Here is a 49,255-nt window from a genome sequence, read left to right on the forward strand (position 1 = left end):
GGGACAGGCGCGAGCCGGGACGGGGGAGCCGCGCCCGTCCCGGCCCCCAGTCGGCCTCTCGGTCCGCTCAGTCCTCTTCTTCGTCGTCGTCCAGCCGCGCCAGCCAGGTGGCGAGGCGCTCGACCGGGACCTCGAAATCGGGGTTGAGATCGACGAACGTACGCAGTTGCTCGGCCAGCCACTCGAAAGTGACCTCCTCCTCGCCGCGCCGCTTCTCCAGCTCCTCGATACCACGGTCGGTGAAGTACATGGAATCAGCCTAATGCCTGGTGAGGGCCGTGCGACGGCCGGGCGGCGGCGCCGTGCGGCGCCCAGAACCACCCGGACGCGAACCGCCGTCCTGTTCCATGAACCTCGCTTCGGCACGGTACTGCCGCTAGCCTGCGGGGAATTGGGGGAACGGGGAGTGTCATGGGTGATGGTGAGGCCCGTATTACGCGGATCGAGATGCCGGACGGCACACCGGTGTGGGCCCGGATCTCCGGCGCCGAGGAACTGAACCGCCCTTCCGGGGGCCTGGAGTTCTCGGACACCGGATTCGCCGAACAGGTACAGGCGCGCGTCGAGAGCCTGCAAGGCGTGGTGACCAGCGTGGCGCGGTCACTCGTCGGGCCGCTGCGCGCGGTGCGGCCCGACGAGGTCAGCGTCGAATTCGGCATCGAGCTGACCGCCAGGTCGGGCAAGGTCGTCGGACTGCTCGCGGACGGTGAGGCCAAGGGCGCGATCAAGGTCACTCTGACCTGGAACGACGGAGGGCCCCCGGCCGATCTGCCGGGGCCGCTGGTGCCGAACCAGGCCGCGGCCTGGCCCGCGCCGCCGCCCGGCGACGGCCCCGGCCGGCCGGACGGGCCGACTCCTCCCGCCGGGAGCGGACCGTGATCGACGGGTTCGGCCGGGGCGCACCGGGAGCCTCGGACGACACCCGCCGTGCGCTCGTGGACCTCGTCATGGCGGCCACCGTGCGCATCCATGGCCCGGAGCACGGGTATGCCTCAGAGAGACCCGGCGGCTTTCTGGGCAGCGGCTTCTTCATCGCCCCGAGCTGGGTCCTCACATGCGCGCATGTGGCGATGCAGGGGGAGGGGCGGGAAGTGACAGTGATCTTCGAGACCGGTCCCGGCAGCGGTGAGACCTCGGTGACGGGCACCGTGGTCGCGGCGCTCCCCGAAGCGTCCCACGCCGCCGAGGGGCGGCCGTCCACGAGGAGCGGCGGCTGGCCGGCCCCGGATCTCGCGCTCGTCCGTCTCGGCAGGCCCGTCGAGCACGCCTGTGTGTATGTCACCGAGCGGCCCGCGGCGTTCTTCGGCGGCGGGCAGGTCCTCTACTCCGGCTGGACCGAGGTCGGCGGGCGGCTGAAGCGGCTCAGCGGCCAGTGCGCCGTCCAGGGCACCGTCGGCGGATGGGCCGATCCCGACGAGCAGATGCGGCTCGGCGGAGACGTGCTCCCGCCGGGTGTCTCGGGCGGACCGACCGTCGATCTGGCCCGCGGCGAGGTGGTCGGCGTCCTGAAGTCCCAGCTTGTCGGCGGGATGGGCGGGACCTCCATCGGCGTGGAGCGGCTGCGGTCCCTGCCGGTGCCCGCGGCGATGGCGGGGACGGAGTCCGACGACGACTACCAGGCCGTGTTCCACGCCCATGACCGCTATCACGCGGACCGGCACACCAGCCGGGTGGGCCGGGGCTGGACCTGGACCGATGTGCAGAGCGGACTGGGCGCGGGCGCCGACCGCGCGCTCAGCCCCCAGCAGCGGGTCATCCTGCTCGGCGCGCTCGCCAAGCTGCCGCCTCCGGTCAGCACGCACAGCCTGCTCGATCTGCTCGTACGGCTGCCGGGCGTCCATTCCGTCGACCGCTACCCGGCGCCGCGGAGCTGGCGCGACGGGCTCGGCGCGCTGTACGAGACCCGGGGCGGCGAGGCCGCCCTCGAACTCCTGCTGCGCTACTGCATGAGCGTCATCGCCGCCGAGCGGCCGTATGTCACCCAGTCCACCGCATCCGCCGAGGAAGAGCTGTGGACATGGGTGAAGTGGACCGCCGACGACCGGCTGTCCCGGGAGTTCCGCAACGAGATCACCCGGCTCTGGTCCGCCAGCCGGCACCGCACGGACCGGGAACAGCGGCGCGCGGCCCCGGCGTACGGCGAGCGGCCCCGGGACGGCGAACGCCCCTTCGTGCTGCTGGAGCTGGAGCCGCGCGGCTGGGAGCGGGACAGCTACGACTGGCGGGTCGGGGTCGCCCGGCACACCGGTGAGGTGCAGCCCGTCGCCGAGGACAGCCGGGGCACCCCGGGCCACGCGCTGCGGGCCAGGCTGACCGCCTCGCTGACCGAGGCGTTCCGCCGCTGTGACGAGCCGGACAGCCCCGCCGTGCTCCAGGTCGCCGTGGTTCAGGCGCTGCTCGGCCTGGATGTCGACAGTTGGCAGCTCTCGGCCGACGAGCCGCCGCTCGGTGTCGTACGGCCGGTGGTCGTCCGCTGCTCGGACCACGAGCCGCCGGCGTCGGAGGACGAGGCCCGGGAGCGCAGGGCGCGCTGGAGCCGGGCCTGGAGCGCCGCCATGCGCGCCGAGATCGTCGACTGCGAGGACGGTCTGCGGGTACCCGTACCGACGGAGGAGGACCTGCGGTCTCTGGCGTACGAGACCGTGCCGGTGCTCTGCCGCTACGCCGACCGGCCGGACGCGGAGACGGCGGCGGGGCTCGCCAGGGTGGTGCGCGGCGGCTTCCACATCGCCCTGCTGCGGAGGGGCAAGGACCAGCCGGACGTGGTGTGCGAAGACTTCCACCGGCATGCCGTGGACACCGTCGCGGAGGCCGGGACGGCGGACCGGCTGCCGTGGAAGATCCATGAGCTGCGGCAGGGAGTGCGCGCGGGCCGTGCGGAGACGTACTGGTCCGACGGCGTCGCTCTCTTCTACGACGATCCGCTCCATCCGCTGCCCGGATCCGGCCAGTTGCTGGAAGCGCCGTGAGCCGCCCGGCCGCGGTCCTCTTACGAGGTCGGCGGCGGATCGCTACCGTGAACCCCGTGGCGAGCCACTGGTTCGGCGGTCGCTGCCCCTGGCGGACGAGTGACGACGAGGGAACACGCTATGAGTGAATCCAGCGAGTGGCTCATCTACCGAGGGGCCGGTGAACCGCACGACGGCATCACCCAGTTGCCTCCGCCGCCGCCCTGGCGGGACTTCGCGGGCCGTGGCGACGCGACCCCCGGCGAGGAGGGCGGCGACGGCTCGGCCGACCGGCGGCTCGGCGGCTACCGGCACGAGGCGGAGCTGCACCGGCCGGGCGCCGAGGAGCTGGAGATGATCAACGCTGCGCTCTATCTGAGGCGTCCGCTGCTGGTCACCGGAAGCCCCGGCGCGGGCAAGAGCACCCTGGCCCACTCCGTCGCGCACGAACTGGGGCTCGGCCGGGTGCTGCGCTGGCCCATCGTCAGCAGATCCACGCTTCTCGACGGGCTGTACCACTACGACGCGATCGCCCGGCTCCAGGATGTGCAGATCGCGGCGCACAGCGGCGCGGCGGAGCGGGATCCCTCGGCGGACATCGGCAGCTATGTCCGGCTGGGCCCGCTGGGCACCGCGCTGCTGCCCTCGGAGCAGCCCCGCGTCCTGCTCATCGACGAGCTGGACAAGAGCGACATCGACCTGCCGAACGACCTGCTCAATGTGCTGGAGGAGGGCGAGTTCGGCATTCCCGAGCTGGAGCGGATCGCCGACCGGCTGCCCGGCGGCGAGGCCGAGGTGCTCACCGACGACGGTACGAAGGTGAAGGTCAGGGGCGGCCGGGTGCAGTGCAGGGCCTTCCCGTTCGTCGTCCTCACCAGCAATGGCGAGCGCGACTTCCCGGCGCCGCTGATGCGCCGCTGTATCCATCTGGAGCTCGGCCGTCCGGATCACCAGCGGCTGGCGACCTTTGTACGGGCCCACCTCGGCGACGAGGCCGCGCGCGCCGGCGACGATCTCATCGCGCACTTCCTGGAGCGCTCGCGCAGCGAACTCATCTCCACCGACCAGTTGTTGAACGCCATCTATCTCACCGACGCCGCCGCCCCGGCCGGCCGCGACCGGCTCGCGGACCTGCTCATCCAGCGGCTCGACCGGCCGAGGTGAGACGCTGATGCCCGACGTCACGGCAGGGCACGGCCCGGACCACGAGCCGGAGCCGGGACACGGGCATGCCCCGGTGGACGGTACGGCGGACGGCCGGACGGTCCCGGGCAGTCGGGCGAACGGCACGGCCGACGCGGACGGAAGCGGCGGCGCGGGCCACGCCGGGCGGTTACCGTACGACGGAGCGCTGCTGACCGCGTTCGTCGCCCGGCTGCGCGCGGCCGGGCTCGACCCCGACGCCGAACAGCTCTGCGACGCGCTCTGGCTGGCCCACTGGACCGGCCGGGGGCAGGCGCGGCAGCCGCACGGCGGGGGGACCGGCGCACCACCCCGTACCGATACGCGACCGGCGGGTCCCGGCCCGCTGGCCGCTCCGGCGGCCGACCCCGAACGCACGCAGGAGACCGAGCCGGTGGACGAGACAGCGCAGCAGCCGGACCACGGGGACGACGACCGCCGGATCGCGCTCTATCCCGAGCCGCGCGGCAACGCGGCACGCCCGGGCTTCCGGGCCGGCGCCGCCGCGCTCACCCTGGGCGTGCCGGCCGCCCCGGCGCTGCCGGCCCCGCTCGAACTCCAGCGTGCGCTGCGCCCGCTCCAGCGCTACCGGCCCGCGGCGCCGCCGGTGCGCCGCACCCTGGACGAGGGGGCGACCGCCGAGCTGAGCGCCCGCGCCGGCGGGCTGATCATGCCGGTGTTCCGCGGTGTGTCCCGGGCGGACGCCCTGCTCCAGCTCGTCATGGACGCCTCCTCCTCGATGCGGGTCTGGGAGCGGCTCTTCGCCGAACTCCAGATGATCTTCGGGCAGTTGGGGGCCTTCAGGGACGTACAGGTGCGCTATCTGCACGAGGGGCCCGACGGCGCTCCCGCCGTCAGCAGAAGCCCCGATCCGGCCGCCGCGCCGCTCAGCTCCGCCGACCGGCTCAGCGATCCGACCGGACGCCGGGTCACCGTCGTGGTCAGCGACTGCGCGGGACCGCTCTGGCACAGCGGCCAGGCCCACCGGCTGCTGCACCAGCTCGGCCGCCAGGCACCCACCGCGGTGCTGCAGCCGCTGCCGCAGCGGATGTGGAACCGCACCCGGCTGCCCGTCACCTACGGTGCCCTGTCGCGGGGCGAGGGGCCCGGCGGGGCCGCCGTACTGAAGGTCACCGGGGAGGCCGCCACCGCCCCCGCCGCGCGCCCCGGAGCCCTCGCCGTCCCCGTACTGCCTCCGGTCGCGGGCGCGCTCGGCGCCTGGGCCCGGCTGCTGTCCGGCACCGGCGCGGGACGTATCTCCGGCGCGGTCGGCTGGGTCCGCTCCGACCACCCGGCGGCGCCCGCGCCCCGGGCTGGCCGCGGGATGTCCTCGCTCCAGCTCGTCAGCCGGTTCCGCTCGGCGGCCTCGCCGGCCGCCGGCCAGCTCGCCGTCTATCTGGCGGCAGCTCCGCTCTATCTGCCGGTGATGCAGCTCGTGCAGCGGACGATGCTGCCCGACTCGGGCCCCTCGGAGCTGGCCGAGGTGCTGCTCAGCGGGTTGCTGGCACGCAGCAAGGGCGACGGCGCGGACGACGGGCCCTGGTACGAGTTCGCGCCCGGAGTGCAGGAGGCGCTGCTGGGCCCGCTCGGCCGGGACGAGGCCCTGCTCGTCCTCAAACACTGCTCGGAGTACATAGAGCAGCGGTTCGGCAGAAGCGGACCCAACTTTCCCGCCCTGGCCCTCGCGCAGCTCGGCGACGGCAGGCAGGGCCCGTTCTACCCGCGCGGCGGCCCCGACGACGGCGCGTACGGCGGCGAGAACGGCGATCCGGACTACGGCGGTGAGCACGGTGAGCACGGCGAGCACGGCGAGAATGGTGAGCACGGCGGCGCGTCGCGCGTCCCGCATCCCTTCGCCGAAGTGGCCGCCCGGGTCCTGGAACGCTTTATGCCGCTGCCGGAACAGTTCGCGCTGTACGGCGACCGCGGCGGGCGCGACGACCCCGGCCGGACCACCAACGCGGCGGTGGAGAGCGCCCGGGGACTGCTCCGGCAGTTCGAGTCGGACAGCATGGTCCAGTATCTGATCGACGCCGTACAGCTCCTGCGGGGTGCCACCGAGCGCGAGGAGCCGGCCGGCGCCGATCCCGAGCTGTGGGCGGAGTTCGCCCGCTGTCTGCTGCGGCTGTGGGAGGTCCAGGGCGGCGGAGAACTGCTGCGCGAGGCGGAGCGCGCGGCCGAGCGGGCCGCCGCGCATCCCCGCGCGGTACGCGAACGGGCCGTGCTGGCCAAGGTGTTGCACGCCGCCGCCGACGACCGGCGCCGGCGCGGGGACCGGCACGGCGCGCTGGAACTGCTGCGCCGCGCCGACCGCGAGTACACCGTCGCCTGCGCGGCACCCGGCCTGGAGCCGGGCGAGGCCCTGCGGCTCACCCTGGAGCGGGTGCGCGCGCTGGAGGCGCAGTGGCGGCTGGGCGGTGACAGCGCGCTGCTCCAGAGCGCGATCGGCATGCTGGAGGCGTTCGCCGACGTCTGGCCCGACCAGGAGAACCGGCCCGCCGGGCTGCCCCTGGCCCATGGACGCACCCTGCTCAGGCTCTCCCGGGCCACCGGCGACACCGAGCAGGCCCAGGTGTACGCGGACCAGGCCGCCCGCTCGCTGCGCACGGCGCTGGCACCGGGCGGCGCGCAGCACACCGTGGGCACCCAGGCCCGGATCCTGCTCGACCTGGTCGACGCGCTGCTGAGGTCGGGCGACGGACTCGACGAGGCCGGGACGCTGGTCGACCAGGCGCTGGCCACCGTGCGCGACGAGCGGCTGCTCGCCTCGCTCAGGACCAGGGCCGGCCGGGTGCGGGTCGCCCGGTACGCACGCTCCGGCGACCCGGCGGAGCTCCAGGAGGCCGCCGAGTGCTTCGACCGTGCCGCGCGCGGCACGACACGCGACTCCCGGGCCCACGCGGACCTGCTCGCGGAATGGGGCAGGACCCTGCTGCGGCGCGCCGAACTGCCGGACGGCAGCGCGTACATCGGCGCGGCGGTCCGGGTGCTGCGCGACTGCCGCACCGAGACGGCGGTCGGCACCGCGCGCCAGGCGGACCGGCTGCTCATGCTGGGGCAGGCGCTGATGCTGCGTCACCGGCTCAATGACGACCGGGTGGATCTGCGCGAGGCCGAGCATCTCTTCGGTCTGGCCGCCCAGGAGGCGCGCGAGCCGCTCACCGCGGCCCGGTGCTGGCTGGAGCTGGGCCGCTCCCATCTCGACGCGTACCACAGCCTGCACCGGCCGGCCCGGCTGGACGAGGCGGCCGAGGCGTTCCGGGACGCGGCGGACGCGGCCAGGACCGCCGAGGCGGAGGCGGACACTCCGGCCCAGCGCGCACGCGCCGTCGCATTGCGTGCGGCGGCGCACCACTGGCGGGGTATGACCTACGAAGAGGCGAGACGGCCCCGGGCCGCGCGGGAGGCATACCGGGCAGCCCGTACGGAATGGCGCAAGCTGCCGGACGGCGGCGGCGAGGCGGCCCGGCCGACCCTGGACCGGCTGGCCGAGCTGGAGTTCTGAGCGCTCCACCGCGAGCGCTCAACTCCCCCCGTCCGGAGCCGGGTCCACGGAGCCGGGTCCACGGAGCTGGATTTAAGGAGCCGGATCCACCGACGTACCGGTAGGAAGACCGCGAAGGCATATGAAGGCCGCACCACAACGGGGAGGCGTGATGGACGACGGGAAGCACCACGGAGAAGCCGGCGCACCGGACGGTCCCGGGGCACTGCCGGACCTGCTGGGGCTGGACCTGGCGGCACTGCGGACCCTGACCCACCCGGTGCTCACCGAGGTGGTGGCGGATCTGCGCGACCGCGCGGAACAGCCGAGGGAAATGCTGTGGGGGTTCACCAACGCGTTCTAGAACGGGCGGCGCGAGCCGGACGGATTCACAGCACATGAGGCGGGCCGGGGGAGGGGGCGGGGCGCCGCCCCCTCGGTTCGCGCGACCTCCCGGGCGGGGCTTCGCGCCCGGTTTCGGTCCGGGACACGGTCGAACAGGACAACATGGCCCGCCTCGGTTTGCCCGCCCGACCCGCCAGGGATACTCGCCCAGGGCGTGTTTCGGAAGTGCCGCCTGGCTCACGACGCCCGGCACGCCCTCGGCCCGGCAGCTCCGGCTGCCCCAGACGCCGCACAGCATGGGGGTTCGGGAGTGTCTCGACGGGCGACGCCGCGCGTACCGGGAACGCCGGAGCCCCGGGGCGCCCGGACCCTGCCGCACCCGGTCCGGGAGGCACCACCCGCCGCCCCGGTGCCCGTGCCATTCGGGCAGTTCATCGTGAAGACGCACGGCCGGTGCAATCTCGCCTGCCGCTACTGCTATTTGTACGAGGGCCCCGACCGGACCTGGCGCGGCCGCCCGGCCGCCGCCTCGCCCGAGGTCCTGGACCGTGCCGCGTCCCGGATCGCCGAACACGCCGGCGCCCACTCCCTGCGTGAGCTCTCACTCGTCCTGCACGGCGGCGAGCCGCTGCTCGCGGGCGCCGGGCGGCTGGCCGCCTTCGCCGGTCTCGTACGCGACCGGACAGGACCGGGCCGCACCGTCCACACCACCGTGCAGACCAACGCCACCCTGCTCACCGAGAGCCGGATCGCCACCCTCGCCCGGCACTCCATACGCGTCGGCATCAGCCTCGACGGCGGTCTGCCCGCGCACAACACACTCCGTACCGACCACGCGGGACGGCCGTCCTGGCCCGCAGCCGCACGCGGCGCCAGGCTGCTCGCCGCCCACGGCCCCGAGGCGTACGCGGGCATCCTCACCGTCGTCGACCCGCGCACCGACCCGGTCGAGGTGTACGAATCGCTGCTGACCCTGCGCCCGCCCGCGGTCGATCTGCTGCTGCCGCACGGCAACTGGACCAGTCCGCCGCCCGGCCTGCCCGCCGCGCACCCCGGTGAGTCCGGCCGGCCGACCCCGTACGGCGACTGGCTGAGCACGGTCTTCGACCGGTGGTGGCGGGCCGGGCACCGGGAGACCAGGATCCGGCTCTTCGAGGAGTGCCTCGCGCTGCTGCTGGGACTGCCCGCCGCCACCGAGTCCCTCGGGCTCGACCCGGTCAACGCGATCGTGATCGAGACCGACGGCGCCATCGAGCAGGTCGACTCCCTCAAGTCCGCCTACGACACGGCAGCCGCCACCGGACTCGACATCTTCCGCCACACCTTCGACGACGCGCTGCGCCATCCCGGGGTCGCCGCCCGCCAGGCCGGTGCCGGGGCGCTCGCCGCCGTCTGCCGGGCCTGTCCGCTGCTCACCGTCTGCGGCGGCGGCCACTACGCCCACCGCTACCGCGCGGGACACGGCTTCACCAACCCCTCGGTGTACTGCGCCGACCTCGACCGGCTGATCCGTCATGTGGCGGCCCGGCTCACCGAGGCGGCCACCGCCCCCGCGCCCGCCCGGGGGCTCCGATGAGCCCGGCCGTCCGGCTTCCGGAGCGGCTGCTGCGCGAACTCGGCCGTACCGAGGGCGGCGACGAGGCCCTCACACTGCTCGTACGCGACCAGCACACCCGCCGTCTGGTGCTGCTGCGGGCCCTGCTCGACGCGGCGGCGGCCGCACCGGCGGCCGTCTGCCCGCCCGGCCTGCTCGACCGGCTGCACCGCGACTGGGCCCTGCTGGAGGCGGCCGAGCGCGCCGACCGGACCGCCGTACGGACCGTCCTGCTGTATCCACTGGCCGGCCCCTGGGCACAGCGCTGCCTGCGCGGCCTCACCGCCGCCGGGCCGGTCCCCGAACTCCGCGCCGACCTGGACCACTTCAGCGCCCTCGCCGCCGCTGCCGCGATCCGGGCGGGGCTGCCCTTCACCGGGGCGCTCAGGGCCCATGACGGACTGCTGGTGCTGCCCGCGCTGGGCGCGCTCCGCACCCGCCCGGGACAGCCGGTACCGGTCGATGTGGCCCTGGCGGACGGACGGCTGACGTTACGTCAGGAATACGCCGAGCCCGTCGTCGTACGGACCGGGGACGGCGGCGCGCGCTCCGACGACCCACGCTGGCTGCCCGTGTTCACACTGCCGCCGCTGCGGCCCGGCGCCGTGCCCGTACCCCTGGACGACCTCGATCCGTACCGCACCGCGGGCAGCGGTACGGAACGGCACGCGCTGTCCGCCGTCACCGCCCTGGACGACAGCGAACGCAAGGCGTGGGCGCGGTCCTGGTCGGGGGTGGAACCGCTGCTGCGCATCGGCGGCCCGCACCGCGTCGCCGAGGCCACCGCCCTGCTGCACTGCATCGTGCCGCTCTCCCCGCCGCCCGGCTCGACGCCCACCGGCGAGGGGGCCGCGCACTGCAGCGGCACCCGGCGCGAGGCGTTCGGCGCGGTCCTCAGCAGCCAGCCGGCCACCGCCGCCTTCTTCGCCTCGACCCTCGTGCACGAGCTCCAGCACACCAAACTCGCCGCACTCGGCGCGCTCACACCGCTGCACCACGAGGACACCGCCGCCCGCCACTTCGCGCCCTGGCGCCCCGATCCGCGACCCTTCGACGGGCTGTTCCAGGGCGCGTACTCGCATCTCGCGCTCGCCGACTACTGGCAGCGTTTCGCACGCGGCGCGCAGCGTCTCGCCCATCGCGACCTCGCCTGGGCCGAGCACGCCCGCTGCCGGGAACAGGTCGGCGCGGTCCTGCCGGTGCTGGCGGGATCGGGCGCGCTGACCCCGGAGGGCCGTGTGGTCGTCAACGAGATGATCGCCGTGTACCAGCGGCTCGGAGAGAGCCCGCCGCCGCCGGGACACCTGGCCAGGGCGGCGGCGTACGTACGCACCGCGCGGGTGATCTGGCGCCAAAGGAACGGAACGTGAAGCGGCGCGCACCAGGATGGATATCCGGGGCTCCAGGGTATGTTAAAAGGGCGTATGACGATGCAGGGAGACGGTCGAATGCCCGGAGCGCGTAAGCCAGTTGCAGCAACCGGGACGCAGGCCGTCACCATCAGTTTCGCCGGGTTCAACCGCGCCTGGGCGGCCTGGATCGGAGACCGCCTCGAACGGCGCGGACACACGGTCGTCTACCAGCGCTGGGATCCGCCGGTGGAGGCCCCGCTGGAGGAGGCGCTGCGGGACCTGCTGCTCGCGCCCGGCCCCGTCCTTGTCGTCCTGAGCGACTGGTACTTCCAGCTCGGCCCCCGCAGCCACGACGAGTGGAACAGAGCGCTGCGCGAGGTGGTGGCCCCGGCCCCCGGCCGCTTCGCCGCCGTCACCGTCACCGGCGCCGCGCTGCCCAGCGCCACCGCCGTCCTCGCCGCCGCCGATCTGACCACCGTCGGTGAGGAGGAGGCCGAGAGACGCGTCCTGGCCAGGCTCGGCCTGCCGGACGACCGGCTGCCCGACGCGGGCGACCCGCGCCGCGGGCCCCGCTACCCGGCCGACACCCCCGATGTGTGGGGCGGCGTGCCCCGCCGCAACACCCGCTTCACCGGCCGTGAGGCCCTGCTCAACGACGCCTATCACGCGCTCCAGGAAGCCGGCCGCGGCGCCGGCGTGGTGACCCTGCACGGCATGTCGGGCGTGGGGAAGACCCAGCTCGCCGCGGAGTACGTGTACCGCTTCGGCGCCGAGTACGACGTGGTGTGGTGGGTCGCCGCGGACAAGCGCGTCACCTGCCGGCAGCGGCTCGCCGAACTGGCCCCGGCGCTCGGCCTGTCCACCGGGGTGGAGTACGGCGAGCGGCTGCGCGCGGCCCGCGACGCGCTGCGCCGGGGCGAGCCGTACTCCCGCTGGCTGCTGGTCCTCGACGGGGCGGACGAGCCGGAGCAGATCTGGGACCTGGTGCCCACCGGACCCGGCCATGTGCTGATCACCGCGCGCAATCCGGAGTGGGGCGAGCACAACAGCACCCTGATGGAGGTGCCGGTCTACGACCGTGAGGAGTCCGTCGCGTTCGTCCGCCGCCGCGCCCCGCGCCTGACCCAGGAGGAGGCCGACCAGCTCGCGGTGGCGCTGGAGGACCTGCCGCTGCTGCTGGACCAGACGGCGGGCTGGCTCAATGACTCGGACATGTCCGTCGACCAGTACATCGAGCTTCTTGAGGACGGCATCGACCAGGACGTGGTCAAGGTGTCCGCCGACTTCCCGCTGGCCTTCCAGACCGGCTGGTCGATACTGCTGAACCAGCTCCGCGAGACCGTGCCCGAGTCCGTCGATCTGCTCCGGCTGTGCACCTTCTTCGCACCGGGCGCCATCCCCGTACGGCTGGTGCGGGACCTGCCCGCCGACGAACTCCCGGAAAAACTGCGGGGGCTGGTGGACGACCCGGTGCGCTGGGCGCGGGCCATCAACAAGCTCCGCCAGTACGCGGTGGTGCGCGCCGCAGGTGTCGGTGAGCGCGAGGTCCACGACTCGGTCGGCGACGCCGGTCTCTCCGGCGTGGCGGGCGACACGCTCTACATGCACCGGATGGTCCACCAGATCGTCCATCAGGACATGCCCGCGCAGGACCACAAGGAGTTCATCGAGGTGGTGCGCCGGGCGCTTGTGGCGGCGGACCCGGGCCGGCCCACCGACACCCGGCTGTGGCCCCGGTACGCGGAGATCACCCCGCACCTCAAGTGGGCCGATGTCCTCAAGAGCACCGACGCGGCCATGCACACGCTGATCCTCAACTGCCTGCGCTACATGTATCTCTCCGGCGAGTACCGGGCGGGCATCAATCTCGGCCGGCGCGCGCTGGACGCCTGGAAGACGCTCCTGGGCGAGACCCATCCGAGGATCTGGGACCTGAGCTACCACTACGCCAACCTGATGCGCGCGGTCGGCGACTACGCGGGCACGGAGGCCATCGAGCGCGCCGCCGTCGAGCATCTGCGCAACGAACGGGGGCCGCGGGACCTGGAGCACCTGCGGGCCGCCGGAGGGCTCGCCGCCGACCTGCGCGGCCTCGGCCGGTACGACGAGGCGTACGAGATCTCCGGCTGGATCCTCGCCGCCTACCGCGAGCTGCTCGGCGAACAGGACTCCCGCACGCTCAACGCCCAGAACAATCTGGCCATGTCACAGCGGCTGCTCGGCCGGTACGAGGAGTCGCTCGAACTCAACCGGCGCACGCTGGAGGCCCGGCGCCAGCTCCTGCGGCCCCGCCATAGCTGGACCCTCTACTCGGAGATCAACTACGCCACGGACCTGCGGCTGCTCGGCCGCTACAGCGAGGCCGAGTCGCTCCAGGGACAGAGTGTGCGCGTCCACCGGATCGTCCTGGGCAAGGACAACCCGCAGACGCTGCGCGCCGAGCACAATCTCGCGCTGTGCCTGTACCGGGGCGGTGACCGCGGCAAGGCCGGCGCGCTGTTCACCCAGGTGCTGGAGAGCTGCGAGCGCGTCCTCGGCGAGAACGACCCGCTGACCATGATGTTCGCGGCCAGCCAGAGCTGCTTCGCCCGCGAGCACGGCGACATCGACCAGGCCAGGGCCATAAGCGAGCGGGTCGTCACGGGTTATGTGGCGATGCTCGGCCCGGCACACCCGTTTGTCGCGGGCACCCGCGCCAACCACGCCCTGATCCTGCGCAACGTCGGCGAGCGGGAACAGGCCCACACCCTGATCGAGGAGTCCCTCGCCGATATGACACGGGCGGTGGGCGAGTCCCATCCCTGGACCCTCGGCTGCGCCGTCAACGCCTCCGCGCTGCGCAATATCGTGGGGGACGCCGAGGGTGCCGCCGCGCTGACCAACGACACCATCGCCCGTGCCACCGAGGTCCTCGGCCGCACCCATCCGCTGACCCTCTCCAGCCGGATCGCGCACGCGGCGGACCTGCGCGCGCTGCGGGACGGGCGGCGCGCCGAGAAGGTCGAGGGCGAGGCCCTGGACGATCTGGTGGCGACGCTCGGCGCCCAGCACGTCCACACCGTCGCGGCCCGCTCCCGCACCCGTCCTTACTGGGACTTCGAGCCGCCCATCATCTGACGCCGGGGGCGGCCGGGCGGCCGTCACGTCCCGGAATGCCGGAGGGCCCGGTACCGCGTGTGGCGCGGTACCGGGCCCTCCGGTTCGTACGGTCTTACGGTCCCTGCGGGGACGCGGGTCAGGCGTCGAAGACCTCGTTGACGAGCTGCTGCTGCTCCGCCTGGTGGCGCTTGGCCGAGCCGACCGCCGGGGACGAGGAGTGCGGACGCGAGATGCGCCGCAGCCGCTCGGCGCCCGGGATGTCGGCGCCGACCGCCAGGTCCAGGTGGTCGATCAGGTTGAGCGCGATGAACGGCCAGGCACCCTGGTTGGCCGGCTCCTCCTGGGCCCACAGGTAGGTGTCGGCGTTCGGGAACTTGGCGATCTCGGCCTGGAGCTCCGCGCCCGGGAGCGGGTACAGACGCTCCAGCCGCAGGATCGCGGTGTCCGTGACGCCGCGCTTCTGACGCTCGGCGTCCAGGTCGTAGTAGACCTTGCCAGCGCAGAAGACGACCTTGCGGACCGCCTCCGGGCTCACACCGGTGTCACCGATCACCGGACGGAAGCCGCCGGTGGTGAACTCCTCCGCCTTGGACGCCGCGGCCTTGAGCCGGAGCATCGACTTCGGGGTGAAGACGACGAGCGGCTTGTGGTGCGGGTTGTGGACCTGCCAGCGCAGCAGGTGGAAGTAGTTCGACGGCAGGGTCGGCATGGCGACCGTCATGTTGTGCTGGGCGCACATCTGGAGGAAGCGCTCCGGGCGGGCGGACGAGTGGTCCGGGCCCTGGCCCTCGTAGCCGTGCGGCAGCAGCAGGGTGACGCCGGACGTCTGGCCCCACTTCTGCTCGGCCGAGGAGATGAACTCGTCGACGACGGACTGGGCGCCGTTGACGAAGTCACCGAACTGCGCCTCCCACATGACCAGCGCGTCCGGCCGGGCCAGGGAGTAGCCGTACTCGAAGCCCATCGCCGCGTACTCGCTGAGCAGCGAGTCGTAGACGTTGTAGCGGGCCTGGTCCTCCGAGAGGTACTGGAGCGGGGTGTAGTCCTCGCCGGTCTCCTGGTCGACCAGGACCGCGTGGCGCTGGCCGAACGTGCCGCGGCGGGTGTCCTGGCCGGAGAGCCGGACCGGGGTGCCCTCCATCAGCAGCGAGCCGATGGCGAGGGTCTCGCCCATGCCCCAGTCGATCGTGCCGTCGTCCACCGAGGCGGCGCGGCGCTGCATCTGCGGCATCAGACGCGGGTGGACGGTGACGCTGTCCGGGATGTTGACCTGCGACTCGGCGATCCGCTTGACGATCTCCTGGGAGACCGCCGTCGTCACGGCGACCGGGAACTCGGCCTGGACGTCGGGGACATGGGCCGGAGCGGGGCCCGAGGTGGCCTCGCGGACCTCCGCGAACACCTTTTCGAGCTGGCCCTGGAAGTCCTGGAGCGCCTGCTCCGCCTCTTCCAGCGTGATGTCGCCGCGGCCGATCAGCGACTCGGTGTAGAGCTTGCGCACCGAGCGCTTCTTGTCGATCAGGCGGACCATCTGCGGGTTGGTGAACTGCGGGTTGTCGCCCTCGTTGTGACCGCGGCGGCGGTAGCAGATGAGGTCGATGACGACGTCCTTGTTGAACGTCTGGCGGAACTCGAAGGCGAGCCGGCCGACGCGGACCACGGCCTCCGGGTCGTCACCGTTCACATGGATGATCGGCGCCTCGATCATGCGGGCGACGTCGGTCGCGTACATGGACGAACGCGACGACTCCGGGGCGGCGGTGAAGCCGACCTGGTTGTTGATCACGATGTGCACCGTGCCGCCGGTGCGGTAGCCGCGGAGCTGGGACATGTTGAGCGTCTCGGCGACCACACCCTGGCCGGCGAAGGCCGCGTCGCCGTGGAGCGCCAGGGGCAGCACGGTGAAGTCCGTGCCGGCCTTGTTGATGATGTCCTGCTTGGCGCGGGCGATGCCCTCCAGGATCGGGTCGACCGCCTCCAGGTGGGAGGGGTTGGCGGCCAGCGAGACCTTGATCTGCTCGCCGTCGAGGCCGGTGAAGGTGCCCTCGGCGCCCAGGTGGTACTTCACGTCGCCGGAGCCGTGCATCGACTTCGGGTCGAGGTTGCCCTCGAACTCCCGGAAGATCTGCGCGTACGACTTGCCCACGATGTTCGCGAGGACGTTCAGCCGGCCGCGGTGGGCCATGCCGATGACGACCTCGTCGAGGCGCGACTCGGCGGCGGAGTCGATGACCGCGTCGAGCAGCGGGATGACGGACTCGCCGCCCTCCAGCGAGAAGCGCTTCTGGCCCACGTACTTCGTCTGCAGGAAGGTCTCGAAGGCCTCGGCGGCGTTGAGCCGGCGCAGGATCCGGAGCTGCTCCTCGCGCTCGGGCTTGGCGCGCGGCCGCTCCACCCGGTCCTGGAGCCACTTGCGCTGCTTCGGGTCCTGGATGTGCATGAACTCGATGCCGGTGGTGCGGCAGTACGACTCACGCAGCACGCCCAGGATGTCGCGCAGCTTCATCATGGACTTGCCGGCGAAGCCGCCGACCGCGAACTCCCGCTCCAGGTCCCAGAGCGTCAGCCCGTGCTCCGTGATGTCCAGGTCGGGGTGCTTGCGCTGGCGGTACTCCAGCGGGTCCGTGTCGGCCATGACATGGCCGCGCACCCGGTAGGAGTGGATCAGCTCGAAGACCCGGGCCGGCTTGGTGACGTCGTCGTCGTGCGAGGCGTCGATGTCCTTGAGCCAGCGCACCGGCTCGTAGGGGATCCGCAGCGCCTTGAAGATGTCGTCGAAGAAGTCGTTCTCGCCGAGCAGCAGTTGGCTGAGGATCCGCAGGAACTCGCCGGAGGCGGCGCCCTGGATGACGCGGTGGTCGTAGGTCGACGTCAGCGTCATGACCTTGGAGATGCCCAGCTTGTTCAGGGTGTCCTGGGAGGTGCCCTGGAACTCGGCGGGGTAGTCCATCGCGCCGACGCCCAGGATGAGGCCCTGACCGGGCATCAGACGCGGCACGGAGTGGACGGTACCGATACCGCCCGGGTTGGTCAGCGACGCGGTGACCCCGGAGAAGTCCTCCATCGTCAGCTTGTTGGTGCGGGCGCGGCGGACGATGTCCTCGTACGCCTGCCAGAACTCGAAGAAGTTGAGCGTCTCGGCCTTCTTGATGCCGGCGACGACGAGCTGGCGGTCGCCGTTCGGCTTCACCAGGTCGATCGCGAGACCGAGGTTCACATGCTCGGGCTTGACCAGCGTCGGCTTGCCGTCCCGCACCGCGAAGGAGTGGTTCATCGACGGCATGGCCTTGAGCGCCTGCACCATCGCGTAGCCGATGAGGTGCGTGAAGGAGATCTTGCCGCCGCGCGCGCGCTTCAGGTGGTTGTTGATGACGATGCGGTTGTCGAAGAGCAGCTTGACCGGGACCGCGCGCACGGACGTGGCCGTGGGCAGCTCCAGCGAGGCGTTCATGTTCTTCGCGACGGCGGCCGAGGGGCCACGCAGCGTCACATACTCAGGACCCTCGGGGGCGGACTCCGCGCTGCCGTTCGCGGCGGGCGCGGCCTTGGCCGGCGCCGCGGCGGGCTGGGCCGGAGCGGCCTTGGCGGGCGCCGCCTGGGCGGGCGCGGGCGCCGCCGCGGGCTTCGCCGGTGCGGCGGGGGCCGCGACCTGGGCGGGCGCCTGGGCCTGGACCGGGGCCCGGACCACGGGCTGCGCCGGTGCGACAGGGGCCGGTGCGGCCGCCGGGCTCTCGGGCACCGCAGCCCCCGCGGCTGCGGTCTCCGCGGGCTTGTCCGCCGTGCCGGGGGTGCCCGGCTTGTAGTCGGCGAAGAAGTCCCACCAGGCACGGTCGACCGAATTCGGGTCCTGGAGGTACTGCTGGTAGATCTCGTCGACGAGCCACTCATTGGCTCCGAAGGCAGCGGCAGGGTTCTTGCCCTGCCCGTCTTCGTCGGTCGAGATGCTCGCGTTACTGGGGGACTGAGACGACACGGCGTGAACCGCCCTCTTCCGCTTCACAAGGTGATGGACAGCGGGAATCAAGGCTACGCCTACCGGGCCGAGAGGTGCAGGCCGGGCGTGCCATCGTCGTGCAAGTCACATCGGACGGCGGGTTTCAGCGTATGAATTGGCGGGAAACAAGCCTGGTTTCGCTGCGTCAGGGAAAACGACGCCCCAGCCACGACGCGTAAGCGGCCCGTTGCCCGCCCGTCCCCGACTCCGTACCCGGAGATGGTGCGCTTACAAAAGCGACTCTACCGGTCAACCGCGCGGTCGGGGGACCCCCGGAAGAGTGACCTGTATCCGGCAGCCACGCGCGGATTCGGCCACACCGATGCGTCCGCCGTGCAGATCGACGGCCCAGCGCGCGATCGCCAGACCCAGTCCCGTACCGCCGTCGCTGCCGGGGCCGTCCACGGACGCCGAGCTGCCCCGGTTGAACCGCTCGAACACCCGGTGCCGCTCCTGCTCGGGGATACCGGGGCCCTCGTCCTCGACCTCCAGATCCAGCGACTCGGGCTCGGCGCCACGCCGGGCACGCACCGTGACGCGGCCGTGCGGCGGGCTGTGCTTGACGGCGTTGTCGACGAGGTTGGCGACGACCTGGTGCAGCCGCTCCGCGTCCGCGTGCGCGGTCAGCTCCGGGGGCGAGACGTCCAGATGCAGATGCACGTCCGTACGGGTGTGGTTGCCGGAACCGGAACTCAGCTTGCGCTGCGAGGCGGCCAGACTGGCCTCCTTGAGCACACCGGAGAGATACGGCCACACCTCGAAGCGCCGCGCCCGCAGCGGTACGACGCCGCTGTCCAGCCGGGACAGGTCCAGCAGCGTCTCCGTCAGCCGGCCGAGCCGCTCCGTCTGCCTCAGCGCCGTGAGCATGGTCTCGGGATCGGCGGCGGACACCCCGTCGACGACGTTCTCCAGCACGGCGCGCAGGGCCGCGATGGGGGTGCGCAGCTCGTGCGAGACGTTGGCCACCAGCTCCTTGCGGTGCCGGTCCACCGCCTCCAGGTCGTCGGCCATGCGATTGATCGTGGAGGCGAGGTCGCCCAGCTCGTCCCAGCGGTCCGCGCCGCTCACCCGGCGCGTGTAGTCGCCGTGCGAGATGCCCTTGGCGACGGTGGTCATCTCGTCCAGCGGGGCGGTGAGGCCATGGGCCACGAACTGGGTGATCAGCAGCGTGGCGATCACCGAGAAGACGGTGATGAAGCGCAGCTCGGTGTCGGTGCGCAGGGCCACCATCAGCAGACCGGTGGTGATGAACACCGAGACGACGACCAGAGTGCCGAGCTTGGCCTTGATGGAGAAGGGCCGCAGCCCCGTTCTGTCGGCACCGCCGGCGCGCGGCTCACCGCGGCGGCCCGCCCTGTCGTGTCCCGCTCTTGCGTGGCCGGATCTGGCCGGTCCCTCTCCGCCGGCGCCCCCGCCGCTCCCGCGACGGCTCATGGCGCCGGGGTCTCCAGCGCGTAGCCGACGCCGTGCACGGTACGGATCCGCTCGGCGCCGATCTTCCGGCGCAGCGCCTTGATATGGCTGTCGACCGTCCGGGTGCCCGACGCGTCCGCCCAGTCCCACACCTCGGCGAGGAGCTGTTCCCGGGACAGCACCGCGCGCGGCGTGTTCGCCAGGCAGACCAGCAGATCGAACTCGGTGGGCGTCAGATGGACGTCCTCGCCGCGCACCCGCACCCGGCGCTGCGCGTGGTCGATCTCCAGTTCGCCCAGCCGCAGGATGCCGCTGCGCGGGGTCACCGCCGCGAGTGCCGCGCGCTCCACCCGGCGCAGCAGCACATGCACCCGGGCCGCCAGCTCCCGCATGGAGAACGGCTTGGTCATGTAGTCGTCGGCGCCCACACCGAGACCGACCAGCATGTCGGTCTCGTCGTCGCGGGCCGTGAGCATCAGCACGGGCACCGGACGCTGCGCCTGCACGCGCCGGCAGACCTCCAGGCCGTCGAAGCCGGGCAGCATCACATCGAGGACCATCAGATCCGGCTGCCACGCCTCGGCCGCGTCGACCGCCGCCGGACCGTCGAGCGCCGTCTGCACCACAAAGCCCTCGGCCCGCAGCCGCGCGGCGATGGCGTCGACGATCGTCACGTCGTCCTCGACGACCAGGACTCGGCGCTGGGCGCCGGGCGTGGCCGCGACTCCGCTGTGGCTGGTATGTGTCTGCTCCATCGCCCCGCCCCTGGTACGCGTTCCGCGATCCTTGATCCGCGATCTCCGGGGAGATCGCGGATCCGTGTGTCGGGGAGCAGCGTAGAGGCAGCGGGAGGGTCCCGGCTACGCAGTGCGAACAGCGAGATGGACCACGTCGGGTACGCCTCGGGCAACGCGCATCTCTTCCGTCCGAACCCCGCTGAATCCGGCATTACGCAGCGCTTCCTCGAAGGCGGCCGAAGGCTGGGCCGACCAAACGGCCAGCACTCCGCCCGGATTCAGCCGTTCCCGGCAGGCGGCGAGACCCTCCGCCGAGTACAGGTTTCCGTTGCCCTCCGTGACGGTCCAGTCGGGTCCGTTGTCGATGTCGAGGCAGAGCGCGTCGTAGCTGTCCGTGCTGGTTCTCACGTGTTCCACCAGATCGGTGTGCAGGATCACCACGCGCGGATCGACGAGTGCCGCGCCCGAGATACGGGCGAGCGGGCCGCCGTGATGCCAGTCGATGACGGCCTGCTCGCGCTCGACGACCATGATCCGGCCCCAGTGCGGATCGGCGACGGCGTGCGCGAGGGAGAAGCCGACGCCGAGGCCGCCGATGAGGAGGGACGGCAGCCGGTCGCGGCGCTCGGCGGGGAGGGCCGCCAGCGCGGCGTCGATCAGCAGCCGCTCGGAACGGCCGTCCGAGGTGTCCATCAGGAAGCAGCCATTGGCGATGATCTCCAGCCGCTCGCCGCGCTGCCGCAGGACGATCTCCCCGTACGGTCCGTCGCGGCGGTCCAGGGTGACGGGCTCGGCGTTGGGCCCGCCGCCCGGTCCGCCGGGACCGTTGCCGGAGGCGTTCCGGTGGCCGTTGCCGGGAGCGGAACTGGAGTCGGGATCGGGCACGGGCACGGTGGGGATCTCCTCGTACGGCGGATGCGGTCCCGGTCATCCTGGCGGGGCGGGGAGGAAGGGGGCAATTCGTTTCCGCCGCCGGCGCACGCGCGCCGGGAAGGTTGACCGGTGTGGCCCAGGCGGTTTCCGGCCCCGGCCCGGGTGTTCCGGGTCGGGAGCCGCGGGTGGGGAGCCGCCGGCCGGGGGTCCCGGGTCAGGAGGGGAGCGGCGCCGCCGCGACCACCCGGCGCACCGGCGGCACCGGCTGCGCGTCGGACATCACCACCTCATGGCCCCGGTACGTGATGGCGTAGAGGTACGCGTCCGGCGCGGGCCGGTCGAAGAGCACCCGGGGGAGCCGCTCGATCCCGGACGCGGACAGGGCGGCGCGCAGCTCGGCGAGTTCGCCGGCCGTCATCCGTCCCGACGTGCCCGTCCGGCCCTTGACGAGCGTGGTGTACGAGCCGTCGGAGTGGACGACCACGCTGTCGTGGCGCCCCGCGAGACCGCCGGACCGGGTGACGGTGACCAGGGTCTCCATCCGCGGCGGGACGACCGGAGGGGAGGAGTCCGACGATTTTCCCTGCTCCGCCGGTGCGGTCGTCGCCGTATTCGGCACGGTCGTCGACGCGGTCGCCGAGACGGCCGGTCGGGTCGCGCTGTCCGAAGGATCCGTACCGCCCCCGCCGCAGGCCGCCAGCAGCAGCCCCGCCGCCAGGGCCACCCCGGCCGCTCGTCCCGTGCGTGTCATCCGTCCACCGTCCCGTGCCGTCGTGCCTGCGTTGGATGACGGGGGCCTTGGCCCGTCTCCGCCGAGCATGCCGTGGCACGTGCCCGGGCGACACCCGGCGAGCGCCACCGCCGGGCCGGGGGCCGGCTTCCGTCGCGGAATATTCACGTCCGCGCCGTCGCTCCCTGGTTCCCTGGCCTCGGGTGTCACCACCGCCCCGGGCCGGGAGGCGCGGCCGAGGCGAAGCTGATCCGCCGCGCGGGACCGGCCCGTACAGGGCACCCGAGCGATGATCGCTCAGGGCGAACAATGCCCGGGGAACAAGCAGAGGCTCACAAGCATTGAGTGGGCATAGCTCAACTTGACTGCCGAAGGGGAGATCATGGCTCTCACGTCCACATCGCTCACGCTTCCCGTGCTGCCGCTCGACGACGAGGTCGTGCTGCCCGGAATGGTGGTACCGCTGGACCTGTCCGAGACCGAGGTCCGTGCCGCCGTGGAGGCCGCGCAGGCGGCCGCCCGTTCCGAGGGAGGCGGGGGCAAGCCCAAGGTGCTGCTCGTGCCGCGGATCGACGGGACCTACGCCGCGACCGGCGTGCTGGGCACCGTCGAGCAGGTCGGCCGGCTCTCCGACGGCGACCCCGGCGCACTGATCCGCGGCCGTGGCCGCGTGCAGATCGGCGCCGGTACGACCGGGCCCGGCGCGGCCCTCTGGGTGGAGGGCCTCAGTGTCGAGGAGATCGCCCCGGACCCGCTGCCGGGTTCCGTGACGGACCTGATCAAGGAATACAAGGCCCTGGCCACCGACTGGCTGAAGAAGCGCGGTGCCTGGCAGGTCGTGGACCGCGTCCAGCAGATCGATGACGTGTCCGCGCTCGCCGACAATTCCGGTTACTCACCGTTCCTCTCCACCGCCCAGAAGGTCGAGCTGCTGGAGACCACCGACCCGGTGGCCCGGCTCAAGCTCGCCACCGAGCAGCTCCGTGAACACCTCGCGGAGCAGGATGTCGCCGAGTCCATCGCCAAGGACGTCCAGGAGGGCGTCGACAAGCAGCAGCGCGAGTTCCTGCTGCGGCGCCAGCTCGAAGCCGTCCGCAAGGAGCTGCGCGAGATCAACGGCGAGGGCGACGAGGACGAGTCCGGCGACTACCGGACGCGCGTCGAGGCCGCCGATCTCCCCGAGAAGGTGCGGGAAGCCGCGCTCAAGGAGGTCGAGAAGCTGGAGCGCTCGTCCGACCAGAGCCCGGAGGGTTCCTGGATCCGCACCTGGCTGGACACCGTGCTCGAACTGCCCTGGAACGAGCGGACCGAGGACAAGTACGACATCCGTGGCGCCAAGTCCGTCCTCGACGCCGAGCACGCGGGCCTGGAGGACGTGAAGGAGCGGATCACCGAATACCTGGCCGTGCGCAAGCGGCGCGCGGACCGCGGCCTCGGAGTGGTCGGCGGCCGGCGCGGCGGCGCCGTACTGGCCCTGGTCGGCCCTCCCGGTGTCGGCAAGACCTCGCTCGGCGAGAGCGTGGCGCACTCGATGGGCCGGAAGTTCGTCCGGGTCGCGCTCGGCGGTGTCCGGGACGAGGCGGAGATCCGGGGTCACCGGCGTACCTACGTCGGCGCGCTGCCGGGCCGTATCGTCCGGGCGATCAAGGAGGCCGGTTCGATGAACCCGGTCGTCCTGCTCGACGAGATCGACAAGGTCGGCTCCGACTTCCGCGGCGACCCGGCCGCGGCCCTGCTCGAAGTCCTGGACCCGGCGCAGAACCACACCTTCCGCGACCACTACCTGGAGGTCGAACTCGACCTGTCCGACGTGGTGTTCCTCGCCACGGCGAACGTCCTGGAGGCCATCCCGGAGGCGCTGCTCGACCGTATGGAGCTGGTCAGGCTCGACGGCTACACGGAGGACGAGAAGGTCGTCATCGCCAGGGACCACCTGCTGCCCAGGCAGCTCGAACGGGCGGGCCTGGAGTCCGGCGAGGTCACGCTGGAGGACGACGCGCTGCGCAAGCTGGCCGGCGAGTACACCCGTGAGGCGGGCGTGCGAAACCTGGAGCGCGCGATCGCCAGACTGCTCCGCAAGGTCGCGGCCGAGCACGAACTGGGCGAGCGGGAGCTGCCGTTCACCCTGGGCGCCGAGCACCTGCGGAAGCTGATCGGGCGTCCGCACCACGTGCCCGAGTCGGCCCAGGACCCGGCCGAGCGCCGCACGGCGGTGCCGGGTGTGGCCACGGGCCTCGCGGTCACGGGCGCGGGCGGTGACGTGCTCTTCGTCGAGGCGTCGCTGGCCGACCCGGAGACCGGCGGCTCGGGCCTGACCCTGACGGGACAGCTCGGTGACGTCATGAAGGAGTCGGCGCAGATCGCGCTGTCCTTCCTCCGCTCGCGCGGAGCGGAGCTGGAGCTGCCGGTGGCCGATCTGAAGGACCGGGGTGTGCACATCCACTTCCCGGCGGGCGCGGTGCCCAAGGACGGTCCGAGCGCGGGTATCACCATGACGACGGCTCTCGCCTCGCTGCTGAGCGGCCGCCTGGTCCGCACGGACGTCGCCATGACCGGTGAGGTCTCCCTGACCGGCCGGGTCCTGCCCATCGGCGGTCTGAAGCAGAAGCTGCTGGCCGCTCACCGGGCCGGTATCACGACGGTCGTGATCCCGAAGCGGAACGAGGCCGACCTGGACGACGTCCCGGCCGAGATCCTGGACAAGCTGGAGGTCCACCCGGTGACGGATGTCCGCCAGGTCCTGGAGATCGCGCTGTCCCCGGCGGAGGTCCTGGTCTCCTCGGCGGCGTAACGGAAGACGTCCTCAGCGGCCCGCGTCCGGCAGACACCTGCCGGAGGCGGGCCGCTCCGCGTGGGCGTTCGGGGACGGAGCGGCGGCCGTGCGCGTGGTCATTCTGGTCCCGCGTTGCCGCCGCTGTTCCCGGTCCTGCCGCTCCACACGGTAGGCCAGCCCCTTCTGCCCGTCGCATGTCTTCGACGACCTCGGCGGGGACATCACGGGCAGGTAATGGAATGAGCATGCCAATAGCGCCGCCCCGCGCGTGGCCCCCTATGGCGGAAGGGTGCCACGCTGCTGCCGTTGATATAAACCTGCGAAATACTGGCCGAGCTGCGGCAACAGCCGTCGGTAAAAGAAACTTTCAGGATCGGAAAAGCGCGCGATGGGTTCTGATGTGCACGGAAGTGGTGCGGCAAGCGAACCGGACCCCGCCGGGGGCAGTGCTGTGGACCTTGAATTCCTGGCACTGGAGCGGGAGCTGGCCGTCTTTCTGCGCCGGGCCCGGTCCAACTCCGGGGAAATGGCCCGCGAAGTGCACCCGGAGCTGGAGCCCGCGGCTTACGGACTGCTCGTACGGCTGGAGGAGACCGGCTGCCAGCGGGCCACCGAACTGGCCGGTTACTTCGGGGTGGGCAAGGCGACGATGAGCCGGCAGCTTCGCGCGCTGGAGCAACTGGGTCTGGTCACCCGCGAGCCCGACCCGGCCGACGGGCGCGCCTCGCTCATCCGCATCACCGCCGAGGGCCAGGCCCGCTTCCGGCGCGTCAGGGACGCCCGCCGCGAGATGTACGTACAGAAGCTGGCCGACTGGGACCGTGGCGAGATCGCGGAACTGGCCCGCCTGCTGCACCATCTCAACGCCCGCGCGGAGAGCTGACGCGCGACGGCCGGTACGAGAGCCCGGCGCGAAGGCCCGCGCGCGGCGCCCCGCCCCTTCGGTCGCGCGAGGGCCGGTGGCGCGGCGACCGGGTCACAGCTCCACGTATGCCGCCGTCGCGTCGTCGCTCGTCTTGCCCCGGCGGAACGCCAGCCGGTCCGGGTCCGCCGACTCGGCCGCCCGGACCCGGTCGATCAGCTCCTGGGGGCCGCTCTTGCGCACCAGCGCCAGGCAGTCCGCCCAGGTGCCCTCCCGGAAGACCTCCACCCAGCGGGCCGCGCCGTCCGTGAGGGCCAGCAGGGCGCGGACGCGCGCGGCCGGGGTGCTGCCCGTCACCGCCCGCGCCGCGACGGAGGGGTCCGCCGCCGCCGTGAAGAAGCCGTTCTCCGCGTTGCGCAGCGCGTCCGCGGAGGCCACCGAGCGCAGCGCCTCGCGCGGCACCCGGTCCAGCCGGTCGTCCAGCACCGCCCGTACCTCGCCGTCCGGCGACTCGATCAGCAGCGTCGAATCGGAGAGGACGAGATGCTCGACCGTGTCCGTGCCCCAGCGCACCAGTACGACCGTTGCCTGAGGTGTACGAACGTGAGAAAGGTCACATGTCTCGCGGTGGGAGTCCGCCGTACGGAGGATCGACGCCGAGAGGATCTCTGCCAGAGTCATATCCCGCCGCGAACCGGACAGTTCAGCCAGCGCGCCGCCGAGCCGCGCGGTGAACCAGGGCACGCCATGCACACAACCGTCGTCCCCGGTCGGCGGCGTCACCCCGTCCAGGACGACCAGCGCCCCGCCCTCGCCGGACGCGGGCAGGGCCACGGTTGTCCAGTCCTCATTGGGGCGTGCGGCGGAGCCGTGGGCGGTGGCGAGTTCCATGCGCATCGCCCCAGTCTGCCTGACCCCGGGGCGCATCCGCATGACTCCTTCACCAGCTCTGCACGTCCGGCGGCGAGGCCGTACCGCCTGGTCAGCGGCTGTCGTTCGGCCGGAGCTGACTGATCCCGGGAGCTGCGGGCGCGCATCCTGCCAAAGCCCGCGCGGAAGGTCCACCCGGCACGACAGGTTCCGGAGGGCCCCGTGCTGGGCAGAGTTGTTTGCCAACTCCTCCGTGATGTTCACTCGTTCAGGTGGCGGAGCGGCCGATGCGCGCCCCCCTCTCAAAAGCGCTGGAATGGTCAGAAGCCGTGCCAGAGGTGGGGGTTTCCCGTTGTGACCGGTCGTCACCTCTGCTTCATGGGCGGACGAGTCAAGAATGCGAGCACCGGTGCAGAAAAAGCGGCCTCGGGGCAACGGCGTCATGCGCGGCGAATCTCCGGGTGACCCCCAGAACCGGCGAACCGGCGGTACGTCCGGATCCACCGAAAAGACCGGAGCGACCGGGGCCGGCGAGCCCACCAAGGCTCAGGAAGGACGCCGAGTGCGGGTACGCAGCCGGCTGGTCGTCGGCGTCGCCCTGGTGGGCGTCACCGTGGTCGCGGCAGGGGCTCCCGCCGTGCTCGCCGCCTCGAACGAGCTGACCGACGCCCAGCGTCTGGTCACCCTGGCCCAGCTCAACCAGCAGGCCGTGACCCTCGCGCACTCCCTCGCGGACGAACGCGACGAGGTCATCGTCTACATCGCGGCGGGCCGCGAGGAGCAGGAGGCGACGGGCTCCGGCGAATCGGGCGGCAAGGACAAGGGCAAGCACCGGATCTCCAGCAGCCGCAGCACCCGCGTCGACCGTCAGATCGACGAGATCCGCGCCGCCGCGTCCGCCTCTCCCGGCCTGCTGCGCGATCTCTCCACCGTGCCGTCCATCCGTCGTACGGCCCTCACCGGCAAGGGTTCGGCGCTCGACGCGTACCGCGCGTACTCCGACGTCATCGCCAAGCTCCAGGCCCTCGCCGACGAGCTCGCGGAGAAGACCCCGCCGGAGGCCGCGGACGGCACCCGCGCGCCCGCCGCTCTCGGCCGCGCGGTCGAGCAGGCGTCGGCCACCCGCGGGCTGCTGCTCGCCGCGCTCGCCGTCCCCGGCGATGTCGACACCGCTCCGCAGTACGACCCGGTCACCGGCCTCCTGGTGGAGCCCGGGGCCGGTGCGGACAGCAAGAAGAACGCCCAGCTCCGTGACGACCTCAGCGCCGACGCGCAGCAGTCACGGGTCCGGGAGCTCGCCGCGCTCGCCGACTTCGACCAGACCGCCGGCACCCGGGCCCGGGAGTCGCTCACGACGACCGTCACCGGCCCCGACGTCAAGACGGCCGAGGGATATCTGACCCGGCTCACCGACCGCCCTGAGCTCTCCGACGCGGACCGCGACGCCGACCAGGAGAAGGTCGAGTCCGCGCTCACCGCGCGGATCGAGCAGATGCGCGGAGTCGAGTCGGGCCTCGGCTCCAGTCAGGTGGCGCGGCTGGAGAAGCTCCGCGACGACGATGTCACCGGCCTTGAGCTGCGTATCGCACTGCTCGGCGGCTGTCTGCTGATCGCCGTCGGCGTGTCCACCGCCGTCGCCCGCACGCTCACCAGGCCGCTCGCCGTCCTGCGGATCGGCGCGGCCAGGCTCGCCGCCTCGCCCGAGACCGAGGAGCCGGTCCGGTTCACCGGCCGCAACGATGAATTCGCCCAGGTCGTACGGTCCCTCAACACCCTGCACGGCAAGCTGCTCGACCTCACCAACCGCACCGGCAAGCTGGACAGCGACCGCACCGACCTGATCGGCGCGCGCGAGAAGGTCGTCGCACAGCGCGCGGAGCTCCAGGAGCGCACGGCCGAGATCACCGCCCAGCTCCAGTCGCTGCGCCAGACCGTCCACCACACCTTTGTGAACCTCTCGCTGCGCACCCTGGGCCTGGTGGAGCGCCAGCTCGGTGTCATCGAGAATCTTGAGGAGAGCGAGCAGGACCCGGAGCGGCTCGACACCCTTTTCAAGCTCGACCACATGGCCACGGTCATGCGCCGGCACAGCGAGAACCTGCTGGTGCTCGCCGGCCATGAACACGGCCATGGCTCCACCGGCCCCGTCCCGCTCGTGGACGTCCTGCGCGCGGCCGTCAGCGAGATCGAGCGGTACGAGCGGGTCACGATCCAGTCGCTGCCGCCGCACGCCCAGGTGGCCGGCTTCGCCGCGGACGACCTCAGTCATCTGGTGGCGGAACTGCTGGAGAACGCCACGTCCTTCTCGCCGCCGGACGCCGAAGTCCAGCTCTCCGGCTGGCTGCTGGAGAGCGGCGAGGTGATGCTCTCCGTCGAGGACCAGGGCATCGGCATGTCCGAGGAGCGGATGGCCGATCTCAACGCCCGCCTCGCCGATCCGGAGGACCGGGAGAGCCGCAGGAACGGCGACGGCCTCACGACGCGCAAGGTGTACGGGGGCGATGCCGAGGGCGAGGGGCTCGGGCTGCGCGTCGCCGCGCTGCTCGCGGCCCGCCACGGCGTGAAGATCGAGCTCCGCAAGCATCAGCAGGGCGGCGTGGCCGCGGTCGTCGTACTGCCGGAGGCCCTGCTCCCGACCTCACCGCCGGTCGCCGCGCCGCACCAGGCACGGGCCGCGGGGGCCGCTCCCGCGGTCAACATGCCCGGTTCGGCGGCGGAGGCCAACTCCAACTCCCTGCCGGGCCGCCCCGACGCCGACGCCGATCCCGACCCGCTGGTGGCCGCGGCGGAGGCGGCGATCCGCAAATCGGAGGCGGAGCAGACCGACGCCCACGCGGGCGGCGGCACCGGAGCCGCCGCCGCGAGCGAGCCGGAGACCGCTCCGGAGACCGCGGCCGAGGCACCGGCCGTACCGGCCCCCCGTACCGAGTCCGCGGCCGTCGCCGTGCCGGAGGCCCCCCGGCCCGGCCCGTACGCCATCGGTCCCGACTCCCACGAACGCGTCCGTGACGGTGCCCCGGAGGACCCCGGCACCGATCAGGACACCTACACGATGCGGCTGCCCAGGCAGGCCCCCGTGGCCCCGCCCGCCGGGCCCCTGCCCGCGGAGGCGGAGCCGGACCCGGATGAGTCCACCGCTCCCGGGCGGGTACGTATCACCGACAAGGGACTGCCCAAGCGGACCCCCAAGATCGTCCAGCCTGCCTCCGCGCCCGCAGGGCGGGGCGGCAGTGTCGACGCGGACGCGCTTCGCCGCCGGCTCGGCGGCTTCCACCAGGGTGCGAAGGAAGGCCGGCGTGATGTCGAGGCCGAGCTCACGGAGCGGATAGAACCCGAGGCGCACGCCAGGGAACACACCGAAGAGACGGGGGAGACAGTCGAGGAGGCACGCAGTTGACTGCGACAGGCACATTCGGACTGAGCAGCGAAGCCCGTAACCTGCATTGGCTGTTGAGCAACCTCGTCGAGGAGGTGCCAGGGGTCCATTCGGTCGCCGTTGTCTCGTCCGACGGACTCCTGCTGCTCTCCTCGGATCCGGGGCAGAACACGGAGGCGGCAGCCACCCCCGAGCGCAAGCAGGGCCCGCGCGGCTCCAGCGCCGACCTGGCCACCATCGTGTCGGGTATCGGCAGCCTCACGGTCGGGGCGGCGAAGCTGATGGACGGCGGCGGGGTCAAGCAGACCATGGTCGCCATGGAGGAGGGCAGTGTCTTCGTCATGGCGATCAGCGACGGCTCACTGCTCGGCGTCCATGCCACGCCGGACTGCGACATGAGCGTCGTCGCGTACCACATGGCGCTCTTCGTCGGCCGCGCCGGGCATGTGCTGACCCCCGAACTACGCGACGAACTCCGCAAGTCGATGGAGAGCGCCCAATGACGCCAGCCGCTGACTCCCACCGCAGGCTGCCCGTACGGGGAGCGGACCGCAGACCGGCCCGCGTCCGGCCCTATTCGCTCACCGGGGGCCGGACCCGCTTCGGGCACGTCCTGCTCGTCGAGACATTCGTCGCCGCGCTCGAACCGGCGGAGGAGCGCAAGGAACTGACGGACGGCGGGGCCTCGTCCCGCGTCATGCCGGAGATGCGCGCCATCGTCGAGCTGTGCCGGCGCATGCGTACGGTCGCCGAGATCTCGGCGCTCCTCAAGATGCCGCTGGGAGTGGTCCGGGTGCTGATCAGCGACCTGGCCGACCAGGGAAAGATCCGTGTGTACGGGACCGGGCACGGCACCGGCCATCCCGACCACGCACTGCTGGAAAGGGTGCTGAGTGGACTCCGCCGTCTCTGACGTCACCGGCTTCTTCGGCGTCACCGCCGCGTCGGCCGCCGACGAACCCGAAGAGGGTCTCCAGGCGTGGCAGCTCGACCGGACCCGCGCGCCGATCGCCACCAAGATCGTGGTCGCGGGCGGTTTCGGCGTCGGCAAGACGACCTTTGTCGGGGCGGTCTCGGAGATCCCTCCGCTCCAGACCGAGGCGCTGATGACGCAGGCGAGCGTGGAGACCGACGATCTCAGCGCCACGCCCGACAAGGTCACCACGACCGTGGCGATGGACTACGGCCGCCTCACTCTCGACGACGACCTCGTGCTGTATGTCTTCGGCACGCCGGGCCAGCAGCGTTTCTGGTTCATGTGGGACGACCTGGTGCGCGGCGCGATCGGCGCCGTCGTCCTGGCGGACACCCGGCGGCTGCCCGACTGCTTCCCGGCACTCGACTACTTCGAGAGCTGCGGCCTGCCGTATGTCGTCGCGGTCAACCACTTCGACGGCACACCGGCGTTCGATCCGGAGGATGTGCGGGAGGCCCTGACGATCCCCCCGCACGTCCCTGTGCTGATCATGGACGCGCGCAACCGGATCAAGGTCGTGGAGTCGCTGCTCGCCCTGGTGCGGCACGCGCTCGACGCCACCCCCGAATAACGCCGGCGCCCCACTCCGCCCGCCGCCCGGCACCCGGGGCGTGTTGGAGAAGCAGCGTCGTCCGCCCGTGAGCCGGACGGGACTTCTCCAACACGCCCCAGCCCCCCACCACAAGGCACGTGCCACTCGTCACTCGCACCATGCAACGCAATCGGAGAACCCGCCATGCGGAAGATACTCATTGTCGGCGCCGGGCAGTCCGGACTTCAGCTCGCCCTCGGCCTCCAGGCCGAGGGATACGAGGTCACCCTGATGTCCAACCGGACGGCGGACGAGATCCGGTCCGGCCGGGTCATGTCCACACAGTGCATGTTCCACACGGCGCTCCAGCACGAGCGTGATCTCCAGCTCAATTTCTGGGAGTCGCAGGCACCGAGGATCGAGGGCCTCGGCGTGTCGGTCGCGGCCCCCGACTCGACCCGGGCCGTCGACTGGGTCGGCAGGCTGGACGGCTTCGCCCAGTCCGTCGACCAGCGGGTCAAGATGGCCGGCTGGCTGGAGACCTTCGCCCAGCGCGGCGGCCAGTTGGTGATCCATGGCGCGACAGTCTCCGACCTGGACTTCTTCTCCCGCACCTACGACCTGGTCCTGGTCTCGGCGGGCAAGGGCGAACTGGTCTCGATGTTCGGCCGCGACGCGTCGCGCTCGCCGTACGACACGCCGCAGCGCGCGCTCGCCGTCGCATACGTCCACGGTCTGGGCCCGCGCCCGGAGCACCCGGAGTACGACGCGGTCCGCTGCAATCTGGTGCCGGGTGTCGGCGAGCTGTTCGTGATGCCGACCCTCACCGTCTCCGGCCGCGCGGACATCCTCTTCTGGGAGGGCGTCCCCGGCGGACCGCTCGATGTCTTCCGGGGCGTCAAGGACCCGGCCGAGCATCTCTCGCTCACCCTGGAGCTGATGGAGCGGTTCACGCCCTGGGAGTACGCGCGCGCCACCAAGGTCGAGCTGACGGACGCCAACGGCACGCTGGCGGGCCGGTACGCGCCGACCGTCCGCACCCCGGTCGGCCGGCTGCCCGGCGGCGGTCTTGTCCTCGGTGTCGCCGATGTCGTCGTCGCCAACGACCCGATCACCGGACAGGGCGCCAACTCGGCCGCCAAGTGCGCCGCTTCCTATCTGGACTCCATCGTGTCGCACGGCGACCGGCCGTTCGACGAGGCATGGATGCAGTCGGCGTTCGACCGTTACTGGCACACCGCCCAGCACGTCACCAAGTGGACCAACGCCATGCTGGGCGTCCCGCCGGAGCATGTGCTCCATCTGATCGGCGCGGCGGGCGGGCTCCAGCCGGTCGCCGACCGGTTCGCGAACGGCTTCGACAACCCGGCCGACTTCGAGAACTTCTTCTACGACCCCGACAAGACGAACGCCTATCTGGCGGAGGTCTCGGCCTGACGTCCCGCCCGGGGTGGTCCGGCCGTCGCCGGGCCACCCGTGGCGCGTTCCCCGGCGTTCAGCCTCCGCCCGGACCCGCCTCCTGGCCGTAGCCGGTGTCGGAGCCGTCCAGCGCGCCCTCGGGCAGCTCCGGCGGTTCGTACGCGGCCGGGGACATGGAGGCCCATCCCGGGTCCGGCCGTACGGCGCCCAGCAGCGGGTTCGCCGCGAGTGGCGAGACCTTGACATGGGCGCCGGGCCGCGGCGCCTGGATCACCATTCCGTCGCCCAGATAGATCGCGACATGCGTGGCCTTCGGGAAGTAGATCACCAGGTCGCCGGGGCGCAGCTCGTCGAGGGAGACCCGGGGAAGCTCGCGCCACTGCTCCTGGCTGGTACGCGGGATGGCCACACCGGCGCGGGCCCAGGCCTGCGAGGTCAGTCCCGAGCAGTCGAAGGAGTCGGGCCCTTCGGCGCCCCATTCGTACGGCTTGCCGATCTGCGCGGCGGCGTATCTCAGCGCCGTGTTGCCCACCGCCGAGGGCGCCAGGGTGTTCTGACCTGTTGTCAGTCCCTCGGCCTCCGCCGGGCCCCCGAGCGCCCCGGAGGCGATCAGCTCCCGCTGGGCCTTCTCCGTACCGTCCTTCTCCAGCCGGGTCACCGCGGCGATCTGCTCCCTGCTGAGGGAGGCCAGCAGCCTCTCCACCTGCTGGAGCCGGTTCCTGACCGCGTCCCGCTGCTTCTTCTGCTTCTCGGCGAGTTCCTGCTGCCGATCGAGGGCCTTGCGGGACGCCGAGGCCAGTGCGTCGGCACGCTTCTCGCTCTCGGTGAGCCGGGCCACCGTCGCCTTCCTGCCGCGTGCCGCGCGATCCAGCAGGTGCCTTTCGTCCAGGGCCTGTTGCGGGTTGTGCGCGAGCAGCAGGCGGAGATAGCGGGAGAGGTCGGACTGCCCCTGGTACTGCTGGCGCGCGAGCCGGCCGACCTCGCCCCGGCTGCGCGCCAGCGCGGTACGGGCCCTGGTCAGGCGGGTGCTCAGCTTCTCGCTCTCGGCGCGCAGCCGGAGCAGCTCCGCCTCGGTCGCGTTGTACGCCTCGGTGGCCTCCTCGGCCTGCTGGTAGAGCCGCTGGAGCTGGGAGAGCATCTCGGCGACGGTGCCGGGCCGGGTGACGGGCCCGGACGCCTTGCCGGGGGGACCGCCCTTCGGGGAACCGCTCGCCTCCGGCCCGCTCGTGCCGGCCCCCGGGCCGGCGGACGCCGACGCGCCGGGCGCCCCGTCGTCGCGGGGCTTCACGGCGGCATGCGAGGCGAACGGGATGGCCGCGAGGACCGTCATGGTCGCCAGCGCCGCCGTACAGGCCGATCGCAGCTCTCTGCCTGACACGTCATCACCTCCGGTTGCGGGACGGACAGTCCAGTCCTAGGTGATGATGCGGCGACATATCGTGTTACTAGCTCACCATTGGGCGGTTCGGCGCAGCGGTGTCACCCGGGCCGGGGACATGACTCCGGCCCGGCAGCGCGGGGTGCCCCGGACTCCGGCGCGGTCAGCGGCCCCCGCCGCCCGGCTTCGACCAGGGCCACTTCAGGGTGCGTGGCTCCCGGCCCTCGGAGACGTACTCGTACTTCCAGCCCCGCTGGAGCCCGAGCCGTTTGGTGTAGCCGGCCGGGACGCGCCGATAGGTGTGGACGGTGGGCGGCCCGCCGTCCGCGTCCGGTACGGGGATCTCGTACCACTTGGGCGGATGCCCGGTCGGCCCGGTCATGACGGGCAGGACGCGTCCGTCCAGCGGCCCGCCGACAAAGGGGGTCTCCATGGCGTTCACCCTAAGGGGTGTCCCGTCATCCCTGATGGATCGCCCGTCGGGGATGACGGGGCAACCCTCAGGTGATGGAGGGAACGCGATCGCCGGGTCCGGGGCCCCGTCCACCGCGTACCGCGTTACCTCTCACGGGTGATGAGTTGCCGGATCACCTCAAGACCGCGGCGGAGCGGCGCATACTCCACCAGTCGTCAGCACCGACCGATTGGGTTGCCATGGCCTGGATCTGTCCTCGTTGCCAGCACCCGGAAGCCGTCGCCCACGTGGAGAACGGGGACGGCCTCCATCCGTTCCCCTGTCTGAACTGCGGCGCCTCCATGCTGAACGGGCCGGGGCGGGGGACGCGGGTCGCCGGCGCCGCGTGCTGGGCGTCGCGCTGCGGCGGCGCGGTGACGGACACGTTCGTCTACGACCACTCCGGCCGGCTGTCCGACGTGCGGCGCGGCGCGTGTCCCTTCTGCGGGTCCACCAGGACGGCGCAGGTCCGCACTGCCAGGAGCCCGCGCGAACACCGGCTGCCGCGCCGGCAGATGTGACCGTCCCCGGACGGTCGCGGGACGGCGGCGGTCCTGACGCCGGTGGCGCCCCGGCTACAGCAGGTGCGCGGCCCGGCTGACCACCGGGATCACCCGGCGGGCCAGGGTCCCGACCGGTCCGTCTGCCCGCTCGTGCGCCACCAGCGCGCCGACGGCCGACGACGTCTCCTCGTCCGTGGCCGCCGTTGCCGCGAGCAGGGCGATGAGCTGGTCGACCAGCCAGTCGCGCAGCTCGTCGACGGGCGGCTGTTTGCCCTCGTCCAGCCATATGAGCGACGCCGACTCGACGGCCGCTATCCAGGTGCGCACCAGCATGCGCAGCCGCGATCCCGGCGGCCGGTCGGCCCCCAGGTGGAGCAGGATCTGTTCGGCCGCCGCGCGCCGGACCTCGTCGACGATCGCGGTCGTCCGGGACGTCTCACAGACACTGCCGCCCTGGAGCAGCGCGCTGAATCCGGCGTCGTGCTGGTCGACAAAGGCCAGATAGCGTTCGAGCATCCGCTTCAGCCGCTCGGTGGGCGGCCCCGTCGGCGGCTCCGTGAAGCACAACTCCAGCTCGTCGGCGGCGGAGCGCAGCGCGGCCTCGTACAAGTCCTGCTTACCGCCCTTGAAGTAGCGGTAGACAAGCGGCCGGGACACCCCGGCGGCAGCCGCCACGTCGTCGAGGGAGACATCCTCGGGCGCCCGGTGCGCGAAGAGCGTGAGGGCGGCGTCGAGGAGTTGGGTGCGGCGCTCTGCGACGCTGAGCCGGCGGTACGCGGGCGTTACGGGCGCGGTCATATCGGCAGCGTAACCGGACCCGCGCCGGCTCGGGCGGTCAGCGCCCGCACGGAAAGCACGGGCTCCCGGTGACGGCCGTCGCCGGCCGCTCCCGTCCGCGACGCAGGTGTCCACCGATCCCGGCGGCTCCAAAAGCCGTGCTGCGAAAGGCGGTTGGGCGGCCGGGCGGCCCGGGGTGTCATGACCGCACGGTGACCTCGCGCAGGTCGGCGGCCCGCGCGATCTCGACCAGGGAGGCGTCCGCGCCACGATCGGCCACCAACTGGAGCCCGACCGGACAGCCGTCCGCCGTAAAACCGGCCGGGATGCTCGCCGCCGGATGCCCGCTCAGGTTGAAGGCCCAGGTCAGCGCCGTGGAATACAGCTCGCCCGGCCCTTCGTGCCCATGCGGCCTGTTCGGCGTCACCGGTGTGAGCAGCAGTGGCGCCTCACCGAACAGGCCGTCGAGCCGCCGGTCGTTCTCGGCCCGTACCGCACCGGCCCGCGCCTCTCCCGCGCCGTCGCCGCCGCGCACCGTCAGCCATGCCTCGCGCGGATCGAGCAGCGCGAACGGCCGCCGCGGTGACTCCAGTCGTACGATCCCGGCCGCCACCAGCCGGTCCACCGCCGCCCGTACGACCGCGGCCACCTCCGGGTCCGGCCGGGCGAATCCCAGGTCGGGGGAGAAGACCGCGGGCACGGGCAGTGTCACCGGCCCCGCCTCGTACACGTCGAGCACACACCGCAGATAGGACCGTGCCTCCGCCGCCGACCGGGCCAGCACGCCCGCCGACGCCAGACCCGTACGGTCCGGTGACGGCAGCAGCCCGTTGGTCGTCTTGAGGCCGAACACTCCGCACCAGGCCGCCGGGATACGGACAGAACCGGCGCCGTCGCTGCCGGTCGCCAGCGGCACCATGCCCGCCGCCACCGCCACCGCCGAGCCCGCCGACGAGCCCCCGGGCGTACGGTCCGCGCGATGGGGATTGACCGTACGCCCGTGCCTGCCCTGCCCCCAGGTCTGCCAGTACGTGCCGGGGCCCGGCACCGCCGTCGAGCCGACCGGCACGGCGCCCGCCGCGATCAGCCGGCCCGCCGCGTACGAGCGGATACCGGTCGGGCCCTTCACCGCGAACGGCGTCCCGGCGAGCGGCAGCCGCCGGTCCACCGTGCGCGCCCGCTCCAGCGCTTCCTCGCCCCACACCTCGATAAAGGCGCCCAGCCGCGGATCGAGCCGCTCGATCCGGGCCAGCGCCTCAGCGACCCTCTCCGTCATCGGCCCCCGCCTCGTCGCAACCGTGTCCCGCCGGACCCCCTCAGTCTTCCAGTGCCTTCTCCATCACGGCCCGCGCGATCGGCGCCGCGTCGCCGCCGCCGCTGATGTCCGGCCGTCCGTCCGCCGTGTCCTCGACGACCACGGCCACCGCGACCGCCGGCCGCAACGCGTCGTCCGCCTGCGCCCAGGCGATGAACCAGGCATACGGCGTACCGGAGTTGCCCACCCCGTGCTGGGCCGTGCCCGTCTTCCCGCCGACCGTCGCACCCTCGATGGCCGCGCTCGCACCCGTGCCGTCCGTGACGGAGTCGATCATCATCTGCCGGAGCTGCTGCGCCGTCGCCGGACTCATCGGCCGCTCATAGGCGCGGTCGCCGGTGCGGGACACGGTGTCGCCGTCCGAGGTCATGGTCCGGTCCACCAGATAGGGGTGTCTGAGGTCGCCGCCGGCGGCCACCGCCGACGCGACCATCGCCATCTGGAGCGGGGTCGCGGTGGTGTCGAACTGCCCGATCGAGGACAGCGCCAGCTCGTCGGCACGCATGGTGGTGTCGAAATGCGACGTGGCGACGCCGGACGGGATCCGGAGGCCGCTGTCGTTGAAGCCGAACTTCTCCGCCGTCTCCACCATGCCCGCCAGTCCGACCTTCACCCCGAGCCCGGCCAGCACCGTATTGCAGGACCACCTGATCGCGTAGGCCAGCGACGCCCGGTCGCATCCCGCCGTCTCATTGGGAAGCGTGGTGGTCGTCCCCGGCAGGACATACGGCTCGGCGATCCCGGTCGGGGCGTCGGCGTCCAGGACCGTACGGGCTTCCAGCGCCGCCGCGGCCGTCACGATCTTGAACGCGGAACCCGGCGGATAGGTCTGCCGGATCGCCCGGTTGAGCATCGGCTGCGCGCTCTCGGCGTTCAGCCGGGACCAGGCGGCGGCGGCGCCCGGCCCGGTGCCGGAAAGCTGCCCGGGATCGTACGAGGGGCTGCTGACCAGCGCCAGGATTCTGCCGGTGGAGGGATCGAGCGCCGCGACCGCGCCCCGGCGCCCGGCGAGCCCCTCGTACGCGGCTCGCTGCAGGGACGCCCTGATGGTGGTGGCGACCTCGCCGCCGGGCTGGCGGCTGCGCGTGACGTCGTTCCAGAAGGGCAGCGGCGCCATCATCGGGTCGGTACCGGAGAGGACCTCCTCCTCAGCGTTCTCGATCAGCGTCGTGCCATAGGTCTGGGAGGCGTAGCCGGTGACGGACGCGTACAGCGGTCCCTGCGCGTAGGTGCGTTCGTACCGCAACTGCTGGCCGGTGTCCTTCGAGCCGGTGACGGCCTTGCCGTCGACGAGGATATTGCCGCGCGGCTGAGAGAAATCGGCCACGGTGGCCCGGCGGTTGGCGGGGTTGTCGTCGAGGCCGGGCGCCTCGAAGACCTGGATCCTGACCGCGTTGACGAGCAGCGCGACGAACAGCAGCAGGCAGAAGGCGGCGGCCCGCCGGATATGGGGGATCACCGGTCGTCCTCGGCGGTGGGTGCGACGGCCCCGTCCTGCGGGCTCTGCGGGACCTGCCGCTCGCGGAGCAGACTCCTCGGGTCTCCGGGATCTCTGGGGTATTTGGAGTCTCGCGGGTCTCGTGAGTCTTTTGGGTCCAGCCGCTCGCGGGAGGCGTAGCCGTCCCGGGGGCCGTAGCCGTCCCGGAGACCGTCCGCGTCCGGCAGCGCCGGTGCGACGACTCCGGTCTCCGCGCTCTCCGGGCGTGGAGTGCGGGCCGAGTCACTGACCCGCATGAGCAGCGCCACGATGATCCAGTTGGTGACCACCGACGAACCGCCCTGGGCCAGGAACGGCATCGCCATGCCGGTGAGCGGGATCAGGCCCATCACTCCGCCGCCGATGACGAAGACCTGGAGCGCGAGGATCGAGGCGAGGCCGACGGCGAGCAACTGCCCGAAGGGATCGAGCAGCGAGAGGGCCGCGCGGTAGCCGCAGAAGACGAGCAGCGCGTACAGCGTCAGGATGGCGACCAGACCGATCAGGCCCAGCTCCTCGCCCGCGGTGGCGAGGATGAAGTCCGACTTGGCGGCGAAGCCGATCAGAATGGACCGGCCGCGGCCGAGGCCCGTGCCGGTCAGCCCGCCGGCGGCGAACGCGAAGAGGGACTGCGCGAGCTGGCCGGGGCCGAGGCCCGCGTCGATGGTCGCGAAGGGATCGAGCCAGTCCTTGACCCTGCTGTGGACATGCGGTTCCAGCGAGCCGACGGCGAAGGCGCCGACCCCCGCGAGCAGCAGTCCCACGGCGATCCAGCCGGTGCGGCCGGTCGCCACGTACAGCAGGATCACAAAGAGCCCGAAGAACAGGAGCGAGGTGCCCAGGTCCCGCTCCAGGACGAGGACGACGACGCTCAGCAGCCAGATCGCGAGGATCGGTCCGAGGACCCGCCCGGCGGGCAACTGGAGCTTCCAGATTTTCCGGCCGGTGTAGGTGAGCGCGTTGCGGTTGGCGGCGAGATACGCGGCGAAGAAGACGGCGAGCAGGATCTTGGCGAACTCGCCCGGCTGGAAGGACAGTCCGTCGATCCTGATCCAGATCTTGGCGCCGTTCACCGCGGGATAGAAGATCGGCACGATCATCAGCACCAGCGCGGTCGCGACCGCGAGATAGGCGTAGCGCTGGAGCACGCGGTGATCGCGCAGGAACACGACGACCGCGATGAACAGCGCGACGCCCAGCGTGGACCAGACGAGCTGGGTGGGCGCGCCCTGGTCGGCCGTGCTCTCCAGGTCGAGGCGGTAGATCAGTACCAGGCCGAGCCCGTTGAGCAGGACCGCGATGGGAAGCAGCAGCGGATCCGCGTACGGGGCGCGGAGGCGGACCGCGATGTGCGCGAGCAGAGCGAGCATGCCCAGACCGGCTCCGTAGGCGCCCGCGTCCTGCGGTACGGCGTCCTGTTTGGCGACGCCGACGGTGACATAGCCGAAGACGGAGATGAGGACGGCGCAGACGAGGAGCGAGAGCTCGACGCCCCGGCGTCTGGCGCGTGGGCGCGCGGGCGGCGGAGAGCCCGCCGTCGTTGCGGTCATGACCCGCAACGTAGCAAGACGATGCGGCTTATGTCCGTTTATGTAATGACGCAAGGCATGTCGAACTCACGTCAGCATCACATCGCGATCCGCCGCGACGACGCATCCGGGGGTGCGCGGCGCCGGTCGGGAAGGGTTACGCGTTGGCTCGCGAGGGCTCGGCCTCGCCGGGCACCTGAGGCGGGTACTCGGGGAGCGCCAGCCGCGCCAGGGCCCCGCCCCCCGGGGCGTCGCAGAACACCAGCGCGGCCCCGATGGCGGCGGACTGGCCGGCCGCGATCGTCAGCCCCAGCCCGTGCCCCTTGCCGCCGCCCTCCGTGCGGAACCGCTGCGGCCCGTGCTCCAGCAGATACGCCGGATAGCCGTCGCCGTGATCGCGTACGGTCACGGCCGGACCGTCCACGGTCAGCACGACGGGCGGCCGTCCATGGCGGTGCGCGTTGGCGACGAGATTGCCGAGCACCCGCTCCAGCCGGCGCCGGTCGGTCTCCACGGCGGCGTCCCTGACGACCCGCACCTCGGTCGTGGTGCCCGAGGCCCGCACCACTCCCTCGGCCAGCGGCGCCAGCGCGTGGACGGCCAGATCGACCAGCTCCGTGCGGGCGTCCAGCCGGGAGATCTCCAGCAGGTCCTCGGTCAGCGCCCGCATGGCCCGTACCCGGTCGCGCACCATCTCGGTCGGCCGGCTCTCGGGCAGCAGCTCGGCGGCGGCGGAGAGGCCGGTCAGCGGGGTGCGCAGCTCATGGGCCACATCGGCGGTGAAACGCTGTTCGCTCAGCAGCTTGCCGTGGAGCGTGGACGCCATCGTGTCCAGGGCGCCGGAGACGGTGGCCACCTCGTCCTGGGGCCGTGACGGGTCCTTGGTACGGGGGTCGTCGACCCGTGCGTCGAGATCTCCCGCGCTGATGCGGCGGGCCACCTGCGCGGTGAGGTGCAGCCGGCGGGTCACCCGGGTGACGGCGAACGCGCCGACCAGGAGGGTGGCGCCGATCGCGAGCACGGAGGAACCGAGGATGGACCGGTCCAGATTGGTGATGGTGCTCCGGCTGAGGGTGTAGTCCACGCGGGCCGCGAGCGTGCCGCCGTCCGAGGGCCCGGCCGCCCACATGGTGGTACGGCCGTCGTAGTCGGCGACGATCGTGCCGCGCCGGCCGTCGGCGGCCAGCGCGCGCAGCGGCTCGGGCAGGCCGGGTGTGTCCATACCGGCGAACCGGGGGAGCGGCCGGCCCGCCTCGTAGTCCCGGGTCACCAGGTCCAGCCGGGACAGTGCCTTCGCACGCGCCGCATTCACGGTCTGGCGGGTCACCGAGACATGCACGAGCGCCCCGAGCAGGGCGGCCAGCGCGCAGCACATCACGGTGATGAAGACGGCGGCCTTCCAGGTGAGGGTCGCCGTCCAGGCCGGCAGCCGGGGCCTCATGGGACGTCCGCCGTCGGCGAGGCGTGCCGTAGCGGATGAAGACGCGTGAGCGGATGAACGCCCGGGGGCGCATGAGGATGCGTGGCCCGGTGACGGTGCGGAGGCTCGTGCACCTGCGGGAAACGGCCGCTCCCGGCGCCGGACACCTCGGGCGCGGAGCCGGTCCGTGCCGCGCCCCGCGCCATGTGCGGGGGCCCGTTCCCTGCGGTGTTCTGCGCCGCGTTCCGGGTCTCGTTCTGCGCCGCGTTCCGGGTCTCGTTCCGCGTTCTGCCCGGCACGATCTCGTCGCGGGTCGGGAGCATCACCTCCTGCCGGGCGTCCCAGGACCAGGCGGTCCGGTATTCGTATCCGGGGATGCCCGCCGAGACCACCCGCAGGATGAGATCCCGGCCCGCCAGCTCGGCTCCGACGACCCTGTCCGAGGTGGACATGATGCGGGTCAGCCCGCCGTTCTCGGCGCGGTAGCAACGGACGGCGAGCTTCCGGCCGGGCACGGTGATGCCCACGATCAGTTCGTCCCGGCCGTCGCCGGTCAGATCATGGCGGTAAGCCGTCAGGACCGGGCAGGCCGTCGTCTCTTCCGATCGCGCCGGGGGCTGTGTTTCGGACGGCTTCCGAGACCGCGCTCCGGGCTGGTCGCCGTACCGCCGCTCGCCGTGCACACCCGGCCGCGCACCGGCTGCTCCCGCAGGCCGTTCCTCGCAGTCCCCGAGCCGTTCGACGGTCTCCCGGGAGAACCCCCCGGTGCCCGCGATGCCGTTCGGGCGGGCGGCGGCCTCGGCCCGGACGACCGCCACCGGATCCAGGGCGCGGACGCTGTTCTGCGCGAGCTCGATGCCGGGGACCCGTGCCGTAGCGCTCCGTCCGAAGCCCGGCGGCGACGCGGAGGCGGCGGAGAGGCCCGGCCACAGACGCTCGGGACCGATGGCGGCCCGGGTGGGGCCCGCGCTCCTGAGACCGTTCGGATCGCCGCACGCGGACAGCGAGAAGGCCAGCGCGGCGGCGATGGCCACCAGCACTGTTCCCCCGGGGGCGCGGCAAGGCGACACAGCACTCCTGGAACGATCGGCCGTTCCATCACCTTATGGGTGATAAGTGCCGTAAGTCGCTTTCATCGCGCCGCTGGGCCGTGCGGGGTGCGGCGGAACGAGTGAGCGGGATCCGTCCCGGCGCCGGACCGCTCAGCGCTGGTACGGGTTCCGCTGCTCCGGCTGTCCGTGCCCAGGACCGTACGCCGGGCCGCCACCCGGCCCGGCGGACTGCCCGGCGGCCTGGGCGAGGAGCTGGTCCGCCTGCTCCTTGCTCACCCGCTGCTCGGCCCCGCAGAACGTGCACTGCGTCCGGTATTTCGTGGAGAACGGGAACAGCGGCACAAAGAACAGCGTGAACTTGGTGACGTGCTTCTTCAGCGTGTGCGCCGACGGATTGCCGCACTGACCGCACACCAGCGTCAGTATCGCCAGTTGGTAGAGGTACCCCTTCGTACCGAAGATGATCATGGTTGGCTTCCTTCCGCGAGACGCGCCCCGTGGGGAGAGTGTGCCGCACACGGTGCCGGCCGGGCGGTCGGTCACGTCGCCGCTGTCCCGTTCTCACCGGCGGCGGACGGGAGTTGTTGCCGCGCGGGCCCGGGGCTGTTCCCATGGGGGTGGAGGGCGATGTGGCATGGCCCCCACGGGAGTGATGTGGCATGACCCGATTACGCGTCGCACCGGCGCGCCGGCACGGGCGGGACCGGCTGTATGTCAGCCTGCCCGGCGGCACGGCCGTCGCCTGGTACGACCAGGACGCCGGCCGCGTGAGCCTGCTGCCGGGCGCGAGCCGCGACGATGTGCTGACCGCGCTCGCGCCGTATCTCTCCGGCGAGGTGACCGTCGGACCGCCCCCGGTGCCCACACCCGCCGATCTCGACCGGCTCTCCCTCCATCCCGACGACGATCTGGCGCCCAACCGGCCGGGCGAGGAACTCCACGCCGGACTCGACGCGCGCCCGGCTTCCGCCTCCCGCTGGTTCAACCGGGACCCGCGGCCCGGGGAACTGCTCGCCCACCAGATCCTCGGTGAGCGGCTCGACCTCCTGGAAGGCGCCGGCTGGCGGGTCCTGCACTCGATCCCGCTGCCCGGCGCGGCGCGTATCGATCACCTCGCGATCGGCCCCGCGGGGGTCCTGGCCGTACGCACTCTCAACGCCCGCAAACAGCGGGTCCAGGTCAACGACCCCCTGGTCGGTACGGGCAGGGCCGCCCCCCTCCCGCAGCTCCGCTGGGCCCGCCGCGCCGCGGAACGCGCCTCGCACGCCCTGGCCGCCGCCGTATGCCCGGTACTCGCCGTGGTCGAGGCGTCCCGGCTGGACGTCCCGCCCGCGCTGCCGGACGTACGGATCCTGCGGGACACCGAGATCCCGGAGCTGGCGTCCCTCGGCGGCGTACTGAAACCGGCGGACATCGAGGCCCTGTACGCCACGGCCCGCGACCGCCGCACCTGGCTGCGGGTGTAGCGGCGCGGCCCGGCGGACCGGGCGCGGGTCCGGGGCCGGCAGCGTGCCGGGGCCGGGCGCGGGTCCGGGTCGGGTTCAGGGCAGGAGCCCGGCCCGGCCGGGGTCGGTGAGCGGGCCGAGGAGGTCTCCGTACCGGTCCAGCCGCCCGGCGATGTCGTCCAGACGGAAGACAAGCTGCCCGGCCGCCGTACAGCTCTCGACCTCCTCCCAGGTCACCGGCGTGGAGACCGTCGGCTCCGCCATCGCCCGCAGGGTGTACGGGGCGGCGGTCGTCTTCGCCGCCGCGTTCTGGCTGTGGTCGACGAAGACCTTTCCGGGCCGCAGTGAGCGGTTCATCCGGTGCACCACCAGGTGGGGCAGCGCCGCCTCCGCCTCGACGGCCAGGGCCTTCGCGTACGCCGAGACCTCGGCGGAGGGGGCCCGCTCCAGCGGTACGAGGAGATGCAGTCCCTTCGACCCCGAGGTCTTCGCCCAGGACTCCAGCCCGTCCGCGTCCAGCCGCTCCCGCAGCCAGAGCGCCACGGCGCAGCACTCCACGGCGGTGGCGGGGGCTCCCGGGTCCAGGTCGAACACCAGCCGGTCGGCGCAGCCGGGTTCGTCCGCCTGCCACTGGGGCGTATGGAACTCCACCACCAGATTCGCCGCCCACATCAGCGTCGCCAGATCGCCCACCACGAGCTGCCGGGTAGTCCCCGCCGTGGACTTGGGCAGCTCGGCGATCCGGACCCAGGAGGGGGTGCCGGGCGGCGGGTTCTTGGTGAAGAACCGCTGGCCCTCCGGCCCGTCCGGATAGCGCAGGAAGGAGAGGGGGCGGTTGGCGAGATGGGCCAGCAGAGGGCCCGCCGTACGGGCGTAATAGTGCAGGACCTCGCCCTTGGTGGTGTCGGTCGTGGCGTACAGGACCTTGTCCAGGTTGCTGAGCGCCAGTCGCCGCCCCTCCACCTCTGTGATCGGCGTCATACGATGAGAATCCCACGAATCCCGCCGATCCCGAACGAAAGGGATGGAACGTGCGATCCATATGGAACGGTGCGATCTCCTTTGGTCTGGTCAGCATCCCGATCAAGCTGGTGAACGCCACCGAGAACCACTCGATCTCCTTCCGCCAGGTCCACAAGACGGACATGGGCCGAATCCGCTACCGGAAGGTCTGCGAGCTGGAGGAGCGGGAGGTGGCGTCGGGAGAGATCGGCAAGGGGTACGAAGAACCCGACGGGTCGATCATCCCGATCACCGACGACGACCTGGCAGCGCTGCCACTGCCCACCGCGAAGACCATCGAGATCGTCGGCTTTGTCCCGGCGGCGTCGATCGATCCCCTCCAGATGGATACGTCGTACTACCTCGCCCCGAGCGGCGCCGCCGCGGCCAAGCCGTATGTGCTGCTGCGTGAGGCCCTGAAGCGCAGTGACAAGGCCGCCGTCGCCAAATTCGCGCTGCGCGGGCGGGAACGGCTGGGCATGCTCCGGGTGATGGACGAGGTGATCGCCATGCACGGCCTGCTCTGGCCGGACGAGATCCGCACCCCGGTCGGCGTCGCGCCGGAGACCCAGGTCACGGTGCGGGACGCCGAACTCGACCTGGCCGACGCCCTGATGGACACGCTGGGCGCGGTCGACCTCGACTCGCTGCACGACGACTACCGCGAGGCGGTCGAGGAACTGATCGCAGCCAAGGTCGAGGGCGAACCGATGAGGGAGCGGCAGCCGGCGGAGAGCGGGGGAGGGAAGGTCATCGACCTGATGGCGGCGCTGGAGAACAGCGTGCGCGCGGCGAAGGAGGCGCGCGGGGAGGACGGGAAGGTCGCGGAGGTCACGCACCTCAAGTCGAAGGCGAAGCCGGGGGGCGGGCAGGGGGAGGAGTCGGCCGGGGCGGGGTCGGTCGGGAAGGCCGCGGACGAGAGTTCCGAGGAGAAGACCGACGGGAAGGCAGCGGCGAAGAAGGCGGCGGCGAAGACCCCGGCGGGCCCGGCGCGGAAGACGGCGGCGAAGAAGACCACGGCGGCGAAGAAGACCGCAGCGGCCAAGAAGTCCACGGCGGCGAAGAAGAGCGCGGCCAAGAAGACCGCCACGGCGAAGAAGACCTCCGCCTCCGGGAAGCGGGCGTCGGCCTGAGCGGCTCGCGGCTCTCGTTGAAGGGCGCCAACGGTCCCTCGGGCGACGGGACATGGGCCGGATGACGCCGGGGTCACCCTTGCCGAACCGGACGTCCATCAGCTCGCGACCCCCACCGCCGGGCCCGGCCGGTCCCGCCCTCCGCCGCGCCGCGCCCCGCTTCCGCCACCCGGCCCACCCGAACGGGAAATACCTGTTCACGGCCACCCCGCCGAAGCTGGTAGGGTTCCTTTCGTCGCCAAGCACCACAGGCGACACGCCCCCGTAGCTCAGGGGATAGAGCAACGGCCTCCGGAGCCGTGTGCGCAGGTTCGAATCCTGCCGGGGGCACTCCAGCTCGGACAGCGTGATCAACCCGCTGACCTGCTGAAGTGCCAGACTTCAAGAGCCGGACCCAGTCTCACTGGGTCCGGCTCTTTGTCGTTGTGTGGCACTGATCGCGTGTGAGCGGCGAGTGAGCGTTCAGGCAGGAGCCAGGAAGCGAAACATGGCCTGCCCGTCGGCTTCAGCCTCGGGATCATTCAGCTGCCGCCACGCGGCATGAGTGGGGTCATGCAATGCTCTGGCTGCCGCAAGCTTCCTGCGATCCCCCTTCTCCAACTGAGCCCTCACCGCGATCGGGTCTCCAGGAAGCGAGAGCAAGAACGCCGGGGTTTGCCCCTCGGTCGGGCGGCCTCGCCCGACACCCCCCATACGCCCAGGGGCCAACTCCCCTGGGGCAGCAGAGCGCCGGCCACGATCGAGCAGGCCCGCGTGCAGCGCCGCCGTCAGGCCGCGGTGACCTACTTCTTCCAGTTCCGCCCGATCCGCCGCTCACTTCCGGCGAACGGCACCCGCTGCTGGCCGCGTTCCGCGCGGCGGCGGCGCCGCATCTGCTCCCGCCCGCACCCTGTGCAGCATCTGTGCCGAGCGGTTTGGGACGCCCAGGACGTCCGTGACGACGCGCACGACGTCGGAGCGTCTAGGTGCGAGCAGCGTTGGTCCGGGTGGTTCTGGAGGTCGAGAAGACCGGCGACGTGCGGGGCACCCACAGAGTGGAGTCGACCGCCCGGCACCCGGAACCGCTGGACGGATCCAAGATTTTGGGGTTGCGGTCTACCTCGTCTGCGCCGGCAAGCGAGGGCACGCGGCGGTCACGGGAGGACCTTGGTGACGCGCCGCGATGCCTCAAGCGATCTATCTGCCGCCAGGTCGGCAAAGTCCGTGAGCACAGGGTCACGAGCACGTCAACGGACTCGCTCAGGGCAGTTTCATGGCTGTCAGGCGTCGGCGTCGAAACTGGCGCGGGCGTTCTGGATGTAGCTGTAGTTCTGCTGGGTCCAGCCGCATATCGCGTCGCACGCGGCGAGCAGGCCAAGGCCCGGTTGGGTGAGGTTGTACTCCACTCGCGGCGGCACGGTGGGGTACACCTTCCGGTGGACCAGACCATCGCGCTCCAGCGTGCGCAGGTTCTGGGTGAGCATCTTGTGGCTGACGCCCTCGACCTCGTTGCGCAGTTCGCTGAAACGCATAGTGCGCTTGCCGAGCACGTCGATGATCAGGAGCGCCCACTTGTTGGCGACGTCCGAGAAGATCTCGCGCGCGAGGGAGTCCGCGCGGCGCAGGTCGGCGTCCTTTGGTACAGGCGGCGTGGTTACCATCAGGTTCCTCAGTCTCAGAAAAGTGCGTTCTTGCAGATCAGCCCTCACTCTCTTACGGTTCCTGAGGAACCACAAGAGAGAAAGGCAGATCCGTGACCACCACTGACGTCTTCAACCACAACATCCCGGTGGAGAGCAGTTTCGGCTACTCGCAGGCGATCAAGTCCGACGACCTGGTGCACGTCTCCGGACAGCTCTCCTTCAGCGAGGCAGGCGAATTCCACTACACGGGCGACGCCGCCGCCCAGATCAGGCAGACCCACGCCTGGATGGACAAGGTCCTGGCCCACTACGGTGCCACCCGGAATCAGATCATCTCGCAGATGCTGTACGTGGTGAACCTGCGCGAGAACTTCGAGGCGACGGCTCAGGCCAACGTGAGCTACTTCGGCGACCACCGTCCGGTCAGCACGATCCTGGGTGTCCCTGACCTGGGCTTCCCCGACCAGGTCATCGAGATCAGCTTCATCATCGACATGAAGCTGCCCGCCTGAGGTCTCCTCCTCTCGCATCCCGCAGCTCGCTGGAGACGCTGTTCAGGGCTGACAAGCAGGTTCTCGGCTTGTGGTGCAATCTTCGGCAGGGATGGACAGTCGGGTGTTCGTCACCTGTGGAAGGGTCTCTGGGATGCTGCCTCGGCCCTGGTTTGACCAGGTGCTTGTCGAGACGTCGTTGATCGTGCCGAGGCCGCGCCGGCGCGTGTGCTGCGCGCCGCTGGAGGCGTCGAGCCCCCGACCGTGTCATCCCCGGTTGCGGACCGGCTTCTGAGACTGCCTGGCGGCCCTGGCGGATGGGCTCTGTTGGAGCTGACCGACGCCGCGCTGGGAACGGACGGGCCGGTGCGGTCGACGGTCGGGCTGGCCCTGCCGCCGGAGCGCCGGGGGGAGGGCGCGCGGTGGGCGTCAGCAGGGCGGTGGTGCCGTGCGCGGGCGAGTCCTGGCTCAGGTCACCCATCGGCTTGCGATGGGCGCGCCACTTTCTTCATGGGTCGCGACAACCTCGGTGAGGGCCGCACGTCTGGTGGGTTGAAGGGCGGTTACCGGGACGGCATCTACAGTCCCGGCGCCGCTCGGCCTGTCAAGTGTTCAAAGAACTCTTTGGAGCGATCTGTATGCAGCATGCCCGCATGAAGAAGCCGAACCGGCGCATGAGTGCGTGGGTGTTGGGGTCGGCCGCCGGTCTCGCCCTCGTGGTGGGCGGCGGTTTCGCCGCCCAGGCGGCCACCACCGCCCACGCGCATCCGGCCAAGTCGGTACCGGCCCACCCGAAGCCCGTGCCCTCCGCCCCCGGAACGCACGGGTCCGGCGACAGCAACCCGACTCCGGTCCCGGGTGACGAGAACGGCAAGCCCTACCCGAAGCCTGTGCCCTCCACCTCGGTAACGCACGGGTCCGGCGACAGCAACCCGGTTCCCGTCCCGGGTGACGAGAACGGCAAGCCCTACCCGGGTACCGCCGGCCGCTGAGCCACCGACCACCAGTGCGGGGGGGGGGGGGGCCCGCCCCCCCCCCCCCCCCCCCCACGACACCAGACCAGGCAAGAATACTCACAAAAAAAACGCCAGACAGACG

38 protein-coding genes and 1 tRNA gene are annotated in these 49,255 nt (G+C 72.0%); 21 read left to right on the forward strand and 18 right to left on the reverse strand.

Annotation, left to right across the window (positions count from 1 at the left end; translation table 11 throughout):
* Positions 1 to 67: 67 nt before the first annotated feature.
* Positions 68 to 250, reverse strand: coding sequence for a DUF6104 family protein (locus tag ABZ707_RS14555; protein WP_360173227.1), 183 nt, complete (start codon positions 248 to 250; stop codon positions 68 to 70).
* A 161-nt stretch (positions 251 to 411) separates the two neighbouring features.
* Here ABZ707_RS14555 and ABZ707_RS14560 point away from each other — a divergent pair, with 161 nt between their 5' ends.
* The 8 genes from ABZ707_RS14560 (at position 412) to fxsT (ending at position 14,022) form a co-directional block, all read left to right on the forward strand.
* Positions 412 to 879 (forward strand): CU044_2847 family protein, encoded by a 468-nt coding sequence (locus ABZ707_RS14560; RefSeq protein ID WP_360173230.1) that lies wholly within the window; start codon positions 412 to 414, stop codon positions 877 to 879.
* Positions 876 to 2,969 carry a trypsin-like peptidase domain-containing protein gene (locus ABZ707_RS14565; protein WP_360173233.1) on the forward strand — a complete coding sequence of 698 codons (2,094 nt, stop codon included), beginning with the start codon at positions 876 to 878 and terminating at the stop codon, positions 2,967 to 2,969. The genes ABZ707_RS14560 and ABZ707_RS14565 overlap by 4 nt, the downstream gene beginning before the upstream one ends.
* Before the next feature lie 120 nt (positions 2,970 to 3,089).
* Positions 3,090 to 4,112, forward strand: a complete 1,023-nt coding sequence (locus ABZ707_RS14570) for a MoxR family ATPase (protein WP_360173236.1) — start codon at positions 3,090 to 3,092, stop codon at positions 4,110 to 4,112.
* Positions 4,113 to 4,119: 7 nt separating this feature from the next.
* Positions 4,120 to 7,635, forward strand: coding sequence for an SAV_2336 N-terminal domain-related protein (locus ABZ707_RS14575; protein WP_360173239.1), 3,516 nt, complete (start codon positions 4,120 to 4,122; stop codon positions 7,633 to 7,635).
* A 151-nt stretch (positions 7,636 to 7,786) separates the two neighbouring features.
* Positions 7,787 to 7,978 carry an FxSxx-COOH cyclophane-containing RiPP peptide gene (gene fxsA / locus ABZ707_RS14580; RefSeq protein WP_360173241.1) on the forward strand — a complete coding sequence of 64 codons (192 nt, stop codon included), beginning with the start codon at positions 7,787 to 7,789 and terminating at the stop codon, positions 7,976 to 7,978.
* 351 nt (positions 7,979 to 8,329) lie between these two features.
* Positions 8,330 to 9,535 carry an FxsB family cyclophane-forming radical SAM/SPASM peptide maturase gene (locus ABZ707_RS14585; protein ID WP_360173863.1) on the forward strand — a complete coding sequence of 402 codons (1,206 nt, stop codon included), beginning with the start codon at positions 8,330 to 8,332 and terminating at the stop codon, positions 9,533 to 9,535.
* A complete protein-coding gene (locus tag ABZ707_RS14590) occupies positions 9,532 to 10,923 on the forward strand; it encodes an HEXXH motif-containing putative peptide modification protein (protein WP_360173243.1) in 1,392 nt (463 codons plus the stop codon). Before ABZ707_RS14585 ends, ABZ707_RS14590 begins: the two co-directional genes overlap by 4 nt.
* A 78-nt stretch (positions 10,924 to 11,001) precedes the next feature.
* Complete coding sequence (gene fxsT, locus ABZ707_RS14595; RefSeq protein ID WP_360173245.1) at positions 11,002 to 14,022, forward strand: FxSxx-COOH system tetratricopeptide repeat protein; 3,021 nt, start codon at positions 11,002 to 11,004, stop codon at positions 14,020 to 14,022.
* A 118-nt stretch (positions 14,023 to 14,140) separates the two neighbouring features.
* On the opposite strand, the gene ABZ707_RS14600 is transcribed toward fxsT, so the two are convergent.
* The 5 genes from ABZ707_RS14600 to ABZ707_RS14620 all read right to left on the reverse strand — a co-directional run bounded on the left by ABZ707_RS14600 (position 14,141) and on the right by ABZ707_RS14620 (position 21,772).
* Positions 14,141 to 17,977: a multifunctional oxoglutarate decarboxylase/oxoglutarate dehydrogenase thiamine pyrophosphate-binding subunit/dihydrolipoyllysine-residue succinyltransferase subunit gene (locus tag ABZ707_RS14600; RefSeq protein ID WP_360173247.1), complete on the reverse strand. Its 3,837-nt coding sequence runs from the start codon at positions 17,975 to 17,977 to the stop codon at positions 14,141 to 14,143.
* Between the two features lie 270 nt (positions 17,978 to 18,247).
* Positions 18,248 to 19,303: a HAMP domain-containing sensor histidine kinase gene (locus ABZ707_RS14605; protein ID WP_360173866.1), complete on the reverse strand. Its 1,056-nt coding sequence runs from the start codon at positions 19,301 to 19,303 to the stop codon at positions 18,248 to 18,250.
* A 125-nt stretch (positions 19,304 to 19,428) separates the two neighbouring features.
* On the reverse strand, positions 19,429 to 20,166 hold the full coding sequence (locus ABZ707_RS14610) for a response regulator transcription factor (RefSeq protein ID WP_360173250.1): 738 nt from the start codon (positions 20,164 to 20,166) through the stop codon (positions 19,429 to 19,431).
* A gap of 105 nt (positions 20,167 to 20,271) precedes the next feature.
* Complete coding sequence (locus ABZ707_RS14615; RefSeq protein ID WP_360173869.1) at positions 20,272 to 20,928, reverse strand: spermidine synthase; 657 nt, start codon at positions 20,926 to 20,928, stop codon at positions 20,272 to 20,274.
* A gap of 307 nt (positions 20,929 to 21,235) precedes the next feature.
* The gene (locus ABZ707_RS14620) at positions 21,236 to 21,772 is read right to left on the reverse strand and encodes a hypothetical protein (RefSeq protein ID WP_360173253.1); all 537 of its coding nucleotides are present in this window, start codon (positions 21,770 to 21,772) and stop codon (positions 21,236 to 21,238) included.
* Positions 21,773 to 22,133: 361 nt separating this feature from the next.
* Here ABZ707_RS14620 and lon point away from each other — a divergent pair, with 361 nt between their 5' ends.
* Positions 22,134 to 24,542 (forward strand): endopeptidase La, encoded by a 2,409-nt coding sequence (lon, locus tag ABZ707_RS14625; protein ID WP_360173256.1) that lies wholly within the window; start codon positions 22,134 to 22,136, stop codon positions 24,540 to 24,542.
* Positions 24,543 to 24,912: 370 nt separating this feature from the next.
* Positions 24,913 to 25,407: a MarR family transcriptional regulator gene (locus ABZ707_RS14630; protein ID WP_360173259.1), complete on the forward strand. Its 495-nt coding sequence runs from the start codon at positions 24,913 to 24,915 to the stop codon at positions 25,405 to 25,407.
* A 93-nt stretch (positions 25,408 to 25,500) separates the two neighbouring features.
* On the opposite strand, the gene ABZ707_RS14635 is transcribed toward ABZ707_RS14630, so the two are convergent.
* A complete protein-coding gene (locus tag ABZ707_RS14635) occupies positions 25,501 to 26,283 on the reverse strand; it encodes a protein phosphatase 2C domain-containing protein (protein ID WP_360173262.1) in 783 nt (260 codons plus the stop codon).
* Between the two features lie 415 nt (positions 26,284 to 26,698).
* On the opposite strand from ABZ707_RS14635, the gene ABZ707_RS14640 reads away from it, so the two are divergent.
* The 5 genes from ABZ707_RS14640 to ABZ707_RS14660 all read left to right on the forward strand — a co-directional run bounded on the left by ABZ707_RS14640 (position 26,699) and on the right by ABZ707_RS14660 (position 32,577).
* Positions 26,699 to 29,653, forward strand: coding sequence for a nitrate- and nitrite sensing domain-containing protein (locus ABZ707_RS14640; RefSeq protein WP_360173265.1), 2,955 nt, complete (start codon positions 26,699 to 26,701; stop codon positions 29,651 to 29,653).
* Positions 29,650 to 30,135 carry a roadblock/LC7 domain-containing protein gene (locus ABZ707_RS14645; RefSeq protein ID WP_360173269.1) on the forward strand — a complete coding sequence of 162 codons (486 nt, stop codon included), beginning with the start codon at positions 29,650 to 29,652 and terminating at the stop codon, positions 30,133 to 30,135. Before ABZ707_RS14640 ends, ABZ707_RS14645 begins: the two co-directional genes overlap by 4 nt.
* Positions 30,132 to 30,545 (forward strand): DUF742 domain-containing protein, encoded by a 414-nt coding sequence (locus ABZ707_RS14650; RefSeq protein WP_360173272.1) that lies wholly within the window; start codon positions 30,132 to 30,134, stop codon positions 30,543 to 30,545. The genes ABZ707_RS14645 and ABZ707_RS14650 overlap by 4 nt, the downstream gene beginning before the upstream one ends.
* The gene (locus ABZ707_RS14655) at positions 30,526 to 31,179 is read left to right on the forward strand and encodes an ATP/GTP-binding protein (RefSeq protein WP_360173275.1); all 654 of its coding nucleotides are present in this window, start codon (positions 30,526 to 30,528) and stop codon (positions 31,177 to 31,179) included. Before ABZ707_RS14650 ends, ABZ707_RS14655 begins: the two co-directional genes overlap by 20 nt.
* A gap of 165 nt (positions 31,180 to 31,344) precedes the next feature.
* Entirely contained in the window at positions 31,345 to 32,577 is a 1,233-nt protein-coding gene (locus ABZ707_RS14660) for a styrene monooxygenase/indole monooxygenase family protein (RefSeq protein WP_360173278.1), read from the forward strand.
* A 58-nt stretch (positions 32,578 to 32,635) separates the two neighbouring features.
* On the opposite strand, the gene ABZ707_RS14665 is transcribed toward ABZ707_RS14660, so the two are convergent.
* Complete coding sequence (locus tag ABZ707_RS14665; RefSeq protein ID WP_360173281.1) at positions 32,636 to 33,937, reverse strand: NlpC/P60 family protein; 1,302 nt, start codon at positions 33,935 to 33,937, stop codon at positions 32,636 to 32,638.
* A 163-nt stretch (positions 33,938 to 34,100) separates the two neighbouring features.
* Positions 34,101 to 34,379, reverse strand: coding sequence for a hypothetical protein (locus tag ABZ707_RS14670; protein WP_360173284.1), 279 nt, complete (start codon positions 34,377 to 34,379; stop codon positions 34,101 to 34,103).
* Between the two features lie 260 nt (positions 34,380 to 34,639).
* Between ABZ707_RS14670 and ABZ707_RS14675 the strand changes: the two genes are divergently transcribed.
* A complete protein-coding gene (locus ABZ707_RS14675) occupies positions 34,640 to 34,912 on the forward strand; it encodes a hypothetical protein (protein ID WP_360173288.1) in 273 nt (90 codons plus the stop codon).
* A gap of 54 nt (positions 34,913 to 34,966) precedes the next feature.
* Here the strand turns inward: ABZ707_RS14675 and ABZ707_RS14680 are convergent, their stop codons facing one another.
* The 7 genes from ABZ707_RS14680 to ABZ707_RS14710 form a co-directional block, all read right to left on the reverse strand.
* Positions 34,967 to 35,692, reverse strand: coding sequence for a TetR/AcrR family transcriptional regulator (locus ABZ707_RS14680; protein WP_360173291.1), 726 nt, complete (start codon positions 35,690 to 35,692; stop codon positions 34,967 to 34,969).
* Positions 35,693 to 35,870: 178 nt separating this feature from the next.
* Positions 35,871 to 36,947, reverse strand: a complete 1,077-nt coding sequence (locus tag ABZ707_RS14685) for an amidase family protein (protein ID WP_360173294.1) — start codon at positions 36,945 to 36,947, stop codon at positions 35,871 to 35,873.
* Between the two features lie 40 nt (positions 36,948 to 36,987).
* Complete coding sequence (locus ABZ707_RS14690; protein ID WP_360173297.1) at positions 36,988 to 38,445, reverse strand: penicillin-binding transpeptidase domain-containing protein; 1,458 nt, start codon at positions 38,443 to 38,445, stop codon at positions 36,988 to 36,990.
* Positions 38,442 to 40,013, reverse strand: coding sequence for an FtsW/RodA/SpoVE family cell cycle protein (locus tag ABZ707_RS14695; RefSeq protein WP_360173300.1), 1,572 nt, complete (start codon positions 40,011 to 40,013; stop codon positions 38,442 to 38,444). The genes ABZ707_RS14690 and ABZ707_RS14695 overlap by 4 nt, the downstream gene beginning before the upstream one ends.
* 136 nt (positions 40,014 to 40,149) lie before the next feature.
* A complete protein-coding gene (locus tag ABZ707_RS14700; RefSeq protein ID WP_360173303.1) occupies positions 40,150 to 41,433 on the reverse strand; it encodes a HAMP domain-containing sensor histidine kinase in 1,284 nt (427 codons plus the stop codon).
* On the reverse strand, positions 41,430 to 42,446 hold the full coding sequence (locus tag ABZ707_RS14705; RefSeq protein WP_360173306.1) for a hypothetical protein: 1,017 nt from the start codon (positions 42,444 to 42,446) through the stop codon (positions 41,430 to 41,432). Before ABZ707_RS14705 ends, ABZ707_RS14700 begins: the two co-directional genes overlap by 4 nt.
* A gap of 168 nt (positions 42,447 to 42,614) precedes the next feature.
* Positions 42,615 to 42,932 carry a zinc-ribbon domain-containing protein gene (locus ABZ707_RS14710; protein WP_360173309.1) on the reverse strand — a complete coding sequence of 106 codons (318 nt, stop codon included), beginning with the start codon at positions 42,930 to 42,932 and terminating at the stop codon, positions 42,615 to 42,617.
* Between the two features lie 191 nt (positions 42,933 to 43,123).
* Here ABZ707_RS14710 and ABZ707_RS14715 point away from each other — a divergent pair, with 191 nt between their 5' ends.
* On the forward strand, positions 43,124 to 43,930 hold the full coding sequence (locus ABZ707_RS14715; RefSeq protein ID WP_360173312.1) for a nuclease-related domain-containing protein: 807 nt from the start codon (positions 43,124 to 43,126) through the stop codon (positions 43,928 to 43,930).
* Between the two features lie 75 nt (positions 43,931 to 44,005).
* Here the strand turns inward: ABZ707_RS14715 and ligD are convergent, their stop codons facing one another.
* Positions 44,006 to 44,890, reverse strand: a complete 885-nt coding sequence (gene ligD / locus ABZ707_RS14720; RefSeq protein ID WP_360173315.1) for a non-homologous end-joining DNA ligase — start codon at positions 44,888 to 44,890, stop codon at positions 44,006 to 44,008.
* Between the two features lie 50 nt (positions 44,891 to 44,940).
* On the opposite strand from ligD, the gene ABZ707_RS14725 reads away from it, so the two are divergent.
* Positions 44,941 to 46,044: a Ku protein gene (locus ABZ707_RS14725; RefSeq protein ID WP_360173318.1), complete on the forward strand. Its 1,104-nt coding sequence runs from the start codon at positions 44,941 to 44,943 to the stop codon at positions 46,042 to 46,044.
* Positions 46,045 to 46,302: 258 nt separating this feature from the next.
* Positions 46,303 to 46,374: transfer RNA gene (locus ABZ707_RS14730), tRNA-Arg, on the forward strand.
* A 929-nt stretch (positions 46,375 to 47,303) separates the two neighbouring features.
* On the opposite strand, the gene ABZ707_RS14735 is transcribed toward ABZ707_RS14730, so the two are convergent.
* Positions 47,304 to 47,684 (reverse strand): helix-turn-helix domain-containing protein, encoded by a 381-nt coding sequence (locus ABZ707_RS14735; protein WP_360173321.1) that lies wholly within the window; start codon positions 47,682 to 47,684, stop codon positions 47,304 to 47,306.
* A 92-nt stretch (positions 47,685 to 47,776) separates the two neighbouring features.
* Here ABZ707_RS14735 and ABZ707_RS14740 point away from each other — a divergent pair, with 92 nt between their 5' ends.
* Both ABZ707_RS14740 and ABZ707_RS14745 read left to right on the forward strand, forming a co-directional pair.
* Positions 47,777 to 48,178: a RidA family protein gene (locus ABZ707_RS14740; protein WP_360173323.1), complete on the forward strand. Its 402-nt coding sequence runs from the start codon at positions 47,777 to 47,779 to the stop codon at positions 48,176 to 48,178.
* A 632-nt stretch (positions 48,179 to 48,810) separates the two neighbouring features.
* Positions 48,811 to 49,149 carry a hypothetical protein gene (locus ABZ707_RS14745; protein ID WP_360173327.1) on the forward strand — a complete coding sequence of 113 codons (339 nt, stop codon included), beginning with the start codon at positions 48,811 to 48,813 and terminating at the stop codon, positions 49,147 to 49,149.
* Positions 49,150 to 49,255 lie beyond the last annotated feature (106 nt).

The sequence above is a fragment of the Streptomyces sp. NPDC006923 genome, from assembly GCF_040635655.1.
Classification (GTDB): domain Bacteria; phylum Actinomycetota; class Actinomycetes; order Streptomycetales; family Streptomycetaceae; genus Streptomyces.

What these genes read in the sequence shown, in the direction of transcription:
- ABZ707_RS14555 (WP_360173227.1), bottom strand. Translation starts at nt 250, where the DNA reads ATGTACTTCACCGACCGTGGTATCGAGGAGCTGGAGAAGCGGCGCGGC.
- ABZ707_RS14560 (WP_360173230.1), top strand. Translation starts at nt 412, where the DNA reads ATGGGTGATGGTGAGGCCCGTATTACGCGGATCGAGATGCCGGACGGC.
- ABZ707_RS14570 (WP_360173236.1), top strand. Translation starts at nt 3,090, where the DNA reads ATGAGTGAATCCAGCGAGTGGCTCATCTACCGAGGGGCCGGTGAACCG.
- ABZ707_RS14575 (WP_360173239.1), top strand. Translation starts at nt 4,120, where the DNA reads ATGCCCGACGTCACGGCAGGGCACGGCCCGGACCACGAGCCGGAGCCG.
- fxsA (WP_360173241.1), top strand. Translation starts at nt 7,787, where the DNA reads ATGGACGACGGGAAGCACCACGGAGAAGCCGGCGCACCGGACGGTCCC.
- ABZ707_RS14590 (WP_360173243.1), top strand. Translation starts at nt 9,532, where the DNA reads ATGAGCCCGGCCGTCCGGCTTCCGGAGCGGCTGCTGCGCGAACTCGGC.
- fxsT (WP_360173245.1), top strand. Translation starts at nt 11,002, where the DNA reads ATGCCCGGAGCGCGTAAGCCAGTTGCAGCAACCGGGACGCAGGCCGTC.
- ABZ707_RS14610 (WP_360173250.1), bottom strand. Translation starts at nt 20,166, where the DNA reads ATGGAGCAGACACATACCAGCCACAGCGGAGTCGCGGCCACGCCCGGC.
- ABZ707_RS14620 (WP_360173253.1), bottom strand. Translation starts at nt 21,772, where the DNA reads ATGACACGCACGGGACGAGCGGCCGGGGTGGCCCTGGCGGCGGGGCTG.
- lon (WP_360173256.1), top strand. Translation starts at nt 22,134, where the DNA reads ATGGCTCTCACGTCCACATCGCTCACGCTTCCCGTGCTGCCGCTCGAC.
- ABZ707_RS14630 (WP_360173259.1), top strand. Translation starts at nt 24,913, where the DNA reads ATGGGTTCTGATGTGCACGGAAGTGGTGCGGCAAGCGAACCGGACCCC.
- ABZ707_RS14635 (WP_360173262.1), bottom strand. Translation starts at nt 26,283, where the DNA reads ATGCGCATGGAACTCGCCACCGCCCACGGCTCCGCCGCACGCCCCAAT.
- ABZ707_RS14640 (WP_360173265.1), top strand. Translation starts at nt 26,699, where the DNA reads ATGCGCGGCGAATCTCCGGGTGACCCCCAGAACCGGCGAACCGGCGGT.
- ABZ707_RS14650 (WP_360173272.1), top strand. Translation starts at nt 30,132, where the DNA reads ATGACGCCAGCCGCTGACTCCCACCGCAGGCTGCCCGTACGGGGAGCG.
- ABZ707_RS14660 (WP_360173278.1), top strand. Translation starts at nt 31,345, where the DNA reads ATGCGGAAGATACTCATTGTCGGCGCCGGGCAGTCCGGACTTCAGCTC.
- ABZ707_RS14680 (WP_360173291.1), bottom strand. Translation starts at nt 35,692, where the DNA reads ATGACCGCGCCCGTAACGCCCGCGTACCGCCGGCTCAGCGTCGCAGAG.
- ABZ707_RS14685 (WP_360173294.1), bottom strand. Translation starts at nt 36,947, where the DNA reads ATGACGGAGAGGGTCGCTGAGGCGCTGGCCCGGATCGAGCGGCTCGAT.
- ABZ707_RS14695 (WP_360173300.1), bottom strand. Translation starts at nt 40,013, where the DNA reads ATGACCGCAACGACGGCGGGCTCTCCGCCGCCCGCGCGCCCACGCGCC.
- ABZ707_RS14700 (WP_360173303.1), bottom strand. Translation starts at nt 41,433, where the DNA reads ATGAGGCCCCGGCTGCCGGCCTGGACGGCGACCCTCACCTGGAAGGCC.
- ABZ707_RS14710 (WP_360173309.1), bottom strand. Translation starts at nt 42,932, where the DNA reads ATGATCATCTTCGGTACGAAGGGGTACCTCTACCAACTGGCGATACTG.
- ABZ707_RS14715 (WP_360173312.1), top strand. Translation starts at nt 43,124, where the DNA reads ATGACCCGATTACGCGTCGCACCGGCGCGCCGGCACGGGCGGGACCGG.
- ligD (WP_360173315.1), bottom strand. Translation starts at nt 44,890, where the DNA reads ATGACGCCGATCACAGAGGTGGAGGGGCGGCGACTGGCGCTCAGCAAC.
- ABZ707_RS14735 (WP_360173321.1), bottom strand. Translation starts at nt 47,684, where the DNA reads ATGGTAACCACGCCGCCTGTACCAAAGGACGCCGACCTGCGCCGCGCG.
- ABZ707_RS14745 (WP_360173327.1), top strand. Translation starts at nt 48,811, where the DNA reads ATGAAGAAGCCGAACCGGCGCATGAGTGCGTGGGTGTTGGGGTCGGCC.